Annotated in this window: 56 protein-coding genes (2 of these 56 cut by a window edge); 45 read left to right on the forward strand and 11 right to left on the reverse strand. The window is 66.2% G+C overall.

Going from position 1 to position 56,234, the window contains the following annotated elements; genetic code table 11:
• Together prmC and JOF48_RS13440 are read left to right on the forward strand one after the other, a co-directional pair.
• Window positions 1-622, forward strand: the 3' portion of a protein-coding gene (prmC, locus tag JOF48_RS13435; RefSeq protein ID WP_425353719.1) for a peptide chain release factor N(5)-glutamine methyltransferase. Its footprint begins 248 nt before the window's first position; 622 of the gene's 870 nt are visible here — the last part of the coding sequence; its start codon lies off the left edge, out of view; its stop codon occupies window positions 620-622.
• A gap of 75 nt (window positions 623-697) precedes the next feature.
• Window positions 698-1,654 carry an L-threonylcarbamoyladenylate synthase gene (locus JOF48_RS13440; RefSeq protein WP_209681472.1) on the forward strand — a complete coding sequence of 319 codons (957 nt, stop codon included), beginning with the start codon at window positions 698-700 and terminating at the stop codon, window positions 1,652-1,654.
• Window positions 1,655-1,884: 230 nt separating this feature from the next.
• On the opposite strand, the gene JOF48_RS13445 is transcribed toward JOF48_RS13440, so the two are convergent.
• The 3 genes from JOF48_RS13445 to JOF48_RS13455 are packed head-to-tail and all read right to left on the reverse strand — an operon-like array spanning window position 1,885 to window position 4,717.
• The gene (locus JOF48_RS13445; protein WP_209681478.1) at window positions 1,885-2,847 is read right to left on the reverse strand and encodes an NAD-dependent epimerase/dehydratase family protein; all 963 of its coding nucleotides are present in this window, start codon (window positions 2,845-2,847) and stop codon (window positions 1,885-1,887) included.
• A gap of 2 nt (window positions 2,848-2,849) precedes the next feature.
• Complete coding sequence (locus tag JOF48_RS13450; protein ID WP_209681480.1) at window positions 2,850-3,821, reverse strand: glycosyltransferase; 972 nt, start codon at window positions 3,819-3,821, stop codon at window positions 2,850-2,852.
• Window positions 3,818-4,717 carry a glycosyltransferase gene (locus tag JOF48_RS13455; RefSeq protein WP_209681481.1) on the reverse strand — a complete coding sequence of 300 codons (900 nt, stop codon included), beginning with the start codon at window positions 4,715-4,717 and terminating at the stop codon, window positions 3,818-3,820. Before JOF48_RS13455 ends, JOF48_RS13450 begins: the two co-directional genes overlap by 4 nt.
• 198 nt (window positions 4,718-4,915) lie before the next feature.
• Here JOF48_RS13455 and JOF48_RS13460 point away from each other — a divergent pair, with 198 nt between their 5' ends.
• From JOF48_RS13460 to JOF48_RS13530, 15 genes are all read left to right on the forward strand, one after another.
• Entirely contained in the window at window positions 4,916-6,799 is a 1,884-nt protein-coding gene (locus tag JOF48_RS13460; RefSeq protein WP_245346540.1) for a polysaccharide biosynthesis protein, read from the forward strand.
• Window positions 6,799-7,884: an MraY family glycosyltransferase gene (locus JOF48_RS13465; protein WP_209681485.1), complete on the forward strand. Its 1,086-nt coding sequence runs from the start codon at window positions 6,799-6,801 to the stop codon at window positions 7,882-7,884. The genes JOF48_RS13460 and JOF48_RS13465 overlap by 1 nt, the downstream gene beginning before the upstream one ends.
• Before the next feature lie 128 nt (window positions 7,885-8,012).
• Window positions 8,013-8,525 carry a Cg1360 family ATP-synthase-associated protein gene (locus tag JOF48_RS13470; protein ID WP_209681486.1) on the forward strand — a complete coding sequence of 171 codons (513 nt, stop codon included), beginning with the start codon at window positions 8,013-8,015 and terminating at the stop codon, window positions 8,523-8,525.
• Between the two features lie 3 nt (window positions 8,526-8,528).
• Complete coding sequence (locus JOF48_RS13475; protein ID WP_209681487.1) at window positions 8,529-8,783, forward strand: hypothetical protein; 255 nt, start codon at window positions 8,529-8,531, stop codon at window positions 8,781-8,783.
• A gap of 91 nt (window positions 8,784-8,874) precedes the next feature.
• Entirely contained in the window at window positions 8,875-9,687 is an 813-nt protein-coding gene (atpB, locus tag JOF48_RS13480) for a F0F1 ATP synthase subunit A (RefSeq protein ID WP_245346541.1), read from the forward strand.
• Between the two features lie 78 nt (window positions 9,688-9,765).
• Complete coding sequence (locus tag JOF48_RS13485; RefSeq protein WP_209681488.1) at window positions 9,766-9,981, forward strand: F0F1 ATP synthase subunit C; 216 nt, start codon at window positions 9,766-9,768, stop codon at window positions 9,979-9,981.
• Between the two features lie 77 nt (window positions 9,982-10,058).
• A complete protein-coding gene (locus tag JOF48_RS13490; RefSeq protein WP_209681489.1) occupies window positions 10,059-10,610 on the forward strand; it encodes a F0F1 ATP synthase subunit B in 552 nt (183 codons plus the stop codon).
• Window positions 10,610-11,425, forward strand: a complete 816-nt coding sequence (locus JOF48_RS13495; protein ID WP_209681490.1) for a F0F1 ATP synthase subunit delta — start codon at window positions 10,610-10,612, stop codon at window positions 11,423-11,425. Before JOF48_RS13490 ends, JOF48_RS13495 begins: the two co-directional genes overlap by 1 nt.
• 112 nt (window positions 11,426-11,537) lie before the next feature.
• Window positions 11,538-13,175 carry a F0F1 ATP synthase subunit alpha gene (atpA, locus tag JOF48_RS13500; protein WP_209681491.1) on the forward strand — a complete coding sequence of 546 codons (1,638 nt, stop codon included), beginning with the start codon at window positions 11,538-11,540 and terminating at the stop codon, window positions 13,173-13,175.
• A gap of 69 nt (window positions 13,176-13,244) precedes the next feature.
• Window positions 13,245-14,138, forward strand: a complete 894-nt coding sequence (locus JOF48_RS13505; RefSeq protein ID WP_209681492.1) for a F0F1 ATP synthase subunit gamma — start codon at window positions 13,245-13,247, stop codon at window positions 14,136-14,138.
• A 51-nt stretch (window positions 14,139-14,189) separates the two neighbouring features.
• The gene (atpD, locus tag JOF48_RS13510) at window positions 14,190-15,647 is read left to right on the forward strand and encodes a F0F1 ATP synthase subunit beta (RefSeq protein ID WP_209681493.1); all 1,458 of its coding nucleotides are present in this window, start codon (window positions 14,190-14,192) and stop codon (window positions 15,645-15,647) included.
• A 2-nt stretch (window positions 15,648-15,649) separates the two neighbouring features.
• The gene (locus JOF48_RS13515; RefSeq protein ID WP_203313241.1) at window positions 15,650-15,940 is read left to right on the forward strand and encodes a F0F1 ATP synthase subunit epsilon; all 291 of its coding nucleotides are present in this window, start codon (window positions 15,650-15,652) and stop codon (window positions 15,938-15,940) included.
• 10 nt (window positions 15,941-15,950) lie between these two features.
• Window positions 15,951-16,382, forward strand: coding sequence for a DUF2550 domain-containing protein (locus JOF48_RS13520; RefSeq protein ID WP_209681495.1), 432 nt, complete (start codon window positions 15,951-15,953; stop codon window positions 16,380-16,382).
• A gap of 212 nt (window positions 16,383-16,594) precedes the next feature.
• Window positions 16,595-17,833 carry an alpha/beta hydrolase gene (locus JOF48_RS13525; protein ID WP_209681496.1) on the forward strand — a complete coding sequence of 413 codons (1,239 nt, stop codon included), beginning with the start codon at window positions 16,595-16,597 and terminating at the stop codon, window positions 17,831-17,833.
• Window positions 17,833-20,286, forward strand: coding sequence for a DUF2156 domain-containing protein (locus JOF48_RS13530; protein ID WP_209681497.1), 2,454 nt, complete (start codon window positions 17,833-17,835; stop codon window positions 20,284-20,286). The genes JOF48_RS13525 and JOF48_RS13530 overlap by 1 nt, the downstream gene beginning before the upstream one ends.
• 113 nt (window positions 20,287-20,399) lie before the next feature.
• On the opposite strand, the gene JOF48_RS13535 is transcribed toward JOF48_RS13530, so the two are convergent.
• The 3 genes from JOF48_RS13535 to nucS all read right to left on the reverse strand — a co-directional run bounded on the left by JOF48_RS13535 (window position 20,400) and on the right by nucS (window position 22,807).
• Window positions 20,400-20,603 (reverse strand): cold-shock protein, encoded by a 204-nt coding sequence (locus tag JOF48_RS13535; protein WP_209681498.1) that lies wholly within the window; start codon window positions 20,601-20,603, stop codon window positions 20,400-20,402.
• 208 nt (window positions 20,604-20,811) lie between these two features.
• Window positions 20,812-22,056, reverse strand: a complete 1,245-nt coding sequence (locus JOF48_RS13540) for an N-acetylglucosamine-6-phosphate deacetylase (protein ID WP_209681499.1) — start codon at window positions 22,054-22,056, stop codon at window positions 20,812-20,814.
• 55 nt (window positions 22,057-22,111) lie between these two features.
• Complete coding sequence (gene nucS, locus JOF48_RS13545) at window positions 22,112-22,807, reverse strand: endonuclease NucS (protein ID WP_209681500.1); 696 nt, start codon at window positions 22,805-22,807, stop codon at window positions 22,112-22,114.
• 269 nt (window positions 22,808-23,076) lie between these two features.
• On the opposite strand from nucS, the gene JOF48_RS13550 reads away from it, so the two are divergent.
• Window positions 23,077-23,409: a hypothetical protein gene (locus tag JOF48_RS13550; RefSeq protein ID WP_209681501.1), complete on the forward strand. Its 333-nt coding sequence runs from the start codon at window positions 23,077-23,079 to the stop codon at window positions 23,407-23,409.
• A 10-nt stretch (window positions 23,410-23,419) separates the two neighbouring features.
• Window positions 23,420-24,211 carry an alpha/beta hydrolase gene (locus tag JOF48_RS13555; protein WP_209681502.1) on the forward strand — a complete coding sequence of 264 codons (792 nt, stop codon included), beginning with the start codon at window positions 23,420-23,422 and terminating at the stop codon, window positions 24,209-24,211.
• A 110-nt stretch (window positions 24,212-24,321) separates the two neighbouring features.
• Here the strand turns inward: JOF48_RS13555 and JOF48_RS13560 are convergent, their stop codons facing one another.
• Window positions 24,322-25,569 (reverse strand): AI-2E family transporter, encoded by a 1,248-nt coding sequence (locus tag JOF48_RS13560; RefSeq protein ID WP_209684551.1) that lies wholly within the window; start codon window positions 25,567-25,569, stop codon window positions 24,322-24,324.
• Between the two features lie 432 nt (window positions 25,570-26,001).
• Between JOF48_RS13560 and JOF48_RS13565 the strand changes: the two genes are divergently transcribed.
• The 7 genes from JOF48_RS13565 (at window position 26,002) to JOF48_RS13595 (ending at window position 34,995) form a co-directional block, all read left to right on the forward strand.
• Window positions 26,002-28,107 (forward strand): DUF8094 domain-containing protein, encoded by a 2,106-nt coding sequence (locus tag JOF48_RS13565; RefSeq protein WP_209681503.1) that lies wholly within the window; start codon window positions 26,002-26,004, stop codon window positions 28,105-28,107.
• Between the two features lie 106 nt (window positions 28,108-28,213).
• The gene (locus JOF48_RS13570) at window positions 28,214-29,155 is read left to right on the forward strand and encodes a tetratricopeptide repeat protein (protein ID WP_209681505.1); all 942 of its coding nucleotides are present in this window, start codon (window positions 28,214-28,216) and stop codon (window positions 29,153-29,155) included.
• A gap of 181 nt (window positions 29,156-29,336) precedes the next feature.
• A complete protein-coding gene (locus JOF48_RS13575) occupies window positions 29,337-30,128 on the forward strand; it encodes an ABC transporter ATP-binding protein (protein ID WP_209681507.1) in 792 nt (263 codons plus the stop codon).
• The gene (locus JOF48_RS13580; RefSeq protein WP_209681509.1) at window positions 30,110-31,693 is read left to right on the forward strand and encodes a transporter; all 1,584 of its coding nucleotides are present in this window, start codon (window positions 30,110-30,112) and stop codon (window positions 31,691-31,693) included. The genes JOF48_RS13575 and JOF48_RS13580 overlap by 19 nt, the downstream gene beginning before the upstream one ends.
• A 68-nt stretch (window positions 31,694-31,761) precedes the next feature.
• Complete coding sequence (nagB, locus tag JOF48_RS13585; RefSeq protein ID WP_209681511.1) at window positions 31,762-32,544, forward strand: glucosamine-6-phosphate deaminase; 783 nt, start codon at window positions 31,762-31,764, stop codon at window positions 32,542-32,544.
• A gap of 252 nt (window positions 32,545-32,796) precedes the next feature.
• Window positions 32,797-33,123 (forward strand): DUF3039 domain-containing protein, encoded by a 327-nt coding sequence (locus tag JOF48_RS13590; RefSeq protein WP_209681513.1) that lies wholly within the window; start codon window positions 32,797-32,799, stop codon window positions 33,121-33,123.
• Between the two features lie 105 nt (window positions 33,124-33,228).
• On the forward strand, window positions 33,229-34,995 hold the full coding sequence (locus JOF48_RS13595; RefSeq protein WP_209681515.1) for a DEAD/DEAH box helicase: 1,767 nt from the start codon (window positions 33,229-33,231) through the stop codon (window positions 34,993-34,995).
• A 159-nt stretch (window positions 34,996-35,154) separates the two neighbouring features.
• Here JOF48_RS13595 and JOF48_RS13600 read toward each other — a convergent pair whose 3' ends face one another.
• Window positions 35,155-35,772: an isochorismatase family protein gene (locus JOF48_RS13600; protein ID WP_209681517.1), complete on the reverse strand. Its 618-nt coding sequence runs from the start codon at window positions 35,770-35,772 to the stop codon at window positions 35,155-35,157.
• Window positions 35,773-35,781: 9 nt separating this feature from the next.
• On the reverse strand, window positions 35,782-37,089 hold the full coding sequence (locus tag JOF48_RS13605; RefSeq protein WP_245346961.1) for a nicotinate phosphoribosyltransferase: 1,308 nt from the start codon (window positions 37,087-37,089) through the stop codon (window positions 35,782-35,784).
• Between the two features lie 76 nt (window positions 37,090-37,165).
• Here JOF48_RS13605 and clpS point away from each other — a divergent pair, with 76 nt between their 5' ends.
• From clpS to rdgB, 7 genes are all read left to right on the forward strand, one after another.
• Complete coding sequence (gene clpS / locus JOF48_RS13610) at window positions 37,166-37,471, forward strand: ATP-dependent Clp protease adapter ClpS (RefSeq protein WP_209681520.1); 306 nt, start codon at window positions 37,166-37,168, stop codon at window positions 37,469-37,471.
• Window positions 37,464-38,030: a DUF2017 domain-containing protein gene (locus JOF48_RS13615; RefSeq protein WP_209681521.1), complete on the forward strand. Its 567-nt coding sequence runs from the start codon at window positions 37,464-37,466 to the stop codon at window positions 38,028-38,030. The genes clpS and JOF48_RS13615 overlap by 8 nt, the downstream gene beginning before the upstream one ends.
• 84 nt (window positions 38,031-38,114) lie before the next feature.
• Complete coding sequence (gene murI / locus JOF48_RS13620) at window positions 38,115-39,143, forward strand: glutamate racemase (RefSeq protein ID WP_209684553.1); 1,029 nt, start codon at window positions 38,115-38,117, stop codon at window positions 39,141-39,143.
• A complete protein-coding gene (locus JOF48_RS13625) occupies window positions 39,140-39,937 on the forward strand; it encodes an MBL fold metallo-hydrolase (RefSeq protein ID WP_209681523.1) in 798 nt (265 codons plus the stop codon). Before murI ends, JOF48_RS13625 begins: the two co-directional genes overlap by 4 nt.
• A gap of 42 nt (window positions 39,938-39,979) precedes the next feature.
• On the forward strand, window positions 39,980-40,528 hold the full coding sequence (locus tag JOF48_RS13630) for a hypothetical protein (protein WP_209681525.1): 549 nt from the start codon (window positions 39,980-39,982) through the stop codon (window positions 40,526-40,528).
• A 194-nt stretch (window positions 40,529-40,722) separates the two neighbouring features.
• The gene (gene rph / locus JOF48_RS13635; RefSeq protein ID WP_281067980.1) at window positions 40,723-41,463 is read left to right on the forward strand and encodes a ribonuclease PH; all 741 of its coding nucleotides are present in this window, start codon (window positions 40,723-40,725) and stop codon (window positions 41,461-41,463) included.
• Complete coding sequence (gene rdgB / locus JOF48_RS13640; protein WP_209681528.1) at window positions 41,463-42,086, forward strand: RdgB/HAM1 family non-canonical purine NTP pyrophosphatase; 624 nt, start codon at window positions 41,463-41,465, stop codon at window positions 42,084-42,086. The genes rph and rdgB overlap by 1 nt, the downstream gene beginning before the upstream one ends.
• 185 nt (window positions 42,087-42,271) lie before the next feature.
• Here the strand turns inward: rdgB and JOF48_RS13645 are convergent, their stop codons facing one another.
• Window positions 42,272-42,976: a DedA family protein gene (locus tag JOF48_RS13645; RefSeq protein WP_425353720.1), complete on the reverse strand. Its 705-nt coding sequence runs from the start codon at window positions 42,974-42,976 to the stop codon at window positions 42,272-42,274.
• Between the two features lie 223 nt (window positions 42,977-43,199).
• Here JOF48_RS13645 and JOF48_RS13650 point away from each other — a divergent pair, with 223 nt between their 5' ends.
• The 6 genes from JOF48_RS13650 (at window position 43,200) to JOF48_RS13675 (ending at window position 47,602) form a co-directional block, all read left to right on the forward strand.
• Window positions 43,200-43,559 (forward strand): GntR family transcriptional regulator, encoded by a 360-nt coding sequence (locus JOF48_RS13650; RefSeq protein ID WP_209681531.1) that lies wholly within the window; start codon window positions 43,200-43,202, stop codon window positions 43,557-43,559.
• Window positions 43,556-44,524 (forward strand): ATP-binding cassette domain-containing protein, encoded by a 969-nt coding sequence (locus JOF48_RS13655; RefSeq protein WP_209681533.1) that lies wholly within the window; start codon window positions 43,556-43,558, stop codon window positions 44,522-44,524. The genes JOF48_RS13650 and JOF48_RS13655 overlap by 4 nt, the downstream gene beginning before the upstream one ends.
• Window positions 44,521-45,276, forward strand: a complete 756-nt coding sequence (locus tag JOF48_RS13660) for a hypothetical protein (protein WP_342591247.1) — start codon at window positions 44,521-44,523, stop codon at window positions 45,274-45,276. Before JOF48_RS13655 ends, JOF48_RS13660 begins: the two co-directional genes overlap by 4 nt.
• 191 nt (window positions 45,277-45,467) lie before the next feature.
• Complete coding sequence (locus JOF48_RS13665) at window positions 45,468-46,466, forward strand: 3'-5' exonuclease (protein WP_209681534.1); 999 nt, start codon at window positions 45,468-45,470, stop codon at window positions 46,464-46,466.
• 72 nt (window positions 46,467-46,538) lie between these two features.
• Complete coding sequence (locus tag JOF48_RS13670; protein ID WP_245346543.1) at window positions 46,539-46,946, forward strand: MmcQ/YjbR family DNA-binding protein; 408 nt, start codon at window positions 46,539-46,541, stop codon at window positions 46,944-46,946.
• A 74-nt stretch (window positions 46,947-47,020) separates the two neighbouring features.
• Window positions 47,021-47,602, forward strand: coding sequence for a DUF4395 domain-containing protein (locus JOF48_RS13675; protein WP_209681536.1), 582 nt, complete (start codon window positions 47,021-47,023; stop codon window positions 47,600-47,602).
• A gap of 68 nt (window positions 47,603-47,670) precedes the next feature.
• Here JOF48_RS13675 and JOF48_RS13680 read toward each other — a convergent pair whose 3' ends face one another.
• Window positions 47,671-48,765: an ADP-ribosylglycohydrolase family protein gene (locus tag JOF48_RS13680; RefSeq protein WP_209681538.1), complete on the reverse strand. Its 1,095-nt coding sequence runs from the start codon at window positions 48,763-48,765 to the stop codon at window positions 47,671-47,673.
• A 134-nt stretch (window positions 48,766-48,899) separates the two neighbouring features.
• Here JOF48_RS13680 and JOF48_RS13685 point away from each other — a divergent pair, with 134 nt between their 5' ends.
• The 6 genes from JOF48_RS13685 to JOF48_RS13710 all read left to right on the forward strand — a co-directional run.
• Entirely contained in the window at window positions 48,900-49,271 is a 372-nt protein-coding gene (locus JOF48_RS13685) for a YidH family protein (protein WP_245346544.1), read from the forward strand.
• Between the two features lies 1 nt (window position 49,272).
• Window positions 49,273-49,659, forward strand: coding sequence for a DUF202 domain-containing protein (locus JOF48_RS13690; RefSeq protein ID WP_209681540.1), 387 nt, complete (start codon window positions 49,273-49,275; stop codon window positions 49,657-49,659).
• An 82-nt stretch (window positions 49,660-49,741) separates the two neighbouring features.
• On the forward strand, window positions 49,742-50,695 hold the full coding sequence (locus tag JOF48_RS13695) for an aquaporin (RefSeq protein WP_209681541.1): 954 nt from the start codon (window positions 49,742-49,744) through the stop codon (window positions 50,693-50,695).
• 108 nt (window positions 50,696-50,803) lie between these two features.
• The gene (locus tag JOF48_RS13700; protein ID WP_209681542.1) at window positions 50,804-51,991 is read left to right on the forward strand and encodes a metallophosphoesterase family protein; all 1,188 of its coding nucleotides are present in this window, start codon (window positions 50,804-50,806) and stop codon (window positions 51,989-51,991) included.
• Between the two features lie 11 nt (window positions 51,992-52,002).
• A complete protein-coding gene (locus tag JOF48_RS13705) occupies window positions 52,003-55,149 on the forward strand; it encodes an AAA family ATPase (RefSeq protein ID WP_209681544.1) in 3,147 nt (1,048 codons plus the stop codon).
• An 84-nt stretch (window positions 55,150-55,233) separates the two neighbouring features.
• Window positions 55,234-56,234: the 5' portion of an MFS transporter gene (locus JOF48_RS13710; protein WP_209681545.1), read on the forward strand. 301 nt of this gene lie beyond the right edge of the window; 1,001 of the gene's 1,302 nt are visible here — the first part of the coding sequence; its start codon is at window positions 55,234-55,236; the stop codon falls past the right edge of the window.

Consider the following 56,234-nt stretch of genomic DNA (forward strand, 5'->3'; position numbering starts at 1 on the left):
CCGGCACCTGGAGTTGTCTGTCGGCAAGGGCGTCTTTGTCCCCCGGCCGGAGACGGAATCCGTGGTCCAGCTGGCACTTGATGTATTAACACGCATGAGCCAGGAACGCGAAGGCGGGTTGTCCGCCGTCGATCTTGGGACAGGGTCCGGCGCCATTGCCGCCTCCCTGGCCACGGAGGCCGCCGGGGTGCGGGTCCATGCGGTGGAGCTTAGCGACGACGCCTTCCCGTGGGCGCAGCGCAACCTTGCCGGCACAGGCGCCACCCTGGTCCACGGCGACATGCGTGATGCGCTCCATGAGCTCGACGGAACAGTGGATGTGGTGGTGTCCAACCCGCCTTACATCCCGGCCGACGCCATTCCGCGGGACCTGGAAGTTCGGCTGCACGATCCGCACATGGCCCTGTACGGCGGGGGAGCGGACGGCATGGAGATGCCAACTGCCGCGGCTGCCACGGCGGCCCGGCTGCTGCGTCCCGGAGGATACTTCGTCATGGAGCATGCCGAGGTGCAGGCGGCGCAGATGGCCGCTCTGCTGGAAGGCAGCGGGGCATGGGAGAATGTTCGCAGCCACGTGGACCTGACGGGTCGGGACCGTGCAACGAGCGGCTGGCGCCGCTAGGCAGGGCGCCACAAGCAAGGGTGTTTGGCCAGGTGCATTCAACTGTGGACGCGCCATGATGAAAGAATGTAAAACGTGAGTACCACTTCCTATAACTGCACCAATGATGAGCAGCGCGCTGCGGCATTGGAACACGCCCAAAAAGCCATTGCGGCCAAGCAATTGGTTGTCATGCCCACGGACACCGTCTACGGCGTTGCCGCTGATGCGTTCTCGCCGCAGGCCGTGGCCACGCTGCTGGCTGCCAAGGGCCGCGGGCGGAACATGCCGCCGCCCGTGCTGATCCCGCGCATCGGCACCATGGAGGGGCTCGCCGTCGACATTCCCGACGATGCACGCAAGCTCGCCGAGAAGTACTGGCCCGGACCGCTGACCTTGATTTTCCATGCACAGCCCACGCTGGACTGGGACCTGGGCGACACCGTGGGCACGGTTGCCCTGCGAGTCCCCGACGACCAGCTTGCCCTGGACCTGCTGACTTTGACCGGCCCGCTGGCCGTGTCCAGCGCGAACCGCACGGGGCAGGCCGCAGCCCAGACCGCCTCCGAGGCGCGCGTGCAGCTCGCGGAATCCGTGGAGGTGTACCTCGAGGGCGGTTTCCGGCCGCTGGAGGGGACCGACCCCACCCCGTCCACGATCGTCGATGCCACGGGCCTGCGCCTGCGGGTGGTGCGCGAGGGTGCCATCTCCCTCGAGGACATCAAGCGCATGATCCCCAGCGCCCTGGGCCCGGACGTCGAACCTGAAATTTGGGAGCCCGCCAACCTGGCCAAGGCGGAGCCGGCAGCTGAAGGGCAGGAGGCTGATGCGGCCGACGACGGTGCTGCCGCGACTGCCGCCGAGGGTGACGCCCCTGCGGAACCATCCGCAGACACTGGCGACACCGCCGCGGACGATGAAACGGCTGCAGAAGCCCCCGCCGATGCAGAGGATGCAGACGGTGACGAAGCCGATTCTGGCGCTGCAGCGACAGAAGAAGAGCCCGAGCCCGTGACCCTGTCCAAGGAGAACCCGGCGAACGCTGCTTCATAGGCGCAACTTCTGCGCAGGGGCACAGCAATCGGGGTCCCGGGACGGATCCATCCTTTGTGAGCCTGAAGGCGTGGAGCCCTGGATCGCAGCCGCCACCCACTGCACCTGCGTACGGTTAATGGCGAATGGTGCGCAACTCCAAGAGTTGCGCACCATTCGCCATTAACCACACGCAGACTTGGTGGAAATCGCGGTAGCGCGATGGGCGGCAGGCCCAAATGGTGTGGGAGCTAGCGCAGCCCGTTGGCCCGCCGGGCATCCTCCAAGACGGCGCGCACGGCGGGGGCGGGGACCAGCCCGGCAGATTCGGCCCAGCCCGGGACCTGCTCCTGTCCAAACCACATGAGCTCCACCCTGCGGATGGGACCGTGCAGGCGTTCACCCATGAGCGCGGAGACCAGGTAGCCGCCCTTCAGCACCCCGCGGCACAGCCAGCCGGGCAGGCGCAGGGGCTTGCGTCCGCCGCCGGCCTCCAGCACGTCGCTGACGGTCAGCCCCTCCCAGGGCTGCAACACCAGCGAGGGCACGGCGTCGGGGTGGCTGGCAACCTCAACAACAAACCACGCGAGCGCGTTGATGGAACTGACAGGCGTCGGGGCGGTGCCGGGCGAGGCGACGGATGCGATCGGCGACGCCGCCACCTTGACGAAGGAGGCTGTGGTGGGACGGCCCGGACCCTGCACCGAGGTGGCGCGGACGGTCACCAGCGAGGTGCCTGAAGCCTCGGCTGCCAGCAGCTCCAGGGCCTCCTCGCCCAGCGCCTTGGAGCGCGAGTAGGGGGAGAACGGTGCACGGCTGGGGCTTTCGTCGATGACGCGGCGGTGGCCCTGCACGGAGGCACTGCTCAGGTGCACAAAGCGGGACACCCCGGCGGAGCGCGCGGCCAGTGCGGCCACGGCCGGAAGCAGCGCATTGGCACCGGCCAGGGCGGGGGATTCGCCGTCGCCCGGGGTTGCCAGGCCTGCCGCGTTCACCACAATGTCGACGCCGGCAAAGGCACCTTCCAGCCCGGTCGCAGCCACCGCAGTGCGGGCCCCGGCCACGATGCCGTCAGCCGTTGCCGCGGAAGACTCCAGGCGCGGGGCCGCCAGCACGGCCACGGACTCGCCGCGGGATTCCAGTTCGGCAACGATGGCGCTGCCCACAAAGCCGGTGGCGCCAAGGACCAGCCAGCGCAGGGGAGGGGTGCTCATGTTCAGGAGGTTCTTTCCAGTGGTTGCATGGGAACAAAGTCGCCGGCCGCCATGATTTGGCGGGAGTCGCGCCAGCCGGCAAACAGCCTGCTGCCGCCGCGGAGCGTCTTTTCAACGCCCACCAGCCGGACCAGTTCCTTGGACATCGTCAAGGCCGTGCCGAGGGCGAATCCCACCCGGTTGTAGCTGTTGTGGGCCCGCAGGTATTGGGCCACGAGCCCGCGGTTGCGCATGACGTAGTAGCGGCTGAGGTCCGAGGAGTCGTTGAGGTGGCGGATGCCCAGGTTCAGGCTGCGCTGGGGCCGCACCTTGTGCAGCACAAACTCGTTGACATACACCACGGGCCGCTGCAGGGAGATGAGCCAGCCGTAAATGGTGTCGTCCCAGGTCAGGAAGAAGCGGGAATCCGGCAGGCCCACGCCCTTGACGGCGTCAGAATGGAGGAGCATGCCCTCGAAGCAGCCAACATTCGTGGCGAACTCGTCCGTTTCCTCAAAGATGTCGCCCTTGACCGGCAGCGGCAGGCCCAGGAAGGTGTTGAAGCTGTTCTGCCAGAAGAACGGCTCGCCGGCGGCATCGTAGCGGCGGCCCACCACGGCGTCGTACTTGTCCATCCACGGACCAAAGGCGCCGACAGCCCCGGGAACCACCGTGACGTCGTCGTCCATCAGCCACATCCACTGCGCACCCTCCGCCAGGGCGCGCTCCACGCCGGCGGAGAAGCCGCCCGCGCCGCCTGAGTTGACCTCGAGGCGGTGGTGGATGACGGGGATGGGCACGGGCAGCGCGGCAAACTCGCGGCGCACCCCGTCGATGACCTCCACCGTGGTGTCCGTGCTGGCATTGTTAACAACTATGACGCCGTCGGGGGCGGGGTCCAGGGCTGCAACGGAGCCCAGGAGCTCGGACAGGTAGTCAGCACGGTTGAAGGTGGTGATGACGATGAAAAACTGGCTGCGTCGCTGTGAACTCAAAACTTTTGGTCCTTCATGGGGCCGAACTTTGCCCCTCTCAGGCCTGCCGAGTATGTGCCTGCCCACTTGGCAAGGCCCTTGACATCGCCCTTTTTCAGGAAGAACAGGGGATAGCCGACGGCGTCGGCCACCAGGGAGCGCACGCGGCGGTGCTTGCGGGTGAGGAAGCCGCGGTTGCGGTAGTAGTAGAAGCGCTTGAAGGGGGTTTCCGGGACGAGCACGTGCAGGCGGTCGCCCAGCACCTCCTGCACCTCGCCCCAGCCTGCGGGGTGGGTGAGCGCGACGGAGGTGACGGTGCCAAACTTCACCTTGGCCTGGCGCAGGCGCAGCATGAAGTCGGTTTCGTCGCCGCGGATGAAAAGGCGCAGGTCGGGCAGGCCCACCTTGAAGAAGACATCGGTGCGGATCAGGGCACCGTTGAAGAACTGGCCCACGTTGTCAATGAAGCCCAGCGGCTCCACCACGGCGCGGTCGTGCGTCAGGTGCCCGTCGATGCGGAACGGGAAGGACAACTTGGTGGGCTCGCCGGGGGCAACAATGAGGGGCACCACGACATCGAGGCCGCGTGCCTTGGCGGCTTCCAGCAGTGTGGCGAGGCAGGCAGGGTCTTCCGGGTGGGCGTCGTCGTCCATGATCCAGACCCACTCGGCACCCGAGGCGATGGCGTTCAGGATGGCGAGGGAAAACCCGCCGGCACCGCCCAGGTTGGCGAGGGAGCGCACGTACGTGACTTCGGCCGGGGCCTGCGCTGCTATGGCGGCCACGGACTCCGTGCCGGAGTCGACCAACGCTATGGCATGCGGCGTATGGGTTTGTTGCGAAAGGGCCCCCAACAAGGTGCGCACGTCGTCGGGCCTGTCAAAGGTCACGGCGGCAACGGCAACGGAATCGGTCAAGGGGGTTCCTCTCGGGTGGTGCCTTCGGTGTTCAAGGGCATCCGGTACGTCTTATACAGTGAGTAACCGCCTGAAGGGATTACTATTCATGTGTAGCCTCCAGTTTAGTACAGCCATGCATGGGTGCGTTGTTGCGCCATGTCCCGGACGGCTCATACTCGCAATTACCCCGGACGAATACGGAAAATACGAATTACGTTGAATACCACCAGTGCACAGGCAAGCGGGAATCCCGCATTTTCATCCGGGGACGGCGAAGGCAAGCCGAAGCTGTGGCTTTGGTCACAAGCTGTCCTTGACTCCCTGGCCTGGGCGGTGGCCCTGTGCCTTGCCGTGCTGTTGCGCTATGAGCTGGACGTGCGGCTCATCAACTTCCCGGGGCTGGCCATCATCATCACGGTCGCGGTCGCCACGCAGCTGATTGTGGGCTGGTACATGGCCCTTTACCGCGGCCGCTACACGTTTGGCAGCATCGCCGAAGCGCGGGTGCTGATCGCCGTGACTTTGATCGTTGGCGTGGTGGTGAGCATCGTACTTTCCATTTTCATCAATGAGCTGCACATTGCCCGCTCGGTGGCCATCATCGCCTTCCCGTTCGCGGCGCTGTCCATGGCGGCCGTGCGGTATGCGAAGCGTCTCTATGTCGAGGGCAAGCCCACGTTTGGCGATGAAGCCCAGCGCACCTTGATCTACGGCGCCGGATTCCTGGGCAACTCTCTGGTGACCCGGATGGTCCAGGACCCGGATTCCCCCTACGTCCCGGTCGGCCTGATTGACGACAACACGTCCAAGAAGCACCTGCGCCTGAGCTCTGTGGGCGTGCTGGGCGGCGGCCACGAGCTGCCGGAAATCATCAAGCGCACCAAGTCCACCGTGGTGGTCCTGGCCATGGCCCACCTGGATGCCAAGCGCATCCGCCAGATTTCGGACAGCGTCTCCGGCCTGGGCGTGAAGGTCCTGGTCCTGCCGCCGCTGCAGGACATGCTCAGCCCCGAAACGGGCAATGGCAACAAGGGAGGGCTCACCGACTTCCGCGAGATTGATGTTGCCGACCTCATCGGCCGCACCCCGGTGGAAACCCAGGTGGAGCAGATCGCCGGCTACGTCAAGGGCAAGCGTGTCCTGGTGACGGGCGCAGGCGGATCCATCGGCTCCGAATTGTGCCGCCAGCTCAGCGGCTTCGAGCCGGCCGAACTCATGATGCTGGACCGGGACGAGTCCGGGCTGCAGCACACCCAGCTCTCCATCGAGGGCCACGGGCTCCTGGACAACCAGAACATTCTGCTGGCAGACATCCGCGACGCCGATGCGCTCACCGAAATCTTCGCCAAGCGCCGCCCCGAAGTGGTTTTTCACGCCGCCGCGCTCAAGCACGCCCCGCTGCTGCAGATGTATCCGGAGGAGGGATGGAAGACCAACGTCATCGGCTCCCTCAATGTCCTGCAGGCCGCGCGCAGCGTTGACGTGGAAACCTACGTCAACGTCTCCACGGACAAGGCCGCCAGCCCCACCACGGCCCTGGGCCACTCCAAGCGCGCCGCCGAAAAGCTCACCTCATGGATGGCGGGGGAGACCGGCAAGCGCTATGTGTCCGTGCGCTTCGGCAACGTGATCGGCAGCCGCGGCTCCATGCTCCCGCTGTTCACCGACCAGATCAACAAGGGCGGCCCGGTCACCGTCACCCACCCCGACGTGACCCGCTTCTTCATGACCATTCCCGAGGCCTGCCAGCTCGTCATCCAGGCCGGTGCCATCGGGCACGGCGGCGACGTGCTCATCCTGGACATGGGCGAGCCCGTGCGCATCATGGACGTGGCCGAGCGCATGATTGCCATGTCCGGCCGGGACATCGAAATCAAGATCACCGGCCTGCGCCCCTCCGAGAAGCTCCATGAACAGCTCACCGGCGACGACGAAGTCCAGGACCCGGACGGCCACGCCAAGATTTCGCATACGCACGCCCGTCCGCTGGACCCGGCCGAACTGGACCTGGAGCTCTGGCTGCAGCGCTGCCGGGACGAGGCCGGGCCGGATGCGCCCAGCATTGATGAATCCGACGGCGACGTCGCGGCAGGTGCCTGATGGAACTGTGGGCACAAATCACCGTTGGCGCCATCGCGCTGGTCCTTGCACTGGTCCTTCCCCTTTTCGTGCGCCCGCTGCTGGCCCGCGCCGGCGTCCTTGACGTCCCGAACGCACGCTCCTCGCACACCACGCCCACCATCCGCGGCATGGGAATTACGACGGCGGCCGCCCTCGCCGCCGCCGTGCTCGCCGCCGTGTTCCTGCCGCAGACCGGGAACGTCACCAAGGGTTCGCTGACCCTGGTGGTGATCCTCGGCGTCGTGCTGGCCGCCGCAGCCATTGGCTGGATTGAGGACATCCGAGGTCTCTCGGTCAAGGTGCGGGCCAGCCTGCAGCTGGGCGTGGGCGCCGTTGCCACCGCAGTGGTGGCGCTGATCGATCCGGGCCAGCAGCAGCTGTGGCTCATCCCCGTCGGCGCACTGGCCGTGGCCGCCTATATCAACGTTGCCAATTTCATGGACGGCATCAACGGCATCTCCGGCAGCCACGGACTGCTGGTGGGTGGCTTCTACGCCTACGCCGGCATCATGAGCGGCCATGCCTGGCTGGTGTACGCCGGCATTGCGATTGCCATGGCCTTCGCGGGCTTCCTGCCGTGGAACCTCAGCCGCAACAAGGTTTTCCTGGGGGACGTGGGCAGCTACCTGCTGGGCGCTTCCATCGCCGTGACCGCCATGTGCGCCTTCCTGGCAGGTGTTCCCGTCGAGTACATCTTCTCCCCGGTGCTGATCTACCTGATCGACACCTTCGTCACGTTCCTGCGCCGCCTGATCGCGGGGGAGCGCTGGTATGCCGCCCACCGCCAGCACGTGTACCAGCGGCTGACCATCGTGGGCCTGAGCCACCTGCAGGCCACAGCCGTGGTGTGTGCGGCCACTGTCCTGGTCAGTGTCCTGGGCATCGTTGCCGCACAGGGGAGCGAAGCGGTTCAGGTGGTGGCCACGGCGGCCGGGTTCGCCGTCGTGCTGGCCTACCTGCGCACACCCACCTGGTTCCAGGGGTGGATGCGGCGCCACCGCGCAGAATCCGCGAATCCGGCCGAAAGCGGCGGCGACAGCGGTGCGGCTGCCCGGGAGGGGTGAACGGTGGGTCGGCAACAAGTTCTATGTCGTGTAGAATTTATTTCCGGTGACAGTCACCGCAGCTTTGCCCGCGCCGTGTGCCACGGAATGTCGACGGCTGGCATTCTTCCCACAACACTGGAGCTTCCATGAAGGACAACAGCGCCCTTGGCGGTGCCTCAAACGGCCACCTGCCGGTGTCCGGTCCCACGGAGAGCCCCAGCTGGAACATCCTGAAAAGGTGTGTTGCAGTGGTCGGCCTGGCCGTCGTGGCCATGGCTGGTGCCGCCTTCATCTTCACGGATGGTGCGGGAGTGCTGAGCGTGCTCTTTGGCTCCGCCCTGGTGGTGGCCTTCTTTGGCCTGAGCCTGCTGGCGGGGCACCTGTTTGCCCGGAAAAAGCCGGAGGCAGTCATGGGCGTTTTTGTCATGACGTATTTTGTCAAGGTTCTGGGCTTTGGTGCGGTGCTCTTTTACCTGGGAACACCGGGATGGCTGAACAAGCCATGGTTTGCCGGCGCGGCTGTTGCCTGCGTCTTGATCTGGCAGGCCACCGAAGTGGTTATTTTCTCCAAGCAGCGGTTCCTGTTCTTCAACGAAGTTCAAACGCCTGCAAAGGCTGCGGCGGATCCCGCGGCCGAGCCTGAAGGTGAAGGATCCTAGATCATGACGAAAAAAAGCCCCGGACCCGGCAAGCCGGACCACGTGGTGGTTCCGTCGAAGTCCAAGGACGGGAAGCTCGACTATACGTACATTATTGGCGGAATCCTGCTCTGGGGTTTGATAGGGTGGGGACTGGACTTTTTGTTGCATCAGTCATGGATTGTGTTCGCTGCCCTCCCGGTGGGAGCGGTGTGCGGGTACTTTCTGGCCCGGCATCATCAAAGCATGGCTGCTGACGATGATGGCACCCCGCAATGAATCCCACCATCAGACTTTTTCACGGTGCTGACCATCCAGTGATGGACCACCATTTTTGCCCTATGACCGAAACTGCAGAGAGGACAGCGCGTTGAACGCGTTTGCGCTTCCGATGGCCTCGAATGACGGTGGCTTCGTTCCACCAACTATTAGTGACACCCATCTTCCAGACATCATCCAATGGATGGCACCGTATGGCACGGGATTTGGCAAGCAGATGCTGGTGGTCATCCTCTCGGTGATCATCATTGCCTGGTTCTTCAAGGCCGCGATCCGCAACCCGAAACTTGTGCCGGGCAAGACCCAATTCCTCGCTGAAGGCTTCTACAGCTTCGCGCGCAACACCATTGGCCGCGACATCATGGGCGAGAAAAACTTCCGCCCGTGGGTCCCGCTGCTGTTGTCGGTGTTCATGTTTGTGCTGCTGAACAACATTCTTGGTGCCGTTCCCTTTATTCAGCTGCCATCCTTCTCCCACGCAGGCAGTGCCTACGCAATTGCGATGATCATCTACTTTACGTGGATCACGGTCGGCGTGCGGAAGTACGGCCTTCGCTACTTCAAGCTGGCTGTAGTTCCCCCGGGCGTACCCGGGTGGATCCTGCCGCTTTTGGTGCCGTTGGAGATCATCTCAAACTTCATTGTCCGCCCCCTGACGCACTCGCTGCGTTTGATGGCGACGATGCTGGCCGGCCACATGATTGTGATCCTGGCAGGCAGTGGCGCGGAGTACCTCATCACGGAGCAGGACAACATCCTGCTCCAGGCCACCGGCTTTGCAGTCATTGCAGGCTCGGTTGCCATGTACTTCCTCGAACTGCTGATCATGGTCCTGCAGGCGTTTGTCTTCACCCTGCTGACCGCGCTCTACATCCAGGGTGCCCTGGATGCCGACGCGCACTAGCACCACCACAATTTTTCTCGAATAAAAGAATCACCTCACAACCTGCCGGCACAACGCCGGTATCTTGAAAGGAACGAAATGGAACTCCACGGCTCGCTCAACATGATTGGCTACGGCCTGGCAGCTATTGGCTCCGCCATCGGCGTGGGCATGATCTTCGCCGCCTACATCAACGGTGTGGCACGCCAGCCTGAAGCACAGCGCATCCTGCAGCCCATCGCCATGCTTGGCTTCGCTCTTGCAGAAGCACTGGCAATCCTTGGCCTGGTCTTCGCCTTCGTTGTTGGCGTCTAGTCCAAAAGACTTCTCGTCCCGAGTATTCGGGCAACGAATTGTTCATGGACAAATATCAGATTAAGGATAAGTGAGAAATGGTTACCGCAGCAGTAATTCTCGCTAGCGAGGGTGCAAACCCACTGGTACCCAACTGGTGGGAAATTCTAGTCACCGCTGTAGCTTTCGCTGTCCTGCTCTTCGTGGTGACAAAGTTCATCGCACCAACCTTTGAGAAGTCATACACGGACCGTGTAGAAGCCATCGAGGGTGGGATTGAGAAGGCAGAAGAGGCCCAGGCCGAAGCTAACGCCCTCTTGGAGCAGTACAAGGCCCAGCTCATGGACGCCCGCACGGAAGCCAACGGCATCCGTGAGGCCGCCCGTGCAGAGGGTGCCCAGATCCTGGCCGACCTGAAGGAGAAGGCGGCAGAGGAATCTGCACGCATCACCGCCCAGGCCCAGGTCCAGATCGAATCCGAGCGTGTTGCCGCAGTGAACTCCCTCCGCAACGAGGTTGGCACCCTGGCCACATCGCTGGCAAGCAAGATCGTTGGCGAAGCACTCGACGATGACGCGCGTTCCAACCGCGTTGTTGAGCGCTTCCTGGCCGATCTGGAAAACCAGTCGAACGCGGGTGCATCGAAGTAATGGCAGGTGTATCGAGCAAGTCATTGGCAGCGGCCCTGGAGTCGTTGGAACCCAAGCTCGCCACTGCGTCGATCGCATTGGCTGAGGATCTCTTCGCCATCTTGGGGCTGCTTGACAGCAACGCCGGCCTGCGCCGCGCCTTGACCGACCCCACTCGTGAGAGTGCGGACAAGGCAGCATTGGCCGCCACGCTGGTTTCCGGAAAGGTCGGTGCCCCGGCGCAGGAAGTCTTCCTGGAGCTGGTCGCCGCACGATGGAGCACGGCACGTGACCTGGGCGATGCACTGGAAGTCTTGGCAGCAACATCGGCAATCGCGATTGCTGAAGGTCAAGGTGACGGTTCTGCCAACCTGGAGAAGCTGGAAGATGACCTCTTCTCGTTTATCCGAGTTGTTGGGTCCAGTCATGATCTGCAGCGTGCCTTCGACGATCCGCAGGCTTCGGGTGCAGCCAAGGCCGAATTGGCCGGCAGGGTTGCTCCGCAGGCAAGCGAGGTCGCCACGCTGTTGATCCGCCAGGCCGTGAGCGCCCCCCGCGGGCTCAAGCCCACTGCCCTGGTGCAACGTTTCGTGGAATTGGTTGCCAAGCGCCAGCAGCGCTGGATTGCCCAGGTCAGTGTCACCCGTGCGCTGAGCGATGAGCAGTTCACCCGCCTGCAGGCAGGCTTGAACAATCTCTACGGTCGCGAATTGAAGATCAACGTCAACATCGACCCGACATTAGTCGGCGGAATCAAGGTAGTTGTGGGGGCCGAGGTTGTTGACGCAACCGCAGCCACGCGACTGGCCGAACTTCGCCGCCGGTTGGCCGTGTAGGAAACTTCGCGTTTTCTTGACAGCCAGTCCACAACAGACTGAATCAAACACTTAGGCTGCCGCCACACTCTTTGCAGGTGGCAGCCACAACTTAGGAGAGCAGGGACTGCAGATGGCCGACTTGACCATCAATGCCGACGACGTCCGGAATGCCTTGAATGAGTTCGCAGCGTCCTATGAACCGGGCAACGCAGAGCGCGTCGAGGTTGGCCGCGTCACCACGGCAAGTGACGGCATTGCCAAGGTGGAGGGTCTTCCCTCCGTCATGGCCAACGAACTTCTTCGATTTGAAGATGGCACTCTGGGCCTGGCCCAGAACCTGGACACTCGCGAGATCGGTGTGGTCGTCCTGGGCGACTTCGCCGGCATCGCTGAGGGCCAGCAGGTTCACCGCACCGGGGAGATCCTCTCCGTGCCGGTGGGCGACAAATTCCTTGGCCGCGTCGTTGACCCCCTGGGTCAGCCGATTGACGACCTGGGCGAGATCGAGTCCGAAGGCCGCCGTGCCCTGGAACTCCAGGCCCCCGGCGTCACCGAGCGCAAGTCGGTTCACGAACCGCTGCAGACCGGCATGAAGGCCATCGACGCGATGATCCCGATCGGCCGCGGCCAGCGCCAGCTGATCATTGGTGACCGCCAGACCGGCAAGACCGCCCTTGCCGTTGATGCGATCATCAACCAGAAGGCCAACTGGGCTTCCGGAGATGTCAAGAAGCAGGTTCGCTGCGTTTACGTTGCAATCGGCCAGAAGGCATCCACCATTGCTGCAGTCCGCCAGACCCTGGCTGACCACGGTGCACTGGAGTACACCACGATCGTTGCCTCCCCGGCATCCGACCCGGCCGGCTTCAAGTACCTGGCACCCTACGCAGGTTCGGCCATCGGCCAGCACTGGATGTACGGCGGCAAGCACGTTCTGATCGTGTTTGACGACCTCTCCAAGCAGGCTGAAGCCTACCGCGCCGTTTCGCTGCTGCTGCGCCGCCCGCCGGGCCGCGAAGCATACCCCGGCGATGTGTTCTACCTGCACTCCCGCCTGCTGGAACGCTGTGCCAAGCTCTCCGACGAGCTGGGCGCGGGCTCGATGACCGGCCTGCCGATCATCGAAACCAAGGCAAACGACGTCTCGGCCTACATTCCGACCAACGTCATTTCCATCACCGACGGCCAGATCTTCCTGCAGTCTGACCTCTTCAACGCCAACCAGCGCCCCGCAGTGGACGTGGGTGTCTCTGTGTCCCGCGTTGGCGGTGCTGCACAGGTCAAGGCCATGAAGAAGGTCTCCGGTACCTTGAAGCTGGAATTGGCACAGTACCGCGACATGCAGGCATTTGCCATGTTCGCCTCGGACCTGGATGCCGCCTCCAAGCAGCAGCTGACCCGTGGTGCGCGTTTGATGGAGCTGCTCAAGCAGGGCCAGTACGCACCGTTCCCGGTGGAGAACCAGGTTGTCTCAATCTGGATGGGCACCAACGGATACCTGGACAACGTCCCGGTTGAAGATGTCCGTCGCTTCGAAACCGAATTCCTTGAGCACCTGCGCCTGCGCACCTCGGTCCTGACCACCTTGGCCGAGACCAACGTGCTGGAAGATTCAACCGTTGAGGCACTCAAGTCCAACATTGTTGACTTCAAGAAGGGCTTCTTCGGGGAGGGCGACGACCAGCTGGTTGGCGCCGGCCACGAAGAGTTCGATGCGCTTGCCGCCGAGGACGTCGACCAGGAAAAGATCGTTAAGCAGAAACGCTGACATCATCCCTGAATGGTGTGCCGGCCCCGCGGGGCCGGCACACCAAACAAGGATAAGGAAAGGACAAACATGGGAGCCCAGATCCGGGTCTACCGCCAGAAGATCGCCTCGACCACGTCGATGCAAAAGATCTTCAAGGCGATGGAACTGATCGCTACGTCCCGCATTGGAAAGGCACGTACCCGTGTCGCGGCATCACTGCCATACTCCAATGCGATCACCCGTGCCGTTTCTGCCGTTGCGTCCCAGTCCGAGGTCGACCACCCGCTGACAACCGAGCCGGATTCCATCCGCCGGGCGGCAGTACTGGTCATGACTTCCGACCGTGGTCTTGCCGGTTCCTACTCCGCCAGCGTGTTGAAGCAGGCAGAGCACCTTATCGAATTGCTGCACGGAGAAGGAAAAGACGTCACGACCTACCTGGTCGGCCGCAAGGCACAGGCGTACTTTGACTTCCGTGGCCGCGATTACGCCAAGGTATGGACCGGTGGAACCGACGCGCCGGAATTTGAAACTGCACGCGAACTCCGCGAGGCATTGCTGGCCGATTTCGCCACCGACTTTGAAGAGGGCGGCGTGGATGAAATCCACGTTGTATACACCCAGTTCAAGTCGATGGTGGTCCAGGAGCCGACCGTCATTCGACTGCTGCCGCTGGAAGTTGTTGAGGAAGAAGTTGAAACCTCAGCCGACCTGCTGCCGCTGTACGAATTTGAACCGCAGCCTGCGGACGTCCTTGACGCCCTGCTGCCGCGGTACATCGAGTCACGCATCTTCTCAGCACTATTGCAGGCGGCAGCTTCCGAGCTCGCGGCACGCCAGCGGGCCATGAAGTCCGCAGGCGACAACGCCAGCGATCTGATCAAGAAGTACACGCGTCTTCGTAACAACGCCCGCCAGGCCGAGATTACGCAGGAGCTCTCCGAGATTGTTGCGGGCGCCGACGCGCTCAACGCCTCGTAGCAGCCCCGTTCATACTTATTCAATGCCATCTACACAAGTGAAGTGAGAGAGATGACTGCCCAACTCAACGAGCAGGGAACCGCAGCGAAGGCCGGTGCCACCGGCCGCATCGCGCGCGTTATCGGCCCGGTTGTCGACGTCGAATTCCCGGCTGACAGCCTTCCCGCAATTTACAACGCCCTCACCACCGAGATCACTCTCAACGGTGAGACCAAGACCATCACGTTCGAGACCAGCCAGCACCTTGGCGACGGCCTCATCCGCGCCATCTCCCTGCAGGCCACCGACGGACTCGTCCGCGGCACCAGCGTGCAGGACCTGGGCTCACCCATCACCGTGCCCGTGGGCGACGGCGTCAAGGGCCACATCTTCAACGTCCTGGGCGAGCCCCTGGACGTGACGGAATCAGAGCTCAGCTACTCAGAGCGCTGGCCCATCCACCGCAAGCCCCCGGCATTCGCCACCCTCGAAGGCTCCACGGAGATGCTCGAGACTGGCATCAAGTCGATTGACCTTCTGACCCCCTACATCAAGGGTGGAAAGATTGGCCTGTTCGGCGGCGCCGGTGTTGGCAAGACCGTCCTGATCCAGGAAATGATCACCCGTGTTGCCCGCAACTTCGGTGGTACTTCCGTCTTCGCCGGTGTCGGCGAGCGTACCCGTGAGGGCAACGACCTCTGGGTTGAAATGGAAGAGGCAGGCGTCCTCAAGGACACCGCACTCGTCTTCGGCCAGATGGATGAGCCGCCGGGAACGCGTCTTCGCGTAGCCCTGTCGGCGCTGACCATGGCCGAGTACTTCCGCGACGTGCAGAACCAGGACGTGTTGCTCTTCATCGACAACATCTTCCGTTTCACGCAGGCCGGTTCCGAGGTTTCCACGCTGCTGGGCCGCATGCCCTCCGCCGTGGGCTACCAGCCCAACCTTGCCGATGAGATGGGTCTCCTCCAGGAGCGCATCACCTCGACCAAGGGCCACTCGATCACGTCCATGCAGGCCATTTATGTCCCTGCAGATGACTACACCGACCCGGCTCCGGCAACGACGTTCGCTCACTTGGACGCCACCACCGAGCTCTCCCGTGAAATCGCTTCACGTGGTCTGTACCCGGCCATCGATCCGCTGACTTCAACCTCACGCATCCTTGACCCCCAGTACATCGGTCACGATCACTACAACACGGCTGTCCGTGTCAAGCAGATCCTGCAGAAGAACAAGGAACTTCAGGACATCATCGCCATCCTCGGCGTTGACGAACTCTCTGAAGAAGACAAGATCGTCGTGGCACGCGCCCGCCGCATCCAGCAGTTCCTCTCGCAGAACACCTACACTGCCAAGCAGTTCACCGGCGTCGAAGGCTCCACGGTTTCCATCAAGGACACCATCGAAGGCTTCACCGCGATCTGCGACGGCGACGTGGACCACATTGCCGAGCAGGCGTTCTTCAACATCGGCGGCATGGACGATGTTGAGCGCCAGTGGGCCAAGATCCAGGAATCGACGAAGTAAGCATGGCTAACCTCGAAGTTGAAATCGTAGCGGCGGACCACTTTGTGTGGTCCGGTGCGGCGACCCTTGTCAAGGGGTTCACCAGCGAGGGTGAGATCGGCATTCTGCCCGGCCACACCCCGTTGCTCGCGGTTTTGGCGCCGGGCTTGCTGGAGATCGCTCCTGTAGACGGATCCCGCTTCTTTGTTGAAGTGGACGGCGGTTTCTTCTCGGTTGACAGCAACCGCGTTGTGATCGTTGCTGACAATGCGCAGTTGAAAGACAGCGCAGCGTCGGGCGCAGGGATTCGCTAGCAATCAATTGATGAACGATCTCGGCTTTCCGTTCATCGCACTGGCCGCAGTTTTTGGGCTGGTTGTTCTAACACTGTGCCTGTTCGGGGTGCGCCGCATGATGTTGCGGCGCGCCCTGGGCACCGTGGACGCCTCCATTTCCACAGCGGGAAACCGCTGGGCAATGGGGGTTTGCCGTTATCAGGAGTCGGACCTCGAGTGGGTTCGGCTCCTTTCGTTAAGCCCGCTTCCGGCCAAAACCATGAAGCGGACCAAGATTGAGCTCATCGGCCGTCGTGAACCCACCGAGGGCGAGCTCACCCGTGTCCCGCAGGGCTCCGTGATCGTGATGCTCTCCTACGAGGGCCGGGACGTGCTGCTGGCCATGAAGTTCGGCGCCTATGCGGGCCTGTCGTCCTGGCTGGAAGCCGGCCCCCACGGCAGCGTCGGCAGCTGGCGTTGAACCGCCCGCCGGGCCGTCCGGCCGCCATCCAGCCCGTTCACTGCCAGCTCGCAGCCAACGGCGTTAGCATCGCATAGCTCCCGCTCCACAGGGCGGGCGACCCCAGCGAGAACTTGGCGGATGCGTGAACGCAGTATCAGAACTGAGCCTTATCGACGGCCCCCCTTCCCATCGTTTTTTGGGCACTGGGGGCCGCTGCCATCATTTACCTCGTGCTGCGCCGTTCCCGGCGCTGGTGGCTTTTCGCCGCCGCCGCCGCAGCAGCATCCGCGCTGCTTAGCATTGCCGCGTGCTGGGCCGCCATCCATGTGGTCTACCTGTTCGCCGAAGACCTGCCCGCAACCGTCGTCATCAACCTGGCCCTGGTGCTGTGGGTCCTGACGCTGGGATGTGCGACGGCGCTGGGCGGCCTGCGCTGGCGCCGCACCCCCGGCCCTTCCCCGGCACGGCGGATGCTGGCGGTGGTTGCCACGGTGGCGGTGCTGGCAACCGCCGGCGTGCAGGTCAACGCATACTTTGGCGAGTACCCCACGGTGGGGAGCCTGCTCGGCGAGCAGCCCGTCGCCAGCCACCGGCCGCCGCCTGCCCTGCAGCAGCCTGCCAGAAACCGTTTCATGGCCTCGGCGGTGGCGGCAGGGTGGCATGCACCGTCCGGGCTGCCGCAGAACGGCACGCTGCTGGCAGCCCAGATCCCCGGAACTGTGTCGGGATTCCACGGTCGCGACGCCGTGGTGTACCTGCCCCCGGCGTACTATGCGCCCAACCGTCCCGTCCTGCCGGTCCTGGTCCTGGTCAGCGGGCAGCCGGGGTCCCCGGAATCGTGGCTGCGTTCCACCAAGCTGAGCTACGACCTGGATGCCTTCGCCGCAGCCCACGAAGGGTTGGCCCCGATCGTGGTCATCCCCGATCCCAACGGCAGCAACCAAAACAACACCATGTGCATGGACTCCAAGCTGGCCAATGCGGGCACGTACATGGCGCAGGACGTGCCTGCCTGGATCAAGTCCCACCTGGATGCCGACACCAACCCTGCACACTGGGCCATCGGTGGCTTTTCCTACGGGGGCACCTGCAGCGTCCAGATGGTCACGCGGCACCCGGACGTCTATGAGTCGTTCATGGCAATATCCCCCGAGAGGGAGCCCGCACTGGCGGCAAAGCGGTCCGTGACGGTCGACCGGGCGTTCCATGGCGACGGCGCCGCGTTTGTGTCCCAACTGCCGTTGACGCTCATGGCAAAGCATGACTACCCGGCGATTCACGGCTGGTTTGCGGCGGGGAGCCAGGATGCCACGTATTCTGCCAATGTAAGGGTATTGATGAAGGCCGGGGAGAAGGCAGGCATGAGTGTGGAAAGTCAATCGTTTCCGGGAGGCCATTCATGGGCGGTCGCCAATAAGGCGCTGAAACCGGGTCTGAACTTTGTATACGGCCGGCTCGGGCTGATTTGATGCATGCCGTGCTGGGCTGGCTGCGAAGGACACCTTTCGCGCTGGCCATGATGGCAGCAACGGTGGCCGTGCACCTGGTGGCGGTGGGGGTGTTTGGCCGGCTGCCCCGGCACCTCGCCGCAGAGTTTGGCTTCCAGGCGGCAGACCTGTTGGGCGGTCGCTGGTGGAATGCATTCACCACGTTGTTCCTGAGCACCAGCACGGCCTCGATGGTGCTGGGACTTGCCGTGCTGTGCCTGGTCCTGGGCCTGGCGGAGTTCACGGTGGGGACCCTGCGCGCGGCCGGACTTTTCCTCGCAACCCAGCTGTCCGCCGTCGTGCTCTATTCAGTGCTTCTGGGTGTGGGAGGCGCGGCCGGGATCGACTTCCCGGCGGGCATGGAACAGGCAACGCTGCTGGGGCCGTTTGCAGCGTCCGCAGGGGCACTGCTGGTGGCCAGTCCGGCCATCAGCGTGCTGTGGCGCCGGCGCGTGCGGGTCCTGGTGCTGGCAACGGCGCTCATGCTCAGCGTTTATGTCGGGCATGCGCAGCACACGTTCATCCTGCTGGCGGCGGTCGCGGGGCTGCTGCTGGGCATGGCGCTGGTGAAGCCTGTGGGGCACGGGATGGTGGGCCGCTCCACCAGCAGAGAAGTGCGCACCAACCTGGCCATGGTGGTGGCGGTGTTTGCCGTGGGGCCGCTGGCCGCGACGCTGGCGCACGTGCCTGAGGGCCCGCTGGCCGTGCTGCGGCTGTGGATCACCAACCAGGACACGGACCTGCCGCCCGTTCCCAGCCACTGCACTGCGGACCAGGTGGCCGATGTGTGCGACAGGGTGGTCCACAACGTGGGGTTCATGCAGACCGGCAGCCACCTGCTGGCGCTGGTGCCCATGGTGCTGCTCCTGGTGTGCGCCGAGGGCCTGCGCCGCGGCAACCGCCTGGCGCTGTGGGCCGCCGTCTACCTGCACCTGGTCATCGCCGTTGTCTCCGCGTTCTACTTCCAGGTTTTCGCCGGGGTGGGCCTGGCGCTGCGGCGCGGACACCGCCGCCTGAGCATCGATGAATCCGTGTGGGAGCTGCTGCCCGTGGTGCTGGTGCCGGCGCTGATTGCACTGGCGCTCGTGGTGTTCCGGCGGCACTTCCGGGTGGATCCGGACCCGGCACTGCGGCGCCGCTCGCTCGTGTACCTGCCAGTGATCCTGCTGGTGTTTGTGGCCCTGTACACCGCGGCCTGGCTGGCCGAGGGCAACCTGGAGGACAACCCGCTGGGGCTCGTTGCGCTGATCGCCGGCATCCCCCGGATCGTGCTTCCCTACCCGTTCCCGTTTAGTTACTCAGCCAGCGTGTACCCCCACGGTGTGTTTTCAGAACTGCTGTTCAGCTTTGGCGGCCCGGCCCTGTGGCTGGTCAGCGCGCTGGGCATCCTGGCCGTCTTCCTCAGCCGCCACCTCGGCGCCAGCGGCACCGACCGCAACCGGGCCCAGGCCCTTGTGGCCCAGGGCGGGGACTCGCTGTCCTGGATGACGCTGTGGCAGAACAACCGCTATTGGTTTTCCGCCGTCGCGCCGGTGGGCGTGGCCTACCAGGTGCACAACGGCGTGGCCGTCACGGTGGGCGGCCCCATTGGCAGCCAGGCCCTCGCTGCAGAGGCCGTGGACGGCTTCCTGGACTATTGCGCGGAGGAGTCCCTGACGCCGTGCTTCTACTCCGTGAACAGCCTGCCCGCTGAACTGTTGGAAAGCCGCGGTTTCAAGGGCGTGGAGGTGGCGGCTGAGACGCTCCTGGACATTCGCACCATGGAGTTCAAGGGCAAGGACTGGCAAAACGTTCGCACCGCACTGAACAAGGCGGACAAGCTGGGCGTGAGCTGTGTCTGGAGCAGATACGGGGAATTGACCACCAGCCAGCGCACCCAGCTGAATGAGATTTCCGAGGACTGGGTTTCCGGGCAGGCCCTGCCGGAACTGGGCTTTACCTTGGGCGGGGTGGAGGAGCTCAAGGACCCGCAGGTCCAGCTGTGCCTGGCCGTGGATGCCGACGGGAAGGTCCACGCCGCCACGAGCTGGCTGCCTGTCCACGACGGTGGCGAGGTGGTCAGCTGGACATTGGACTTCATGCGCCGCAACTCCGGGGCCTTCAACGGGGTCATGGAATACCTGGTGGCCCAGGCTGTGCGCCATTTCGCGCCGACGGTGGAGTACATTTCACTCTCCGGCTCGCCCCTTGCCGGCAGCGCGGAACTTGAGGGCACGCTGGGACGGATCCTGGCCCTGTTGGCGCGCACGTTGGAACCCGTGTACGGCTTTGCCTCGCTGGCCAACTTCAAGCAGCGTTTCAAGCCGCGGCACCGCCCGTTGTTCCTGATGTACCAGGACCCGCTGTCGCTGCCGGCGATCGGCCGGGCGGTGGGCGAAGCTTACATGCCCAACATGTCAGTGCGGTCCCTGGCCCGCGTGCTCCGGAAACCGTAGTTCGGCCGCGGCCCGGTGCATGCGCAAAACGGCCCCGGCACGAATGCCGGGGCCGTTTTGCAAAAGCCTGTCAAAGCCGTTCCTTGCAGGTGCAGGGCTCGGACTGCGTCTGCCTAGAGCGTGGTGACGCCCGTGGCCTGGGGGCCCTTGGCGCCCTGGCCAATCTCAAACTCAACCCGGGCGTTCTCTTCCAGTGTGCGGAAGCCGCCGGTCTGGATCTCCGAGTAGTGGACAAAAACGTCGCCGTCGGCGGTGTCCGGGGTGATGAAGCCGAAACCCTTTTCAGCGTTGAACCACTTGACGGTTCCCTGTGCCATGTGTGTATCTCCTTGTGGTGAACATCTGTACTGCTGTGTGTATTGCCACCAGCCGCCGCGGCGGGTTGGGGCGCACCCAGCATGACATGGCTCACATGCAAGGTCAACGGAACCGGCCGCGCGTCGGGAAATATTAACCAGTCCTCAGGAAGGCCCGCCGACCCGCACCCGGTGGCGGACGCAGCCCGCCGCCAAACCCCTCCCGGTATTAGTTCAGCCAGGCACCGGCGCGCATGACGCGCTGGGGCTCCAGCCCGGCGTTGACAATGACAAAGTCGGCGCGCAGGCCGCGGCGCAGCGCACCCACCTCGTCCGTCAGCCCCAGCACGCCGGCCGGAACCACGGTCGCGGACTTCAGCGCGTCGGTGAACTTGACCCCGGCTGCAGTGGTCCGGCGCACCACGTCCAGCAGTGTGGCGGTGCCGCCGGCGATCGAGCCCGTGGCGTCCAGCGTGGCTACGCCGTCGGTCACGGTGACCGGGGAGGGGCCGAGCATGTACTGGCCGTCGGCCAGGCCTGCCGCTGCCATGGAGTCGGTCACGAGCAGGATGTTGGAGGCGCCCACCAGTTCAAAGACGGTCAGCACGGTCTGCGGGTCCAGGTGGGTGTTGTCGGCAACCAGCTCAACGGCGGCCGCGCCCGACCTGGCAGCGCGCAGGCATGCGGCGACGGGGCCCGGGGCTCGGTGGTGCATGGGGGGCATGCCGTTGAAAAGGTGCGTGACGGTGGGGCGTCCGGAGACGCCGTCGAATCCGGTGGAGTCCAGCCCGTCGCGGGCCTGCGCGAGCGACTCGGCGGCAGTGGCGGTGTCGCAGTCGGTGTGGCCCACGGAAGGGGTGATGCCGTGGCTGGTGAGCAGGTCAACCAGTTCGTCGGCGCCCGGCAGCTCGGGGGCGTAGGTCATGGTGGCGATCGTGCCGCGGCCGGCTTCGATGAGCGAGGACATCAGCTCAAGGTCGGGGTTCAGCAGGAAGGCAGGGTTCTGGGCGCCGCAGCGGGCGTGGGACAGGAACGGGCCTTCAAGGTGGATGCCTGCCAGCAGGCCCTCGGCCGTCATTCCGGCGTAGATGCCGATCCCCTTGATGAGGTCTTCGGGGGAGGCGGTGACCATGCTGGCAAGCAGCGTGGTGGTGCCTGCCTTGTGCAGGAAGTCCACGGCGGTGCGGGCCGAGGCCTCGTCCGCGCTGGGGAAGTCGCCGCCGTTGCCGCCATGGTTGTGGATGTCCACCAGGCCCGGGATGATCATCTGTCCGGCCGGCAGCGAGATGATGTTGGCCGCGTCCAGGTCCGCGGGGCCAAAGCCGGGCTCGTCAAAGTGGTCGGCACGCCCTGCGTACACGATCCTGTCGCCGTCGATGGCGAGCAGCCCGCCCTCGACGATGCCGCGGTCGGTGACCACGGATCCTTGCAGCAGGTACTTGGCGGGCAGTGGCATGGCGTTGGCATCAGTCATGCCCCCAAGTCTAGTCAGGCCCGGAACCCACAAGTGCAAGGGCGGGTGTGCGTGACTAGAAAAGACGCGAGGCGCTGTCGTCCACTCCGCGCATGGCGTCGTAGTCGAGGGTTTTGCACTCGATGCCGCGGTCGGTGGCGAGCGTCTTGGCCTGCGGCTTGATCTGTTGGGCGGCGAAGATGCCGCGCACGGGCGCCAGCAGCGGGTCCCGGTTGAGCAGCTCAAGGTAGCGGGTGAGCTGTTCGACGCCGTCAATGTCGCCACGGCGCTTGAGCTCGATCGCCACGGTGGCGCCGGCGGCGTCGCGGGCCAGGATGTCCACCGGGCCGATGGCCGTGAAGTACTCGCGCCGGATCAGTGTGAAGCCGTCGCCGAGCAGGTCGATCTGCTCGGCCAGCAGCCGCTGCAGGTCCGCCTCGACGCCGTCCTTGATCAGGCCCGGGTCCACGCCGAGGTCGTGGCTGGTGTCGGAGATGTGCTCATAGATGTTGATGATGAGCCGGTCGTCGGTCTTGCTGGACTGGACGATCCACTGGTCGACCACCCCGTCCTCCAGGTCGGTGTCGTCTGGGCCCACCGTACGCAGCGTGGCGGGCGGGCTCATCCAGTTCAGCGGCTTGTAAGAGCCGCCGTCGGAGTGGACCAGGACGGAGCCGTCGGCCTTGACCAGCAGCAGCCGGACGGCCAGGGGAAGATGGGCTTTGAGGCGTCCGACGTAGTCGACGGAGCACTTGGCAATCACTAAACGCACGGCATCCACTCTAGCGGGTGGAGCGCCGGGCCGTGCCCGCAGGGGCAGATCCGCGACTGCGGCCATCCCTCCGCGGGATGCCGAAGGTAGTGTTTTCCGCCGTGTCCCGGATTGCGGCAGTCCAAGCGTGCTGTTCTGCGCAGAGTTTGCAGGCGGCATGACGCAGAACACTGTAATGCGGCACGCCGCGACCCAACGTTGCGCAGAACAGCACGCTCCAGGCCCTGCCCGGCTTCGCCCGGCCCTGCCTCGTGCGGCACAATGGAGGCATGCCCCGCTCCAACCGCCCCCGCCGCCGCACAGTGCCAGCCAAAGGCCGGCGGCAGGAAAGCGGAGGGGAGGAGCTGGACCTCTCCCGCCTGCGCATGGGCATGCCCACCACCGAATCCGCACCTGACGGCGTGTGGACGGTGCGCACCATCAGCGTCGGAAACGCGCAAAAGGTGTACACCTGCCCCGGCTGCCACCGTTCCGTGCTGCCTGGCGTGGCCCACCTGGTGGTGTGGCGCGAGGATGCCATGTTTGGCGACGAGGCCGCGCTGCGCGAGCGCCGGCACTGGCACAGCAACTGCTGGCGGGGCCGGAGCTACCGGTACAGGTAGGCTGAAGGGCATGGTTTTCGATCCAGCTTCCCTTGCCTATGCCACCGCCGACGCGCCCGTTGACGTCCGCGCCTCCACGATCCTGCCGGCCGTGCGGGAAAACATTGAGCTGCGCACCAGCGACGGGCTCACCCTGGTGGGGGAGCTGGCCCTGCCGGCCGACGGCGACGTGCGCGCCACGCTGATCACCCTCCACCCGCTGCCCACCCACGGCGGCTTCATGGATTCGCACGTGTACAAGAAAGCTTCCTACCGTCTTCCGGCGCTGGCCGGCATTGCGGTGCTGCGCTTCAACACCCGCGGCACCACATCCCCGCGGGGCACCAGCGACGGTGCCTTTGAAGAGGGCATCGGCGAACGGGCAGATGTCGAGGCGGCAGTGCAGTTTGCGGTGGACCGCGGGCTCCCCAACCGCTGGCTGCTGGGCTGGTCCTTCGGCACCGAGCTGGTGCTCAAGTATGGCGCCCTGCCCCCCGTGGCCGACGCCGTTGAAGGTGCCGTCCTGCTCTCGCCCCCGCTGCACCGTGCCGTGGACGCCGACCTCGATGCCTGGGCTGCGTACGGGAAGCCGCTGACGGTGTTGGTTCCCGAGTTTGACGACTACCTCCAGCCGCCCGCCGCCGCCGAGCGCTTCGCCCGCGTTCCGCAGGCCAAGCTTGTGGCCGTGGACGGCGCCAAGCACCTGTGGGTGGGGGAGAAGTACGCCTCCCGCGCCCTGGACGAAATTGCTTCCACAGTGTTGGGCGGGGCCGTCGCGCTGCCCGCCCAGTGGCACGGCCCCGTGGGCACCTTGCCCGCGTAGGCGCCTCTAAAAAAGTACGACGGCGGGAGCCCACCTTTGGCACAAAAGGTGGGCTCCCGCCGTCGTACTGGGGAAGGCGTGGGAGGGCCTGGCGGCGTGGGCGGGTGCGCCTAGTTTTGGTCCTGCCGGGCGATGAAGACTTCCTTGACCAGGAGCATGATGGCGGCGGCGGTGGGGATGGCGATGAGTGCCCCAAGGACACCCAGCAGGCTGCCGCCGGCGATCACCGAGATCACGGCCACGGCGCCCGGGACGGCCACGGCCTTTTGCATGATGCGCGGGGAGATGAAGTACGCCTCGAACTGGAGGTAGGCGAAGTAGCAGATGGCGTAGATGACGGCCGTCTGCCAGCCGCCGGTCAGGCTGACCGCTATGACCACGATGGCCGCAATCATGCCGCCCACCAGCGGGATAAAGGCGAGCAGGGCCACCACGAAGGCCAGCAGGACGCTGAACGGGACGTTCAGGATGCTCATGATGATGAAGGCGAAGGTGGCGTTGAGGAAGGCCACGCAGACCTGCCCGATCACGTAGTTGCCCACTCCCCGGGTGATTTCCTCGCTGAGCTCCTCGACCCGTTCGCGGCGTGACCGGGGCGCCAGCCGGTAGGCCCACTTTTTAATGGCAGGCAGTGAGGCCAGGAAGTACAGGCTCAGCACCAGCACAATCAGGGTGCCGAACAGCCCGTTGGCGATGGTGCTGCCCACGCCCAGCACGCCGCCAAAGATGCCGCCCAGGGCCTGGGCGTCCTGGAAGAACTTGGCCACCTGTTCGTTGATGGTGTCCAGCACGTGGTACTCCACATCCAGCTGGCGGAAGAAGTCCGAGTCCAGGAAGTCCCGGATCCAGATGGGGGCCCGGACCACCAGCTGGGTGGTCTGCTCAACGATGGTGGGGATGAGCGTGGCGAAGAAGATCGCCACCAGGCCGAGCATTGCCAGCAGCACCAAGACGATGCCCAGCGGGCGGGGAACCTTTCGCTTCTCCAGCCACCGCACCACCGGATCCAGCCCCAGGGCGATGAACATGGCCGTGACAATCCACAGCAGGAGCGACTGGGTGTTGGCCAGCATGTAGCTGAAGGCCAGGGCAATGCCCACACCGACAGTCCCCATGAAGCCGAAATAGATGGGATGGCGCAGGATGCTGCTGGTGCCGGATTCGTGGGCCGGGGCCGGGGCCGGCGGCTGGTGGCCGGAGCCTTCCTCCGGCACCACGGGCAGGTCGAAGCGCACCCGCGGCTGGGCTCCCGGAATGGGCTGGCTGACTTTCTTGAGCAGCCAGGTGGGGAACGCCTTGGACTTCCTGACCACCCCGCGCCGTTGGGCTGCAGCGGCGGCCACGGGGGCGGCGGCCACCGGTGCTGCCGTGGGAGGGTCTTGCCGTGGATCCGCCGTTGCGCCCGGCTGCTGCCGGCGGGCTTCCTGGGCATCACCGTCCTGCGGCGCGCCGCCGGAAGCCCCGGCCACAGCGGCAGGCGGGACTTTTTCGCCGTCGTGCACGGCATCCTGCGCGGACTCCGGGGCGGGGCGGTCCTGGGGTTCGGGGGCGGGCCCGCTGGTGTCGGGGGAGGAACTCACTGTCTGGTGCCTTTGGATCGGGGCCGCACTGCAAGGAATCCGGCCGGAGCTCAACTATTTCTCGAGAGTACCAGCGCAGGGTGAGCACGATCACGAACCGCGGCCTTCGCGAACGTGAGAAATGTCAAAGACGTGTGACCTATTGATAACGGTTCGGTTACTCTTGAAACTAACGATCACTGCAGTGTTCAACCAATGTTAGGTATTTTCTTGCGTTCAAAAATTGCAATCGTCCTGGCGGTGCTGGGTCTCGTGGTGCTGGGACTGGGCATTGGGCAGCGGACCATCTGGCAGCCTCCTGCCTCACTGACGGCCAGCGCGCCGGCGGCGCTTTCACCCACCCCGCTGACTGTCATCAGCCCTGAGCTGCTCAAGACCCGCGACGGCAAGTTCACCTTGACCATCAAGGGCGAGGGTGTCATCCAGTTGGCCGTTGCACGCGAGCGCGACATCAACGGGTGGGTCGGCGATGCCGCACACACCACCATTGGCGCTGCAAATGAGGAGTTCACCGCGCTGGCCGCCCAGAGCGACAAGGGCGCCGCGGAGGTGCCTAACCCGGCTGGCTCCGACATGTGGGTCTCCGAGGAAAAGGCCACCGGCGAGCTCAACTACACCTGGCAGGCGCCGGGCCACGGGGACTGGGCCCTGCTGCTCTCCTCCGACGGCAAGGCTCCTGCCCCCACCAACATCTCCATCACCGTGGAGAATGAGGTCGGCACCCCCTGGGCCGTCCCGCTGATGGTGGCCGGCTCGGCCCTGCTGGCGCTGGCCGCGCTGCTGTTCTTCATGGTGCCGCGCAAGCCGAAGCCGACGGCGGCGCCCGCTGCCGCAGTGCCCGGCCGCCGCGCCGCCGGCCGCGTACCCAACGACCCCGAAACCGGCGCCCTTGAGGTGGCCCGAATCCTGGCCGCCCGGGACAAGGCCAACGCCGCTGCCGCCCCGGCCACGATCGCCGAGCAGCAGCGCCGCACCGGCGCCACACCCGCTCCCGTGTCCGACGGCGGTGCAGGCGCGGCCCCCGCGGCCCCCGCCGGTGATGCCGCCTCGGCACTGCCCCGGACCCTGCAGGGCCCGGCAGACGATGCCGCCCCCGTGGAGGAGCAGCCCGCCAAGGACAACGATGACGACCACGACGGTCCCGCCGGTCCCGGCACCGGCGGCGGCACCCGATACCGCCGCCCGGGCGGGTCCGACGGCTCCAGCCGCCGCGAAAACCGAAAGCGCTGGGACGACGGGCGGTCCATGAGCGTGAAGGCGCGTTGGGGCGCCGCGCTGGCAGCCGTGCTCCTGGCCGGCAGCATCAGCCCGGCCATGGCTGAGGAGACCACCCCCGCCCCGGACCCCGCAGCCAGCACTGCCCCGGCATCCGATGCCGCCACGCCGGCCGCGGACCCCAGCGCCACGCCGTCGGCCAGCCCCGCCCCGGAAGCGGCCGCCGCCGGCTTCCCCAACCTTCTGGCCAGCCAGGTCGAACGCATCGCCGCGGCCGTGGCCACCACCGTGGGTTCCGGGGACAACTCCCGCAACGCCAAGGACCTCGAACCGCGCGTGGCCGGCATGGCGCTGCAAATGCGCACGGCCAACTACCAGGTGCGCGCCTCGGTGGAGAGCGAGCCGGCCCCGGAGCCGGTCAACGCAACGAAGCTGCTGTCCCAGGTTGTGTCCACCAAGGCCGACTGGCCCCGCTCGGCAATGCTTGTCACAAAGGGCGCCAACAACGAGCTGCCGCAGCTGCTCACCCTGGTCCAGGCCAACCCCCGCGAGAGCTACAAGCTGGTCCAGGCCACACCGCTGCTGCCCGGCCAGACGTTCCCCAAGGTTGACAAGGAAGGCACATCCGAGGTGAAGATCGACTCGGGCGACGGGCTGCTCATGCCACCGGATTCAGCCATCGCCGCACTGAGCGATCGCCTGACCAAGCCGGACAGCCAGTACATTGACACGTTCAAGGACAACCTCTACATCACCAGTGTCCAGGACCTGCAGAAGCAGATCGCGGACAACGCCAAGGATGCCGACTACGTCTTCAGCCACACGGGCGACCTCGACTCGGTGGTGTCCCTGCGCACGGCCGACGGCGGTGCCATGGTTGTGGTGGGCTACACCTTCGGCATTGACGCCACCAGCAAGGCTGACGCCACGCTGACCGTGGGCGACGACGCCGCCGTGTTCACGGGCGGAAAGGAAACCACCAAGGGGTTCAACCTCAGCTATGCCGAACCGGTTGTCATCTACATCCCGCCGGCCGGCGGCGACACCCAGCTGAATGTGATTTCGGCCAACCGTGCGCTGGTTGGCGGGTCCTTCAAGTAGCAGCCGACAGGGCGGGCGCCACAGGGTGCCCGCCCTTTCGCAAGCCAAGTTTCACCCGTGGCGAGAACTGCAGACCGCCCCGGGCCCAGCGAGTTAGAGTGAGTCAATGAGCCAAAATAGCCCACTTCCTGCCAACGGCACGCCCGGGATCAACCTGCGTGGCGCCGTCGACCTTTCAGCCTTGAAGACCCGGGCCGCGGCGGCCGCATCCGGGGCCCCCGCCGGCGGTTCGCCGTTCGCGGTCGACGTCAATGAGCAGAGTTTCCAGGAATTTGTCCAGCTGTCCCAAAAGGTGCCCGTTGTGGTTTCGCTGGGGTCCGGCCGCTCGCACCAGTCGGCGCAGCTGAACCTGGTGCTGGAAAAGCTCATGAACGACAACGGCGGCAAGATTGCCCTGGGCCGCGTGGATGTTGACTCCAGCCCGCAGATTGCCCAGGCATTCGGCATCACCGCCGTCCCCACCGTCATCGCGCTGATCAACGGCCAGCCGGTGCCCATGTTTGAAGGCGAGCTGCCCGAGGCCCAGATTCAGGAGTTCCTGACCGAACTGCTCAAGGTGGCTGCCAGCAACGGCGTCACGGGTTCGCTGGGCGGGGACGCGGCGCAGGCCCCCGAGGAGCCGCCGCTGCCGCCGCTGCACCAGGCGGCCCGGGACGCGATCGACGCCGGCGACCTGGCCCTCGCGCAGGCCAGCTACGAAAAGGCCCTGGCCGAAATGCCGGCCGATGCGGCGGCCAAGATCGGCCTGGCCCAGGTGCACCTGATGCGCCGGGCCGCGGAGATCAATGTGGTCCAGGCCGAGGAGTTCCGGGCCCGTGCGGCCGGGGACCAGGACGACCTGGAAGCCGCGCTTGCGGTGGCGGACCTCGACGTCACCGGGGGCCACGTGGAGGACGCGCTGGCCCGGCTGGTCGCCTACATAGGCACCCACTTTGGGCCCGAGCGCGACGAGGTGCGCGTCCGGCTGCTCGAGCTGTACGACGTCGTCGGGGTCAGCGACCCCCGCGTCTCCGCTTCCCGCCAGGCACTGGCCCGCGCCCTGTTCTAGGCACGTCCGCGTGCCCGCAGGCGTGGCCCCCAAATGCGTCATTTGGGGGCCATTTCTGTTTCCCGGCGGCAAGCGCAGCCGCCCGGTCGCACCGCGGTGAAGGGCAGAAAGGGCCGCCAGGCAGGCAAAGTCATCCTTTGGGATAAGTCACAGCTGGCTCTCAGATTGTTAGTCTGGCAGCATGACTAACCCTATTGCGCCCTCGTCCGGCGGGGCACGGCCGCCGGCCCTGTCCATCCGTGGAATCGCCAAGCGCTTTGGCGAGAAGATCGCCGTCGACAACATCTACCTGGACGTCCCCGCTGGTTCCTTTTATGGTCTCGTGGGGCCCAACGGGGCCGGCAAGACCACCTCCCTTTCCATGGCCACGGGCCTGCTCCGTCCGGATGCCGGGCAGGTGTTTGTCCAGGGCGTGGATGTGTGGGCCCAGCCCCTGGAGGCCAAGAAGCTCATGGGCCTGCTGCCCGACGGCGTGCGCCTGTTCGACCGCCTCAGCGGCGAGCAGCTGGTGACGTATGCCGGCCTTCTGCGCGGCATGGACAAGGACACGGTGGCGGAGCGGGTCAAGGACCTGCTGGCTGCACTGGACCTGACCAAGGATGCCGGCACCCTCGTGGTGGACTACTCCGCGGGCATGACCAAGAAGATCGCCCTGGCGGCGGCACTGATCCATGCGCCCAGCCTTCTGGTGCTGGATGAACCGTTTGAGTCCGTTGACCCGGTTTCCGCGGCAAACATTCGCGACATCCTCCACGACTACGTCAACTCCGGCGGCACCGTCATCGTCTCCAGCCATGTCATGGACCTGGTCCAGCGCATGTGCGACCATGTGGCCGTCATTGCCGCCGGCCGCGTCCTGGCAGCCGGCACGGTGGATGAAGTCCGCGGCGAAATGAGCCTGGAAGACAAGTTCGTGGAACTCGTCGGCGGCCGGAACCAGACAGCGGGGTTGCAGTGGTTGCGCACCTCCTAAAACTTAAGATCGACCTGCTGCGCAACTCCATCAAGCGCACACCGTGGCAGCTGGTGGGACTGATCCTCGGGGGCCTGTACGGCCTGGGCATGCTGGTCATGATCCTTGTGGGCCTGGCCGCACTGGGGGCCGCCGACACCGAGCTGATCGGCACCATCCTGGTCCTGGCCGGGGCCGCCCTGTTTGTGGGCTGGCTTGTCATCCCCGTGGTGCTTTCCGGCCTGGACATGACCCTGGACCCGGCCCGGTTCACCACCTACGCCATCCCCATGCGGAGCCTCCTGGCCGGCCTGGCGCTCTCCAGCTTCATTGGCATCCCCGGGCTCATCACCCTGGTCGCCGCCATGGGCACCGCCGCCGCCTACTGGAGGCACCCCGTCGCGGCGGCTGCCGCACTGGTCTGCGGCGCCCTGGCGGCACTGACCTGCGTCGTGGCGTCCCGGGCCATCACCGCAGCAAGCACCAGCCTCGCCTCCTCGCGCCGCTTCAAGGACGTCAGCGGGATCGTCATGCTCGTGCCGCTGATGCTGCTTGGCCCCATCATGGCCGGCATCACCACGGGACTGAACGACTTTTCCTCCTACCTGCCGAAGCTGGCCAACACCCTGTCGTGGACGCCGCTCGGCGCCGTCTGGGCTGTTCCGGCCGACATCGCCCGCGGTGCCTTCGGCCCGGCGGCCTTGAAGTTCCTGATCGCGCTGGCAACCCTCGCGGTGCTGGCATGGATCTGGAAGGTGTGCCTGGCCAAGGCCCTGGTCACCCCCGCCTACGGCGGCAGCACCAGCCGCAGTGCGGGCAAGATGGGCTTCTTTGGCGTGTTCCCGCAGACCCCGGCCGGGGCCGTCGCGGCCCGCTGCCTCACGTACTGGTTCCGGGACCCCCGCTACAGTGCGGGCCTGATCATTGCACCGCTTTTGCCCCTGGTCCTGGTATTTGCCGCATCGCAGGCCGGCGGTCTCGCCTCGATGGGGCTCATCCTCGGCTATGGAGGGGCGTTCGCCGCGTTCCTGGTGGCCTGGAGCATCTCATCGGACATCTCGTACGACAACACGGCCTTCGCACTGCATCTGGCCACGGGCCTTTCGGGCCGCGACGACAGGACCGGACGTGTCATGGCAGCCGCCGTGCTGGCCCTTCCGCTGGGCCTGCTGTTCACCCTTGCCGGGGCCATTGCGTCCGGGGACTGGGCCGCCTACCCGGGCATGCTGGGACTCATGCTGGCCGCAACAGGCGCTGGACTGGGACTGGCCAGCGTCTTCTCTGCCCAGTTCACCATGAACGTGCCGCTGCCGGGGGAGAGCCCCATGAAGGCGAAACCGGGCAACAGCTTCTTCGCCACACTGGTGCAGATGGGCGGGTTCTTCGGCGCGGCTGTCCTTGCGGCGCCCGTGGCTGTGTTCCTGGTCATTGACCTGGTCCAGGGCCAGACGGCGTTTGCCTGGGCGGCCTGCGCTGTGGGTGCCGTATTGGCAGTGGTGTACGTGCTGGTGGGCATCAAGGTGGGTGCTGCGCTTTATAACAAGCGCGCCCCTGAATTGTTGCTTGCCGTTTCTGTGGACCGGTGACATCTCGATAGTCTTAGGGCTGGACCAAATCAAGGCACGGCAGAAAGCCACGAAAGGAAGCGTGTTTCATGGAGGTCATCATCCTCCCGAGCAGCAAGGAAATTGGGGCGCTTGCCGCCGACTCGATCGAGGCACTGGTGCGCAACAAGCCCAACGCCGTGATCGGGCTGGCAACAGGGTCCTCGCCGCTGCCCATTTATGACGAACTCGCCCGCCGCCACACGGAGGAAGGCTTGAGCTTTGCCCAGGCCAGCGGCTTCGCCCTTGACGAGTACGTGGGACTGCCCGAGGGGCACTACGAGTCCTACCGGGAGGTCATCCGCCGCGAGTTCACCAACCGCGTGGACGTGGCTGCGGAGAACGTCCATGGACCCAACGGCTCCAGCCAGGACGTCGAGGCGGCGTGCCAGGCCTACGAGGATGCCATCAAGGCTGCCGGCGGCATAGACCTGCAGATCCTGGGCGTTGGCACCAACGGCCACATCGGCTTCAACGAGCCCGGCTCCTCGCTGGCCTCGCGCACCCGCATCAAGACGCTGGCCGAGCAGACGCGCCAGGACAACGCGCGGTTCTTCGACAGCATCGCGCAGGTGCCGCACCACGTGGTGACTCAGGGCCTGGGCACCATCATGGATGCCCGCCACCTGGTCCTCGTGGCCTTCGGTGCCGGCAAGGCCGACGCCGTCCGCGACTTCGTTGAGGGTCCGGTCTCGGCTTCCTGCCCGGCATCCATCCTGCAGTTCCACCCCCGCGCCACCGTCATCATTGACGAGGCTGCCGCGTCCAAGCTGGCCGGTGCGGCAACGTACCGCCACGCCTACGACAACAAGCCCGCCTGGCAGGGCGTCTAGCCGCATCGGCGGTTGGGCGCGCCCACCGCCGCGAGGCTCCCGCTTTGAGCCGGCAAGCAGTGGGAGCCGCCGTCGTGCTTTAAGCCGGCAAACCCGCCGGGCCGGGGGAGATGCGGGCCAACCGCGTCCCCGCACTGTTGAGATGCGGGATGACGGCGGATGTGCGGTGTTGGTCACGTCGATATCCCAGATCTCGCCGGGAAGGGGCGTTGCCTCGGTGAGTCGCGGACGTGAAGACGCTAGACTGGACGCATGAGTTTGCCTCCAGATCCCTTTGAGAATGATCCGCTGCACGGCCCCGGCCAGACCGGCGGCTCCACCGCCGTGATCGAGCGCCAGGAACTGCGGCAGGAAGTCGAGCCTGGCGACAGCGAGAGGTTCTCGCACTATGTCCGCAAGGAAAAGATCATGGAATCGGCCATGACCGGCGAGCCCGTGGTGGCCCTGTGCGGCAAGGTTTGGACGCCGGGGCGCGACCCCCAGAAGTTCCCCGTCTGCCCGGAATGCAAGGAAGTCTACGACGGCTTGCGGCCCGAGGGCGGCGGCAAGGGCAAGGGCCCGAAGAAGCCCAAGAAGTAGCCCGGGCCTGTAAACAATGATTCAAACGGCGGACCGCCGTTGCTTGGCCGTGCCCGGAATTGGGTGCGGATGCTGGAAAGACGTGACTAGGATGGCGGTAATTTCGTGACGGAGACTTTGTTTGGTGGCCCGTCGCTGCCGCCGGCATACCCTGAACGGGCGGCCTGGGGCACCGCACAAAAGCTGCGGGCATGGCAGTCCGAAGCCATGGAAAAGTACTTCACCGACAGCCCCAGGGATTTCCTTGCCGTGGCAACGCCCGGTGCAGGCAAGACCACATTCGCCCTGCACATCGCCACGCAGCTGATCAGCCGCGGCATGATCAACCGGGTCACGATTGTCACCCCCACCGACCACCTCAAGCGCCAGTGGGCGGACGCTGCGGCGAGGGTGGGCATTGCGATCGACCCCAACTTCAAGAACGCGGACGGCAGGCACGGCAAGGGCTTCATCGGTGTGGCAGTGACCTACGCGCAGGTCGCCAGCAAGCCCATGCTGCACCGGGCAAAGACCGAGGCCGCCAAGACCTTGGTCATCATGGATGAGATCCACCACGGCGGCGACGCCCTGTCCTGGGGCGACGGCATCCGCGAGGCGTTCGACCCGGCCTCCCGCCGGCTCGCCCTGACGGGAACGCCGTTCCGTTCCGACACGGCGCCGATCCCGTTTGTGGAATATGTGGAGGACGGGGACGGCATCCGCCGTTCCAGGGCCGACTACACCTACGGCTACGGCGAGGCACTCAAGGACCATGTGGTCCGCCCCGTCATGTTCATGGCGTACTCCGGCCAGATGCGCTGGCGGACCAGTGCCGGCGAGGAAATGGCTGCAAGCCTCGGCGAGGCCACCACTAAGGACATCACCTCGCAGGCCTGGCGGACGGCACTGAACCCCGACGGTGAGTGGATCCCGGCGGTGCTGGCCGGCGCCGACAAACGCCTTACCGAGGTGCGCCGGGCCGTGCCCGACGCCGGTGCCCTGGTCATAGCGACCGACCACGAAGATGCGCGTGCATATGCGGCGCAGCTGAAAAAGATCACTGGCGAGTCACCCACCGTGATCCTGTCCGACGATGCCAAGGCCTCCGACAAAATTGACGAGTTCTCCGCCGGTGACAAGCGCTGGATGGTGGCCGTGCGCATGGTGTCCGAAGGGGTTGACGTGCCGCGCCTGGCCGTTGGCGTCTACGCAACGTCCACGGCAACCCCGCTGTTCTTCGCCCAGGCCGTGGGGCGCTTTGTGCGCGCCCGCAAGAGGGGGGAGACGGCGTCGATCTTCCTGCCCTCCGTCCCAAACCTGATGGAACTGGCCAACCAGCTGGAACTGGAGCGCGACCACGCGCTGGACCGCCCCGACAAGGACCCGGACGGCTTCATGGAGGAAGACGCCGAGATGGAGGAGGCCAACCGCGAGGAAAAGGCCTCCGACACGCTGGAGAAGTTCAAGTTTGAGGCCCTGGAGTCTCAGGCCTCCTTTGACCGTGTCCTGTTCGACGGCGGCGAATTCGGCACCGGCGGCGCGATCGGCAGTGACGATGAAATGGACTTCCTGGGCATCCCCGGACTTCTTGATGCGGACCAGATGGGCGTGCTGCTGCGCCAGCGCCAGGCCGACCAGCAGACCCGCAAGCGGAAGAAGGCACCCGCCGAACCCGATGCGCCGCCGCTGGTGGACCACCGAATGCTCATGGACCTGCGCGGGGAGCTGGCCAAGAATGTTTCCGCCTGGAGCGCCCGCTCCGGCATGCCCCACGGCATGGTGCACTCTGAACTGCGGCGGATGTGTGGCGGCCCGGCCGTGGCCCAGGCCAACGAAGAACAGCTGCAGACCCGCCTGAAGAAGCTCCAGGACTGGTTCATCGGCCGCAAGTAGCGTCCGCCGCCGGACCGGACGAGGGCCGGCATTTTTTTCGGGGTCCTGCACGTGGGCGATGACGTGGCAAGCTGGCGACCGTAGGGGAAATTTCACCCACAGTCGCCAGCTTGCCACGTCATCGGTGCCCTGCTTCGAGGGGCACCGGCCCATTCCCTGCTATTTGACCTCTACGCCGGCGTCTTCGAGCTCCTCGAGGGCCTCTTCGCTGGCATCCTCGTCCACGCCCACCACGTAGTCACGCAGCACAGTCGTGTCATAACCGGCGTTGATGGCGTCAAGGGCGGTGGCGCGCACGCAGTGGTCGGTGGCGATGCCCACAATGACCACCTCGTCGACGTCGTTCTCCCGCAGCCAGTCATCCAGCGTCGTTGGATCCGCGGACTCATCCTGGGCAGCTTCGTGGGCTTCACGTTCGCCCACGGCGACCTCGTCCTCTGGTGCCAGCAGGCCGTCAAAGCCGGAGTAAGCGGCGTCAAAACGCCCCTTGCGGAAGTATGCGTCGATGTCCTCGGTGTCCAGGTTGCGGTGCAGCGCGGCGCCCTTGGAACCGGCCACGCAGTGGACCGGCCAGCTGGTGCGGAAGTCCGGGGTGTCCGAGAAGTGGGATCCCGGATCCACGTGCCAGTCCTGTGTGGCAACCACGAAGTCCAGGTCATGGCTGCTTTCGAGCAGCTCGCTGATTTCGCTGGCAAGGTCGGCGCCCCCTTCGACGGCAAGCGAGCCTCCTTCGCAGAAATCATTCTGGACATCAACAATGATCAGTGCCTTGGCCATGGGTGCTCCTTAGTGCCTTGCTGCTGCGGTGTCTTGTTCGTATTCAGTGGGGATGACGGCGTCGCCGCGCTGCAGTCGCCGTGCGGCCCCGGGCATCTCTGCCATGGACGCGGCGTGGCGGGCTGCGGCACGGACCACGCCTGCAGACCCCGTCCAGCCGGGCAGCAGCTGGCCGCCGGAGACAAACTGCGCCAGCAGCTCGCGGTCGTTGCCGTCACCGGCCGGGCGGTGCCCGATCCCCACAACTTCGGCTGTGGCGGTGCCGGAATCATTTAGGCGGCGCAGGGCGTACTTGCGACCGCCAACGCTGGCCTTGTTCTTCGCAGCCTTGGCCACGGAGACAAACTCGCCATCGTCGCCCTCGCGGGCCACCAGCTTGTACACCATGGAAGCGGTGGGGGCACCGGACCCGGTCACCAGCGAGGTGCCTACGCCGTAGGAGTCCACCGGTGCGGCGGCCAGGGCGGCAATGGCAAACTCGTCCAGGTCGGACGTGACGGTGATGCGGGTGCTGGTGTTGCCCAGCGAATCCAGCAGCGCCCGCACGTCCCTCGCCTGTGCGAGCAGGTCCCCGGAATCCAGCCGGACGCCGCCCAAGGCGGGCCCTGCAATGGCGACGGCCTTGCGGACGGCGGCTTCGACGTCGTACGTGTCAACCAAAAGCGTGGTTCCGGCGCCCATGGAACCGAGCTGGGCACGGAAGGCGTCCTCCTCGGTGTCGTGCAGGAGGGTGAAGGAGTGGGCGGCGGTGCCCTGGGTCAGGACTCCGTAACGGATGCCGCATTCAAGGTTCGAGGTGCTGTGGAAGCCGGCGATGACGGCGGCGCGGGATGCGGCCACGGCGGATTCCTCATGCGTGCGCCGCGAACCCATCTCGATGACGGGGCGGCTGCCGGCAGCACCGATCATGCGCGAGGCCGCGGAGGCGATCGCGGAATCGTGGTTGAGCACCGAGAGCACGTACGTTTCCAGGATGCAGGCCTCGGCAAACGTGGATTCAATGGTCAAAATCGGTGAATTGGGGAAATAAAGTTCGCCCTCTGCATAACCGTAGACGTCGCCGGAGAACTTGAAATCCGCCAGCCAGGCAAGGGTTTCGTCATTCACCACGTTGTTTTGGGCCAGGAAATTCAGCTCGTCCGGGCCAAAACGGAAGTGCTCCAGCCCCTCCAGCAGCCGGCCCGTTCCGCCCACAACCCCGTAGCGGCGGCCGTCAGGCAGGCGCCGGGCGAAGGCCTCGAACACGCTTCGGCGGTGCGCGGCGCCGGAGTGCAGGGCGGCCTGGAGCATGGTCAGCTCATAGTGGTCCGTGAACAGTGAGGTGCGGGGGTGGCCCCAGCTTGTTGGCGTAGTCACGGAATTCACTTTAGCGGCGCGACACTAGAATGGGTACATGAGTGTCAGCACAGCCCCGGAAGTTGACCGGGAAGTTTCCGCCAGCGAACTCATCTCCCCAGACATTCCTTGGGAATTAATCGTGTGGAACGACCCGGTTAATTTGATGAGCTACGTCAGTTTCGTGTTCCAAAGCTACTTCGGCTATTCGGAGGCAAAGGCGGCAAAGCTAATGATGCAGGTCCACACGGAGGGCAAGTCCGCCGTGGCGCACGGCTCCAAGGAAAAGATGGAAGCCCACGCCGTGGCCATGCACGGATTCGGGCTGTGGGCCACCGTGGCGAAGGGCGGCGACCGTGGCTAGGGCCTTTTCCGCCGGCCGCAAGGGCATCACCGGCCACCTGGAACCCGCCGAGCGCGACCTCCTCCGCAAGCTCTTCGCCGACATTATCACCATGCTCGAGCCTTCCACCGCAGCCTCCGAGGACCCCCTCGCCGCGCTGATCGGCCTCGACATGGATGTGAGAGTTCCCACAGACCCGGCCCTGTTGCGGCTTTTGCCGGACGCGGTGAGGGACGACGCCGACTCCGCCCTTGAGTTCCGCCAGCTCACCGAACGCTCGTTGAGGGAAGGCAAGATTGGCGCGCTTCGGGCGGCCTCGCTGGGGCTGGAAACGGACAAGATAGTGCTGGACAACGAAGGCGCCACCCTGTGGGCGAAAGCCCTCAACGACGTCCGTCTGGTGCTCGCCGAACGCCTGGACATCCGGGACGAGGAAGACGCCGAACGGGTTCACGAGGTGCAGGACTGGGGTGAGGCGGACGACGTCGAAAGTTACCTTTCACTGGTGTACAACTTTGTCTCCTGGCTCCAGGAAAGCCTGGTCCAGGCCATGCTGGTTTCGCTTCAGCGCGCAAAGTAGCAGGTGCGGGGGAATCGCAATGTCACCTCTTTTCGCCGCAAAAGCACTAGTGTTGAAACGATCATGACCAGAGAACCTGCACCCATGCCAAAATCGCCGGACCGGACGGACGCCGCCGCGCCGGAACCGCTGAACCCCGTGGCGGACCGGCCCATTGGAATCTTTGATTCCGGCGTGGGCGGGCTGACTGTGGCGCGCGCCGTCATTGACCAGCTGCCCAACGAGTCGATCCTGTATGTGGGGGACACCGCCAACGGGCCGTACGGTCCGCTCCCCATCGCGGAGGTGCGCGCCAACGCGCTGGGTGTCATGGACGAGCTGGTCAACTCCGGTGTGAAGCTCCTGGTGATCGCCTGCAATTCGGCCTCCGCCGCCGTGCTGCGCGACGCACGCGAACGGTACACGGCGCGTTTTGGGATTCCCGTCATCGAGGTCATCCAGCCGGCCGTGCGCCGGGCCGTTGCCGCCACCCGCACCGGCAATGTGGGGGTGATCGGCACCGTGGCCACCGTTGGCTCCCGCGCCTACGAGGACACCTTCGCCGCCGCGCCCAACCTGTCCATCACGTCCGCCGCCTGCCCGGACTTTGTCCGTTTTGTGGAATCCGGGATCACGGCCGGGCCGGAGCTGCTGTCCACGGCGCAGGAATACCTGGCCCCGCTCAAGGCCGCCAACGTGGACACGCTGGTGCTGGGCTGCACGCACTACCCCCTGCTGACCGGCGTCATCTCCTACGTCATGGGCGATTCTGTCACACTCGTGTCCAGCGCCGAGGAGACCGCCAAGGACGTCTACAGGGCTCTCGTCTCCCACGATCTTGAGCGCGTGTCCACCGCCGCGCCCACGCATGAATTCCTGTCCACCGGCGACGCCGCCAGCTTCGGCCACCTCGCCCGGCGGTTCCTGGGCCCGGAGGTCCGCGGCGTGTCGCAGGTGACGCATGTTGCGGCACACTATCCCACCGGATCCCTGGCGCGCATCACCGAGGACATGCTGGCAGCGGCGCGTGAGGCTGCACCGGGGCCGGCGGCCTCGAGGGTGTCAAATTTTGTTTTGTCTGGTTCCGCGGGCAGGCTGGCTGCTCCCGGATGGGGAGCGGGAGAGACAGCATGAAGTTGACCATAGTGGGCTGCAGCGGGTCCTTTCCCGGGCCATCTTCGCCCGCGTCCTGCTACCTTCTTACCGCGCACGACGGCGTGCGGCCCTGGCGGGTGCTCCTGGACCTCGGCAGCGGGGCGCTGGGTTCTGTGCAAAAGTACATGGACCTTGAGGACATTGACGCCATCTTCCTCAGCCACCTGCATCCCGACCACTGCATGGACCTGTGCGGGCTGCACGTGGCGGTCCGGTGGAGCCCGTACGGCTGGAACCGTGACCGGATTCCCGTGTGGGGCCCTGCGGAGACCGCCGACCGGCTGGCCACCGCCTATGGGCTGGACCTGGACCCGGGCATGCGCGAGGAATTCGACTTCATCAACTGGCAGGAACGCGAGCCTGTCACCGTGGGGCCGTTCAAGGTCACGCCCTACTCCGTCAACCACCCCACGCCCGAGGCCTATGCGCTTCGCGTGGAAGTCACCGAGTATGACGGCACCGGCATGGACCGCACGGCTGTGCTGGCATACTCCGGGGACACCGACGCCTGCCAGGGACTGGAGGACGCGGCGGAAAATGCCGACTTCTTCCTGTGCGAGGCCGCCTTTGAAGAGGGGCGGGACGACCACATCAAGGACGTCCACCTCACCGGCAAGCGGGCCGGCGAGGCTGCGGCGCGTGCCAACGTCAAGCGGCTGCTGCTGACGCACATCCCCGTCTGGACCGACACCAACAAAGTGGTGGAAGAGGCCCGCGGGGTGTTTGACCGCGATGTCGCCGCCGCCGTCGCGGGTGTCCACTACACGATCTAGAGCCTGCCCAGCCGCGGCACCCCGACACGAAGGATTTCCGCCATGGACAACAACCCTCCCAGCTACAGCCCTGCACCCGGACCCGAATCCGGGCAGCCCGCCGGCACGAAGTCCCCGGAGGCGCCGCAGCAGATCGGCTGGGCGGCCAAGCTGCTGCTGGCCGCGGCGGTGCTGCAGTTTGCGGCCACCATCTTCAGTGTCCTCAACATTGCCTCGGCCGGATACCGCGCCCAGGTGCGTGCGGAAATTGCCACACTGGGCCTGGGCGGCGACATCGAGTCGCTCATCGACGGGTCCATCGTGTTCGCCACCATCACCGCGATCGCCCTGGGCATCATCTCGATCCTGCTCTACATCCTCATCGCGCGGTACATCACGCTCGGGGCGACGTGGGCGCGCCTCGTTGCCGGCATCCTGGCCATCATGTCCCTGTACCAGCTCACCGTGCTGGTCATGCCCGGGGGAATCGCCACCGTCCTGCAGGTGCTGCTGGGCATCGCCGCCGTGGTGCTGTGCTATATCAAGCCCGGATCCACCTACTTCCGGGAAATGCAGATCCACAAGCTGCGGCTCAAGGGCAAGACCAACTGACCGCAGCCTCGCCCGGTAGCGCCTCCCGGCCTCCCCGGACTCGCTCCGCTCGCCCGTGGCCCCTCGCCCGGTAGCGCCTCCCGGCCTCCCCGGACTCGCTCCGCTCGCCCGTGGCCCCTCGCCCGGTAGCGCCTCCCGGCCTCCCCGGACTCGCTCCGCTCGCCCGTGGCCCCTCGCCCGGTAGGCTTGACCCCATGACTTCCAACGAAACACTGCGCGCCGACGGCCGCTCCAACGACCAGCTCCGCGACATCACCATCACCCGCGGCTGGTCCAAGCAGGCCGAGGGCTCGGCCCTGATCGAATTCGGCAACACCCGCGTGCTGTGCACCGCGTCCCTCACCCCCGGCGTGCCGCGCTGGCTCAAGGGCGAGGGCACCGGCTGGGTCACGGCCGAGTACGCCATGCTGCCGCGCGCAACCAACACCCGCAACTCCCGCGAATCCGTCAAGGGCAAGATCGGCGGCCGCACCCACGAGATCTCCCGCCTGATTGGCCGCTCGCTGCGCTCCATCATCGACACCAAGGCCCTCGGCGAGAACACGATCGTCCTGGACTGCGACGTCCTGCAGGCCGACGGCGGCACCCGCACCGCCGCGATCACCGGCGCCTACGTGGCCCTGGCCGACGCCATTGCGTACGCCAAGGAAAACAAGCTCATCGCCAAGAACGCCCAGCCGCTCATCGACACAGTCTCGGCCATCTCGGTGGGCATCATCGACGGCGTCCCCATGCTGGATCTGCCCTACGTTGAGGACGTCCGCGCCGAGACCGACATGAACGTTGTGGTCACCGGCTCCGGCAAGTTCGTCGAGGTCCAGGGCACCGCCGAGGGTGCGCCGTTCGACCGCGACGAGCTCAACCGCCTCCTGGACCTGGCACTGATCGGCACCACCCAGCTCGCCGAAATCCAGCGCGAAACCCTCGCCGGCTGATGGCAGCGCCCAAACTGGTTCTCGCCACCCACAACCAGGGCAAGCTGAGGGAGCTGCGCGAGCTGTTGCGCGGCCAGGTGCCGGGCCTGGACGTGGATGTTGACGTGCTCGACGCCGGAGCGATCCAGGCGCCCGATGTCGCCGAAACAGGGGTCACCTTTGCGGAAAACGCGCGGCTGAAGGCCCACGCCGTGGCCCAGTTCAGCGGCGCCCTGGCCATCGCCGACGACTCCGGCCTGGCCGTTGACGTCCTGGGGGGAGCGCCGGGCATCTTCTCAGCCCGCTGGGCCGGCGCCCACGGCGATGATGAAGCGAACCTGAACCTGCTGCTGGCCCAGCTCTCCGACATTTCTGAGGAGCACCGAGGGGCACGCTTCGTCTGTGCGGCAGCACTGGCCAGCCCCGACGGCTCGCTGGACGTTGTGGAGGAAGGGGCCCTTGAGGGGACGCTTCTGCACGAGCCCCGCGGCGAGGGCGGCTTCGGCTACGACCCAATCCTGCAGCCGGCCGGCATGGACCGATCCTGCGCGGAACTTTCCAGTGCAGAAAAGAACGCCATCAGCCACCGCGGGAATGCCTTCCGCGCCCTGCTGCCGCACATCATCAAGGCACTCGCCAGCTAACCCCCGGTCTATGACGCAGTAGATGTCGTGGATTGCGCTTTCCACGGCCATTTTGGTGCATCTAGTGCGTCACAGGCCGCAGGAGGGGTTGCGCGGGGCAGGAAAAACAAAGGCGACCCCCGGCACAGTGCCGGGGTCGCCGTCGTACTTAATGGCCGTGCCCAAAACACGGGCGCAGGGGAAGCCTAGGCCTCCTGCGCCTTCTTCTTCCGGCTGGAGCTGATGGCCTTCAGCAGCTCGATGCCGATCGGGATGACGGAGACGGCTACGATGCCGATGAAGATGACGTCGAGGTTGTCGCGCACCCAGGGGACCTTGTTGCCCAGGACGTAGCCGAGGTAGGTGACGCCGCCGGCCCAGGCCACCGCGCCGATGGCGTTGAAGAGCAGGAACTTGCGCATGTCCATCTTTGCCACGCCGACGATGACGGGGACGAAGGTGCGCACAATGGGGACGAAGCGGGCCAGGATCAGGGCCTTGCCGCCGTGCTTTTCAAAGAAGGCGTGGGCCGAGTCGACGTGCTGCTTCTTGAAGAGCTTGGAATCGGGCTTGTTGAAGATGGCGGGGCCGGCCTTGTAGCCGATGTAGTAGCCCAGCTGGTTGCCGACGAAGGCGCAGACGATGAGCAGCGCCATGAGCACCCAGATGTTCACGGGCATGGTGCCGGTGCTGACCAGGAGGCCGGCTGTGAAGAGCAGGGAGTCCCCGGGCAGGAAGAAGCCGACGAGCAGGCCGGTTTCGGCGAAGATGATGGCGCAGGCGATGACAACCACCCAGGCGCCGATGGCTTCGTTGCCCAGAATTACCATGGGGTCCAGCCAGTCGGGAAGGAAGCCGAGGGACGGGACGGCGCCGCGGCCCATGAGCGCGGGCAGGGCGGATTGGCTCAAAGCAGTAAGTATCACGCTACAAGATTACGGTACTTCCCTGAACGCAGCCTCCACCCGCAGGAGGATCTTGGCGGCCAAAAAAAGGGGACCAGGGGGTTGACAGCCCGTCTCCAGGTTGTATGGTTAGTTACATGAGTAATGAACCGATGAGGCGTCGAGGGTTGGACGGGGGCTGCTGCCGGTGATTGACGACAGCAGGCCGATCTTTGTGCAGATCGCGGAAATGATCGAGAACGACATTGTCGACGGCGTCCTCGCCGAAGAGGCGCAGGTGCCGTCCACAAACGAGTTCGCCGCGTTCCACAGGATCAACCCGGCCACCGCCGCCAAGGGCGTCAACCGGCTCGTTGATGACGGAATCCTTTACAAGAAACGGGGAATTGGCATGTTTGTTGCCACCGGAGCCCGGGCGGTCCTTGTGGGTCGCCGCCGGGAGGAATTTTACGAGCAGTACCTGGCGCCGCTTGCCCGCGAGGCCCGGAAGCTGGGGATCGACGGCGCACAGCTGTCGGACATGCTGGCACGGGAGGCTGCTTCCGCCGTCGCCGGCGCCACAACGAGAGCGAAGGAGGGTGCATTGTGAACACGGCCGTAGTGGATGTGGAACACCTGAGCCGCCATTACCGCAGCGTCACGGCGCTGGAGGACATCACGCTGAGCCTGCAAGAGGACAAGATTTACGGCCTGCTGGGCCGCAACGGCGCGGGCAAGACCACGCTGATGTCCATCCTGACGGCGCAGGGATTTGCCAGCTCGGGGGAGGTTCGCGTGTTTGGCGAGCACCCCTATGAAAACGAGCGGGTCCTGAGCAGGATCTGCTTCATCAGGGAGTCGCAGAAGTATCCTGACGACTTCAAGCCCGTCCACGCCTTCAAGGCCGCAGCCCTGTTCTACAAGAATTGGGACCAGGGGTTGGCGGAGCAGTTGGCGGAGGAATTCCAGCTGCCCATGAAACGGCGGATCAAGAAGCTCTCCCGCGGACAGCTCTCGGCGGTCGGGGTCATCATCGGCCTGGCCTCCCGCGCCGAGCTGACGTTCTTCGACGAACCCTACCTGGGCCTGGACGCCGTGGCGCGGCAGCTGTTTTATGACCGCCTGCTGGCCGACTACGCCGAATTCCCGCGCACCATCGTGCTGTCCTCGCACCTGATCGACGAGGTCGCGAACCTGCTGGAACACGTCATCATCATCGACAAGGGCCGCATCATCATCGACGACGACGCCGAGAACATCCGCGGTTCCGCCGTCAACGTCGCCGGCACCGCCGCCCGCGTTGAGGCGTTCACGGCCGGCCGCCCCGTCCTGCACCGCGAGGGCGTCGGCGCCCTGGTCTCGCACACGGTCGAGGGCACGCTTAGTGCGGCGGAGCGCCGCGAGGCGCAGGAGCTGGGACTGGAACTGGGTCCGGTTTCCCTGCAGCAATATGTCATCAGGAAGACGCTCGACGCCGGATCCTCCTGGGGAGCCGAACCGGCGGCCGATGATGCGGCCGGGCTGGGCAACGGCGCATCGGCAAGCAAGCATGCCCGGACAGGAGCAACACGATGAGCACCACAATTGACCCGCCAATGAACACCGCACCGTATGCGGGGCTGCCCCGCGGCACCGGCCACCGTGCCTGGGCGGTTGCCCGGATGCAACTGATCAACAAGTGGACATTCCTGGGCATACCGGCCGTCATCCTGGTGGCGTCCTTCGCCTTGACCTTGGCGATCTGGGCGATGATCCCGGACTCGGCAACGGGACCCAAATATTCCGGCGCCGGCCAGGCCATCATGTGGTATTTCTTCGCCCTCGGCCTCCAGTCGCTGACATTGACGTTCCCGTTTTCGCAGGGGCTGAGCGTCACCCGCCGGAACTTTTTCATTGGCACAGTGGGCCTGTTCATGCTGGTGGCGGCGGCCGTCTCCGGGCTGTACGTCTTCCTGGGATGGGTTGAAACGGCTACCCACGGTTGGGGCCTGAATGGCCAGATGTTTGCCCTGCAATGGATTGCCGACCGGCACTGGTTCATCCAATTGTTCTTCTACTTTGTGGTGATGATGTTCCTGTTCCTCCTTGGGTTCTGGGGTGCAACCGTCTACAAGCGCTGGCAGGCAACGGGATTGTTGGCCGCCGGCATCGCCCTCGGGGTCTTGGCCGTGGCGGGCATCGGGCTGGCCACCTGGCAGGGCTGGTGGTCGTCCGTGGGGGCGTGGATCGTCTCGCTGACGCCGCTGTCAATCGGGTTGGTGGTGCTGGGGCTGTGCGCGTTGCTGGGAGTCGGGGCGTACCTGACCCTGCGCCGGGCCACGCCGTAGGCCGGCTCCGCCTTCGCCGCCCATATTGACCCGTGCCGCTGAAATGTCGCCGGCACGGGTCAATATGGGCGGCATTTGTTAATTGCACCGGCAATATGGGCGGCGTGGGCCAACGCGGGCAGCATCCACGGCATATGTGAGATGCCGCTCGGAAGGAACGGCCTGTCGGTGCCCGGGGGTAGCCTTGGGGGGTGGCTTTGGACTTTACTGCAATCGATTTTGAAACCGCCAACGGATTTAGGGGATCGCCCTGCTCCGTGGGCCTGACAAAGGTCCGCGGCGGGGTGATTGTTGAGGAAGGCTACTGGCTCATGCGCCCGCCGGAGGGGCACGACCACTTCGACTCGCGCAACATCACCATCCACGGGATCACCCCGGACGACGTCGCCGCGGCCCCGCGCTTCCGCGACGTCTTCCCGGAAGTGGACGCCTTTATCGGCGCGGATCCGCTGGTGGCGCACAACGCGGCCTTCGACCTGGGCGTGATCCGTTCCGCCGCGGAGGTCTCCGGCATCCCGGCACCCGCCTATGACTACGCCTGCACCGTGGTGCTCTCTCGCAAGAATTATTCGCTGCCGTCCTATTCCCTGCCGTTCGTGGCCGAGGCTGCCGGCGTGCCGCTGCGCAACCACCACGACGCCACCGAGGATGCCCGCGCTTGCGCCGGCATCATGGTGGACATAGCTGGCAAGCACGGTGCGGAGTCGGTCCGCGGCGTCTTTGAGTCCATGAAACTGGCCATGCCGCACGCCGGCGCCTGGAACCCCGCCACGGACGGGCTGTCCAAGGCCACCCGGTCCGCCCTCGAAAAGTTGGCCGAGATGAAGGCCGGGACAGCCGGTGGAACAGCCCGCCGCGGAGGCGGCAGCTGGTCCACCGAGGGCCCCAACCCGGAGCCCAACCTGCACGCCGACATCGCCCACCCGCTCTTCGGCCAGACGGTGGTCTTCACGGGCGACCTCGGCCTGGGCCGACCCGAGGCCAAGCTCCGGGCAGCCGCACACGGTGCACGGTGCGCAAGCTCCGTCACGCTCAAGACCACGGTCCTGGTGGTGGGCAGCGGGTTCACGGCCTCTGACCTGCGGAGCGGGCGGCTGACATCCAAGGCCAAGCGCGTGCTGGACCTCCAGCGCCGCGGCCAGGGCATCGAGGTGCTCTCCGAGGGCGAGTTCATGCAGATGGTGGGCTAGTAAAACCAGCCCGACGGCGCCCGGCCCCACCAACCCGTGACGCTGCGGCCGGTCCGCGCTACGCTTTCTGGCATGGCCCACCCCCGGATGTACGACGACGCTGACCCCCTCCTGGTGCGCCTGCGCACACTGTGCCTGGCCTTCCCCGAGGCCGTGGAAAAGGAAACCTTCGGACGGCCCACGTTCCGCTGCGGGAAGATCTTTGCCTACTTCGGACAGGGACAGAAGGACCATCCCCGCGAGGCCTCGGTCCAGGTTCTGCCCGAGGCGGACGAGCGGGAGGCGCTGCTGGCGGATCCGCGCTTCTATGTTCCGTCCTACATCGGCGCGTATGGCTGGGTGGGACTTGACCTCAGCGACGGCGACCCGGACTGGCAGGAAATAGCCGAGCTGCTGGACAGCTCCTACCGGCACATTGCCCCTGCCCGGTGCCTGGCCCGGCTGGAGCAGGAAGGCTCCCCGGCGGACTCGAAACCATGACCACAGGCCGCCAGTTTCGTCATGCGGCGCAACAATTCTGGGGAACAGTCGCCCGGCGGTCCTACTGTTGGCCTATGAGCCAGTTTGCAGACATCCCCGCCGCCACCGAATTCATCCAGGCGCCCGGCACACCGGGTGCGCCCGGCGGGTCGCTCACCCCTGCGGCCGACAGCTCACTCAAGCGCTTCTTCTCGTTCCCGAACCCGGTCAATGAATATGCCGCCCGCAGCACGGCCGGCATCGTGGTGGTCCTGGCGCTCGTGGCCGTACTCGCCCAGTGGGAATGGCTGGTGGGCGTGATCGCTGCCGGCTTCATTCTTCGACTGGCCTTCGGCCCCCGCATTTCACCGGCGGCTCTGCTCTCCGTCAAGGTCCTCGCCCCGCGCTTTGGCGAACCCCGCCTCGTGCCCGGCCCGCCCAAGCGTTTTGCCCAGGGCATCGGTGCGCTGCTCTCACTCGCGGCGTTCGCACTCCTTCTGTCCGGTGCGGCACTGCCCGGCTGGACGCTCATCGCCTTCCTGATTGTCGCGGCGTCGCTCGAGGCATTTGTGGGCCTGTGCCTGGGCTGCAAGATCTTCGGTTTCCTGGCGCGCCGCGGACTGATCCCGGAGGGCATTTGCGAGGAATGCGCCAACATCGGTCTCCGCAAGCCATAGCTCCCGCCGGGGAAAATCTGGATTTGGGGCTGCAGGTCCGCCGCAACCGCGCCGTCCGTGTGCCCCGGCTATGCCCCGGTGGTCAGCCGGATGAACTCATTGCCCAGGTGCTGGATCACGGACGGTGCCTCACACAATGTCAACCACGACGGCGGCAGGGCGGCTTCCCCGTGCAGCGCGCCCAGGATGTTCCCGGCAATCGCAGCCGTGGAGTCGCTGTCGCCGCTGTGGTTGGCTGCCAGCCGGATCGCCGCCAGGAAATGGTCGACCGCCGAAACAGCCGCCCGCTCCGTCACCAGCACGGAATAGAGAGCAACCGCCAGGGCCTCCTCGGCAACCCAGCCCAGCCCCAGCGCGTCGGTGAGGGCATCGCCGGACAGGGGTTCGCCGTCGTGCGCGGAGAGGGAGAGTGCCGCGTCCAGGCGCGCCAACAGCTCCGGATCAGCGGAAGGCTCGACGGCGGCCCGCGCCTGGGCGGATTCCGCCGCCTCGCGCAGTGTCCGGCCCTCCGTGACGAGCTCGTGGATCAGCCAGCTGAACGCGCCGGAGGACTGCCGGGCGGCGGGGTGCCCGTGGGTGAGCGAGGCGGCGTCGGCGCTGATTTTGTAGACGGTTTCCGCGTCAATGTTGGGCAGGAAGCCGTAGGGGGCCGAGCGCATGACGGTGCCGCAGCCCTTGGAATCGGGGTTGACGGGGCGGGCGGGGGTGCCCATCTCGCCGGTGGACAGGCCCGTGATGCAGGCGTTGCCGGGGTGGCGCTGGTGGTGGAGGACGCTTTGCGCATCGATCCAGCGCGGGGACTGCTCGGGCGCGTGGCCGGGGGCCTCAATGCCCTGCGTTTTGAGCCAGCGAAGGTAGGCAAGCCACTGGCAGGCGTTGATGTCGGCGCTGATGCCGTCGTTGGCCCATTCGAGGACGTCGAGCAGGCCGTCGAGGGTGTAGAGGGTCATCTGGGTGTCGTCGGAGAAGTGCGGCGGGGTGCCTGACTGCGAGAGGTCAACCAGTCCCGCGGGGCCGTATTTTGCGGTGATCTCGGCGAGCGAATCAAATTCCACGAGGTAGCCAAGGGCATCGCCCAGGGCCCCGCCCATGAGCGAGCCCCGGACGCGGCTGGCGAATACGGCGGAGTCTGCGGGGGCTGGGGTCTGCGCGGGAGAAGTCATGCCTCCAATTTACCGTTCCCGGGCGGCGTGTGGGTCAGCGGGGTGAGGTTCACAGCGTGTTCCCCGGCAAGCCGCAGCCCCGCGGCCCGGCCGGCGTTGCCCAGTAGACTCGTGGGTGACCATAACATCCTGCAATGACGAGGAGACGCATGCGCGAGCCCGCCTGGCGACGGACCGGCAAGACACCCGACTACCGTTTTTCACTGGCCAATGAGCGGACCTTCCTGGCCTGGGTGCGCACGGCGCTGGCACTACTGGCGGGCGCCGTCGCGATTGACCAGCTGGCGCCGGAAATTGCCCCGCCGCTGGTCCGCATCATCCTGTGCATGGTCCTGGCGGGAATCGGCGCCGTGCTGGCGATCGTCAGTTACCGGCGCTGGGCGCACCAGGAACAGGCCATGCGCAACGACGCCGAGCTGCCGCACTCGTGGCTGATGCTGGGCATGACGGTCGTCGTCTCACTCGCCGCCATCATCTTCGCCGTGCTGATCCTGGTGGCTCCGTAGCGTGGCGCCGAGCGAGCGGCCGGCCCGGGACCCCGGCCTGCAGCCGGAGCGCACGGCCCTGTCGTGGCGCCGGACCATCATGAGCGCCATCGCCGCCGACATCCTCATCTGGCGCGGCTGGTTCCAGGCCCTCACCGGGGCCGGCGGCGGGGCTGCGGACAACACCGCCCAGGTGGTCGGCATGGGGGTGTGCGCCTCCGTGGCGGCCCTGACCACGATCATCCTGGTCCTGTGCGCCGTGGCCCGGATCAAGGTGCTGCACTCCGGCACGGCGGCCCTGGAATCGGAGGCCCGCATTGCGGCTCCGGCTCTTACGTTGCGTACAGCTTCGGCCGCTATAGTTGCTCTGGCTGCCGCCACCGTGAGTGCCATCGCCCTGGGAATGTAACCCTTCCCGGCGGTCAAACGGCCCGCCGCGGGCGCAGCCCGAACCGACTTTTTCGTTTTCGAACCGTAAGGACCCTCCCGCCATGACTTCATCCGGAACGGCCAAGGCCCCGGCGCAGGCCTATCCGCTCAGCATTCGCACCGCCATCGAGGGGCTGGGCAGCTTCATCATTGTCTTTGCCGGCCTGGGCACCGCCCTGTTCAGCCCCGCAGGCTCCGGATCCACGATCGGCTTCGCCTACGGCCTGGCCATGGTTGCCGCCATCATCTCCTTCGGCCATGTCTCCAACGGCTACTTCAACCCGGCGTTTTCGCTCGGCATGGCGGTCGCCGGCCGGCTGAAGTTCTCCGCCGCGGGCCTGTACATCGTGGCCCAGACCGTGGGCGCCATCCTCGCCTCGGCAGTATGGCTGGCCATGATGAAGGTCATGCCGGCCGAGGCCACGCCCGAGACCGCCAAGCTCTTCGGCGCCCTCGCCAACGGCTTCGACACCCACTCGCCGTCAAGCGTGCCCATGATCGGTGTGCTGATTGTGGAATTCGTGCTCGTGGGCGTGCTGACCGCCATGCTCCTGGGCGCAACCTCGCCGCGCAACAAGACGGTGCTGGGACCCATCTCGATCGGCATCGCCTTCGCCATCGCCGTCGCCATCACCATGCCCCTGAGCAACGGTTCCCTGAACCCGGCCCGAGCCACTTCGGTGGTCTTCCTCGCCGAGTCCTGGGCCGTGGGCCAGCTGTGGCTGTTCTGGCTGGCACCGTTGTTCGGCGCCGCACTGGCCGCCGCCGTCTACCGCTCCTTTGCCGCGTCCGAGAAGAATGTGCCGCTCCTCGCGGACGACGCCGAAACACCCTCCGCGCCCCTCGCCGCCGAGGCTTCTTCCGCAGCTTCTGAGACGGCTGCCGCGCTGTCCATTGAAAAGTCTGGTGAAACCGGGGCCGCGGACAAGGGCGACGCCGCTGCTGACGTGGACGATGCACCTGCCGCCAAGTCCGTGGACGACGCACAGGCCTTCTTCGACGCTCACAAGAAGTAGCAGCACCCTGCAACCACGACTCCTCCCCGATCATGGCAGTGCCGGTCGGGGAGGAGTCGTTTAAGGACCGTGGCCGGGAATGTCGGAACCCTCGGATACCTTGGAAGCATGAAGCTTCTGCACACCTCAGATTGGCACTTGGGCCGGGCCTTTCACGGCGTGGGCACCCTGGATGCCCAGCGCCGCTTTGCCGACCAGCTCCTGGACACCGTAACGGGCCAGGGGGTGGATGTGGTGCTCATTGCCGGGGACGTCTATGACCGCGCCCTGCCCGGCGTCGACGTCGTGAACCTCTTTGACGACATCCTGGCCCGGCTCAACCGGGCAGGGGTGCAGGTGGTTGTCACCAGCGGCAACCACGATTCCGCCACGCGCCTCGGATTTGGCGGCCGACTGCTGGAAAGCGCGGGCGTCCACCTGCGCACCCGCATCGCGGATCTCGCCGTGCCGGTCCTCCTGCCGCTGGAGCCGGACGCGCCAGGGGAACCGGGCGGCGCGGCCGGGCCGCAGTTGGCCATTTACGGCATCCCCTACCTCGAACCGCGGCTCGTGGCCGAGGACCTCGGCGTGGAGACAGCCACCCACTTCGGGGTCACCGAGGCCGCCGTCGAGCTTATCCGGGCGGACCTTGCAAGCAGGCCTCCGGGCACCGCCTCCATTGTCCTGGCCCACACGTTCGCCAGCGGCGGGATCACCTCGGAAAGCGAACGCGACCTGGCCATCGGCGGAGTCGGCGCCGTGCCGCTGGACCTCTTCGAACCCTTCAGCTACACGGCACTGGGCCACCTGCACGGGCGCCAGCAGCTCAGTGAGAGCGTCCGCTACTCCGGCTCGCCCCTTCCGTACTCCTTCTCCGAGGCCAACCACGTCAAAGGTGCCTGGCTGCTGGAGATCACCGCCGCCGGCCTGGGCGAGGTCCGCAAGGTCGACTGGGCGCCGGAACGTGCCTTGAGCCTGGTCAAGGGCAAGCTGGCCGACGTGCTCGTTGATGAAAAGTGGGCCTCCGCGGAAGGCAACTACTGCCAGGTCACGCTCACCGACAACGACCGCCCTGAGCTCGCCATGGACCGCGTGCGCACCCGCTTTCCGCACACGCTGGTGCTGATGTTTGAGCCCGAAACCGCCCGGGACGCCACCACCCAGAGCTACGGCGCCCGCATTGCCCAGGCTGCCGACGAGCTGGAACTCTGCTGCGGGTTCCTCGACCATGTGCGCCACCGCGCCGCGAACGACGACGAACAGCAGCTTCTGCGCGGGGCCCTGGCCTCCGTGCGGGAAGAAGAGGCGACACGATGAGAATCCACCGCTTGGAAATTCAGGCCTTCGGCCCCTTTGCCGGCCGCGAAACCATCGACTTTGACCAGCTCGGCTCCCAGGGGCTGTTCCTGCTCAACGGCTCCACGGGCGCGGGAAAATCCAGCGTCCTGGACGCCATCGCCTATGCCCTGTACGGGCAGGTGCCCGGCTCCCGCGCAAGCAGCCCGGCCCAGCTGCGCAGCCACCACGCCGCCGACGGTGTGGGGCCGGAGGTCACCATCGAGTTCACGGCGGGCGGGCGGCGCCTTGAGGTCCGGCGCAGCCCGGAATGGATGCGTCCGCGCAAGCGCGGTGCCGGAACCACGCGTGAACAGGCCAGCACCCAGCTCCGCGAGAGGAACGGGGCGGGCTGGGAGGTCAAGTCGACGCGCAATGACGAGGCCGCCAGCGAGATCCAGTCGCTCCTTGGCATGAGCATGGCCCAGTTCACCAAGGTGGTGCTGCTGGCCCAGGGCGACTTTGCCGCGTTCCTGCGCGCCAACGCCACGGACCGCCAGGCGCTGCTGCAGAAGCTCTTTGGCACAGACATTTATGAAGGCGTGCAGGAGCGGCTGGCCGCCGACTCCCGCCTGGCCCAGGACAACGTGGCTGCCGGGCTCGGTGAGCTGGCGGCAGCCGAACAGCTGGCACGCAGCCAAAGCGCCCAGGTGCTCGCGGCGGAGGAACAGGCCCTCGCATCCGCCGGACAGGGCGGCCAAGACATGGGCAGCACAGAACCGGCCAGCATCGAAACTGCCGACGGAGCTGAACTGGAAGCCGCAACGGAAGCCGGTGCTTCGGAGGATGCAGTGCCCTGGGGCGAGCTGCACGGACCGGACTTGTTCCAGTCCCTGAAGGAGGCACTGGCCCGGGCCGTGGACCGCACCGGCAGCTTGTCGGCGCAGGCACGGGACACGGCGGCGTCCCTGGCCGACTCCGTCCAGGAGGCTGAGAAGCTGCGGCGCAGGCACCTTGCCCTGGCCGCCGCCACGGCCGAGGAGGCCCGGCTGGCAGCCATGGCCCCGGAAGATGCCGGACGGCGTGCCCGCCAGGAACGGCACCGCCAGGCGCAGGTGCTGGCCGCCGTCGTGGGCAATGCTGCAAAGGCCGCCAAGGCCTTGGCCCTTGCCGAGTCGGCGGCAGCTGGCGCCGGTGACGGCCTTGACGCCAACGCCATGGCCTCGGCCATGCTGGGCGGGGAATCCGCAACTGCCACGGTGGCGGCACTGGAAGGTGTGGACCGTGAGCTGACCGAACAGCTGGCCACGGTTGCTGCAGCCCTGCCGGGCGAGGCTGCGCACCGGCAGAAGACCCTGCAGCTGGCCAAGGACGGGGCCGCGCTGAAACTTGCCCTGCAACGGCAGGAACTTCAGGGCGAGGCTGCGGACACCGCCAAGGCAAGGTTGTCGCAGGTCCAGGAAAGACGAGAGGAAGTGCGGGCAGGTGCGGGCGCCGTCGACCACAGCGCACAGGCGGTGCGGGACGCAGAGCAGACGGTCGCCACGATCGAGGCCCACCAGTCACACAGCATCCGGGTGAAGGAACTGGACGCTGCCGAGTCCGCGGCACGTGAGCAAGCGCTCACCGCCAAGGCGGCCTGGCTCGAGGCCTTTGACCTGCGGCTCAGCCAGGCCGCCGGTGAGCTGGCCGCCACCCTCGTGGACGGTGAACCGTGCCAGGTGTGCGGCAGCACGGTCCACCCGGCACCGTCACCGCTCGCCGGCACCGGCGCGGACCTTGTCAAGGCCGAAACGGCCGCCAAGAAACGCTTTGAAGCATCGGACGCGGCAGCGACCGCGGCTCGCACCGTGCTGGAGGAAGCCCGGAACAAGCTGGCAATCCTGGCCGAACGCGGCGGCGCCGGCGGCCTGCAGGAGGCGCGGGACGCCGTCGTGCTCAAGAAGGAGGAGCACCGGCTGGCCACGGAGGCGGCGGCGGAACTTGCCCGGCTGGTTGCGGAACTGGCCACCCTGCAGGCGGAAATTGATGCGGCGCAGCAGGCCGTTGTCGCGGCCACCGGGCAGGCGGCGTCCCTGGCTGCGGGCCAGGCTGCCCTGGAGTCCGAGCTGGCGGTGCTGGCGGCCTCGCTGGAGGTGGCCCGTGACGGGCACGCCACGCTGGAGGCCCGCCAGAACGCGCTGGCCCTGGCCCGGAAACCTGTTGCGGCACTGCTGGCGGCCAAGCGGGAGCTGGCCGCCGCCACGTCTGCCGCGGCCGATGCCTCCGCCGCCCTGGACAAGGAACTGGGGGAGTCCGACTTTGCCGATGCGGCGGGAGTCCGCGCGGCCCTGCTTGCACCGGCGGAGGCGGCCGAGCTCGACCGGCTGGTCAAGGATTATGCGAGGGAGCTGGCCGTGAACGCCGACCGGCTGGCAGCCCCCGAGGTGGCCGCTGCCCGGGAGGAGGCCGCAGCCGGCACCGCCGTCCCCGGGGAGGAAACGGTTGCGGAGCTGGTGCGCGGTGCCGCGGAGGCGAGGGCCGCGGAGGAGACCGCGGCACTGGCTGCGGGGATGGCACGCAATGCCGCCTCCCAGGTGGCACAGACCGGGGAGGAGTTCCTAGCCCTGGAGGAGAAGGTGGGGCCGCTGCGGGAACGCGCCCGCCTGCTGGCCGGACTGGCCGAAGCGGTGCGGGGCGGCGGCGACAACAAGTACAAGATGACGCTCAGCGCCTACGTCCTGGCAGCCCGCCTGGAACAGGTGGCCGAGGCCGCCTCACTGCGCCTGGGCACCATGAGCGACGCCCGCTACACGCTGCGCCACAGCGACGCGAAGAAGGGAAACCAGAAGGCGGGACTGGGCTTGGAGGTCGTGGACGGGTGGACCGGGCTCAGCCGCGACACCGCCACGCTGTCGGGAGGCGAGTCATTCATGGCCTCCCTGTCGCTGGCACTGGGCCTGTCCGACGTCGTGCAGCAGGAGTCCGGCGGCCTGGACATTGAGACCTTGTTTGTTGACGAGGGCTTCGGCAGCCTGGATGAGGAATCTCTGGAACAGGTCATGGATGCCCTCGAGGGGCTGCGCGACGGCGGCCGAATGGTGGGCCTGGTCAGCCACGTGGCCGAGATGAAGCAGCGCATCCCGCTGCACCTGCACGTGCACAAGGGACGCCACGGCTCCACCGTGGAGCTGAAGATGGCGGGGGCCGGGACGCCGTGAACGGGTAGACTTGCCGGGTTGCTGCTTGACGAAACCGGTGTTTGGGACCGGCACAGGCAGCAGCCGCGACAAACGTGAAAGCAGTTGGCCATCACACCCTCCACCGACATTTCCCCCGCCCCGGCCGTCAAGGGCGGACGCTACTCAGTCCTTCCCCGGCTCGCCGGCACCGGATACATCCCCCTGGGCCTCTTTGCCAGGGTCCCGCTGGCCATGCAGACCATCGGCGTCCTCACCATGGTCACCGGCGTCAGCGCCTCCTACGCCGTCGGCGGTTTCGCCGCGGGCTGCGTGGGAGTGGGTGCCGCCGTCGGGGCGCCGGTCATCGGCTTCCTTGCAGACCGGCTGGGCCAGAAGCGCGTGCTGCTGGTGCTGGCGGTGGTCAACGCACTGCTGCTGGCGGCCGTGGTGCTGCTCAGCTACACCATCCTGCCCGCCGGCGGCAACGGACCGGCCGACGGCGGAACACTCGCCGTGATGGCCGCAGCCCTGCTGGTGGGTGCCACCTCCCCGCAGGTGGGGCCGCTGTCCCGGGTGCGGTGGATGGCGCTGAGCAGAAAGCTGCCTGCCAAGGAACAGGGCCCTGCCGTGGACACGGCGCTGTCCCTTGAAGGCACGGCCGACGAGGTGACGTTCGTGCTGGGACCGGCCCTCGTGGGGCTGCTGGCCTCGCTTGTTGCACCGTGGCTGCCGCTGGTCATTGCAGCCGCCATGACCGCCGTGCTGGTCTCCCTCTTTGCCGTGCACCACACCGTTGAGGCGGTGGGTCCCCGGGCCGCGGCCAGCACGGTGGGCAACGCCGGCTACGTCGCCAAGGAGAAGCCCAACTGGTTCCTGGTGGCCGTGCCCGTGGCCGGAATGCTGGCCATGGGCACCTTCTTTGGCTCCTCGCAGACCGCGCTGACAGCCTTCACCGGCGTGCACGGTTCGGTGGACCAGGCCGGGCTCATGTACGCCATCATGGGCCTGAGCTCCGCATTCACTGCGTTGTCCGTGGCCTATTGGCCCGAGAAGTTCAACTACACCTGGCGGTGGGTGGTGATTGCCGGGCTGATGGCGGCAGGCTCGGTCATGTTCCTGGTCCC

The organism is Arthrobacter stackebrandtii, from assembly GCF_017876675.1.
In the GTDB taxonomy this organism is placed as follows: Bacteria; Actinomycetota; Actinomycetes; order Actinomycetales; family Micrococcaceae; genus Specibacter; species Specibacter stackebrandtii.

What these genes read in the sequence shown, in the direction of transcription:
- JOF48_RS13555 (WP_209681502.1), top strand. Translation starts at nt 23,420, where the DNA reads ATGGTTTTCGATCCAGCTTCCCTTGCCTATGCCACCGCCGACGCGCCC.
- JOF48_RS13675 (WP_209681536.1), top strand. Translation starts at nt 47,021, where the DNA reads ATGAGCCAGTTTGCAGACATCCCCGCCGCCACCGAATTCATCCAGGCG.
- JOF48_RS13505 (WP_209681492.1), top strand. Translation starts at nt 13,245, where the DNA reads ATGGGAGCCCAGATCCGGGTCTACCGCCAGAAGATCGCCTCGACCACG.
- JOF48_RS13540 (WP_209681499.1), bottom strand. Translation starts at nt 22,056, where the DNA reads ATGACTGATGCCAACGCCATGCCACTGCCCGCCAAGTACCTGCTGCAA.
- clpS (WP_209681520.1), top strand. Translation starts at nt 37,166, where the DNA reads ATGAGTGTCAGCACAGCCCCGGAAGTTGACCGGGAAGTTTCCGCCAGC.
- JOF48_RS13465 (WP_209681485.1), top strand. Translation starts at nt 6,799, where the DNA reads ATGGAACTGTGGGCACAAATCACCGTTGGCGCCATCGCGCTGGTCCTT.
- JOF48_RS13490 (WP_209681489.1), top strand. Translation starts at nt 10,059, where the DNA reads ATGGTTACCGCAGCAGTAATTCTCGCTAGCGAGGGTGCAAACCCACTG.
- rdgB (WP_209681528.1), top strand. Translation starts at nt 41,463, where the DNA reads ATGGCAGCGCCCAAACTGGTTCTCGCCACCCACAACCAGGGCAAGCTG.
- JOF48_RS13535 (WP_209681498.1), bottom strand. Translation starts at nt 20,603, where the DNA reads ATGGCACAGGGAACCGTCAAGTGGTTCAACGCTGAAAAGGGTTTCGGC.
- JOF48_RS13660 (WP_342591247.1), top strand. Translation starts at nt 44,521, where the DNA reads ATGAGCACCACAATTGACCCGCCAATGAACACCGCACCGTATGCGGGG.
- JOF48_RS13700 (WP_209681542.1), top strand. Translation starts at nt 50,804, where the DNA reads ATGAAGCTTCTGCACACCTCAGATTGGCACTTGGGCCGGGCCTTTCAC.
- JOF48_RS13630 (WP_209681525.1), top strand. Translation starts at nt 39,980, where the DNA reads ATGGACAACAACCCTCCCAGCTACAGCCCTGCACCCGGACCCGAATCC.
- atpD (WP_209681493.1), top strand. Translation starts at nt 14,190, where the DNA reads ATGACTGCCCAACTCAACGAGCAGGGAACCGCAGCGAAGGCCGGTGCC.
- JOF48_RS13550 (WP_209681501.1), top strand. Translation starts at nt 23,077, where the DNA reads ATGCCCCGCTCCAACCGCCCCCGCCGCCGCACAGTGCCAGCCAAAGGC.
- JOF48_RS13475 (WP_209681487.1), top strand. Translation starts at nt 8,529, where the DNA reads ATGACGAAAAAAAGCCCCGGACCCGGCAAGCCGGACCACGTGGTGGTT.
- JOF48_RS13695 (WP_209681541.1), top strand. Translation starts at nt 49,742, where the DNA reads ATGACTTCATCCGGAACGGCCAAGGCCCCGGCGCAGGCCTATCCGCTC.
- murI (WP_209684553.1), top strand. Translation starts at nt 38,115, where the DNA reads ATGCCAAAATCGCCGGACCGGACGGACGCCGCCGCGCCGGAACCGCTG.
- rph (WP_281067980.1), top strand. Translation starts at nt 40,723, where the DNA reads ATGACTTCCAACGAAACACTGCGCGCCGACGGCCGCTCCAACGACCAG.
- JOF48_RS13515 (WP_203313241.1), top strand. Translation starts at nt 15,650, where the DNA reads ATGGCTAACCTCGAAGTTGAAATCGTAGCGGCGGACCACTTTGTGTGG.
- atpA (WP_209681491.1), top strand. Translation starts at nt 11,538, where the DNA reads ATGGCCGACTTGACCATCAATGCCGACGACGTCCGGAATGCCTTGAAT.
- JOF48_RS13590 (WP_209681513.1), top strand. Translation starts at nt 32,797, where the DNA reads ATGAGTTTGCCTCCAGATCCCTTTGAGAATGATCCGCTGCACGGCCCC.
- JOF48_RS13470 (WP_209681486.1), top strand. Translation starts at nt 8,013, where the DNA reads ATGAAGGACAACAGCGCCCTTGGCGGTGCCTCAAACGGCCACCTGCCG.
- JOF48_RS13670 (WP_245346543.1), top strand. Translation starts at nt 46,539, where the DNA reads ATGGCCCACCCCCGGATGTACGACGACGCTGACCCCCTCCTGGTGCGC.
- JOF48_RS13570 (WP_209681505.1), top strand. Translation starts at nt 28,214, where the DNA reads ATGAGCCAAAATAGCCCACTTCCTGCCAACGGCACGCCCGGGATCAAC.
- JOF48_RS13445 (WP_209681478.1), bottom strand. Translation starts at nt 2,847, where the DNA reads ATGAGCACCCCTCCCCTGCGCTGGCTGGTCCTTGGCGCCACCGGCTTT.
- JOF48_RS13650 (WP_209681531.1), top strand. Translation starts at nt 43,200, where the DNA reads ATGATCGAGAACGACATTGTCGACGGCGTCCTCGCCGAAGAGGCGCAG.
- JOF48_RS13530 (WP_209681497.1), top strand. Translation starts at nt 17,833, where the DNA reads ATGCATGCCGTGCTGGGCTGGCTGCGAAGGACACCTTTCGCGCTGGCC.
- JOF48_RS13485 (WP_209681488.1), top strand. Translation starts at nt 9,766, where the DNA reads ATGGAACTCCACGGCTCGCTCAACATGATTGGCTACGGCCTGGCAGCT.
- JOF48_RS13520 (WP_209681495.1), top strand. Translation starts at nt 15,951, where the DNA reads ATGAACGATCTCGGCTTTCCGTTCATCGCACTGGCCGCAGTTTTTGGG.
- nagB (WP_209681511.1), top strand. Translation starts at nt 31,762, where the DNA reads ATGGAGGTCATCATCCTCCCGAGCAGCAAGGAAATTGGGGCGCTTGCC.
- JOF48_RS13625 (WP_209681523.1), top strand. Translation starts at nt 39,140, where the DNA reads ATGAAGTTGACCATAGTGGGCTGCAGCGGGTCCTTTCCCGGGCCATCT.
- JOF48_RS13600 (WP_209681517.1), bottom strand. Translation starts at nt 35,772, where the DNA reads ATGGCCAAGGCACTGATCATTGTTGATGTCCAGAATGATTTCTGCGAA.
- JOF48_RS13680 (WP_209681538.1), bottom strand. Translation starts at nt 48,765, where the DNA reads ATGACTTCTCCCGCGCAGACCCCAGCCCCCGCAGACTCCGCCGTATTC.
- JOF48_RS13495 (WP_209681490.1), top strand. Translation starts at nt 10,610, where the DNA reads ATGGCAGGTGTATCGAGCAAGTCATTGGCAGCGGCCCTGGAGTCGTTG.
- JOF48_RS13575 (WP_209681507.1), top strand. Translation starts at nt 29,337, where the DNA reads ATGACTAACCCTATTGCGCCCTCGTCCGGCGGGGCACGGCCGCCGGCC.
- JOF48_RS13685 (WP_245346544.1), top strand. Translation starts at nt 48,900, where the DNA reads ATGACGAGGAGACGCATGCGCGAGCCCGCCTGGCGACGGACCGGCAAG.